Consider the following 57,671-nt stretch of genomic DNA (forward strand, 5'->3'; position numbering starts at 1 on the left):
CTGCCTCGCACTCCTGGTGTTCTGCCTGATCGAGCGCCAGGTCAGACGGGCGCTCGGTCCCGAGCAGACCATGGTCGGCCTCTACCCGGACAACCGCCGGGTCCGCCCCACCGGCCGGATGATCCTCTACCACCTCGGCGAACTCACCCTGCGCGTCGGCACCATCACCGACCAGCCGACAATGCAGATCACCCGAGGCGTCCAACTCCACATCCTCGAACTCCTCGGCATCGAAGTCACCCAAACCCGCTGGCCACAGACCTGGACCGACCGCGAAGTACCGGGTCCAGGGGAAAGAGCCTGGGGAGTGCCTGAATCCTGATACACCCAGAGCCTGTTTCCACGGGTCAGGGCATGACCAACGTCACGTGAGGGATGGGGTGTGTCAACTCACTGGTCATGAGCTGTGCTTCCTCTCATGAGGCGAAGGCCGCGGAAAGGATCTGGCTGACCAGGGCGAGATCATTTCCTCCGCCGTTGGTGGGGTTGAAGGAGTACACCAGGCGGCGACGCAGGTCACGGGTCGTGAACATGCCGTCGGTGTAGCCGAAGGTGCTGCCGGTCTTGCCCCACACGGTCACTCCGTTGGACAGGGTCGCGCGCATCAGTCCGGCGCCGTAGTAGGCGCGGCCGTGGCCCGGGTCGTGGGCGCTGCCGCCGAGGTAGGGGACATCGGGGACGGTGAACAGTTCCGCTTGCTCGGTCGGTGGCAGGAGCCGTCCTCGGAAGAGGGCGGTCAGGAAGTGGTCGAGGTCAGCCGTGGTGGAGATCATGCCGCCGGCGCCCGGGTTCTGTTCGGTGATGTCGACCAGATGCGTCCCGCCGTCTGGCTGGGGCACGGCAATGTAGCCGTGGGAGTGAGGGCCCGGGATCGTGGTGTTGGTTTCCGGGGCGGTCGTGTCGCGCAGGTGCAGCGGCCGCAGGATCCGGTTGGTGATCTCCTGCTGGTAGGTGTGTCCCGTGAGGTTCTCGATGAGCAGTGCGGCGACGTAGTAGCCGGTAGCTCCGTACACCTGCATGGAGCCGGGCACGGCGAACGGTCGCTCATGCTGAACGGCCTTGACGACCAGTTCCGCGAGCGGGTGGTCATCGAAGCGATGCTCGACGATGCCGTCCGGGGTGGTGGGGATGTCATCCGGTGTCAGTTCGGGAAGGCTGCTGGTGAAGTTGAGCAGGGTGCGAACTGGGACCGGCGGGTAGCTGTCAGGCAGTACGTTCGGCAAGTACCGCTGGACGGGCTGATCGAGGTCGACGCGGTCTTCGGAGGCAAGCTGCAACACCACGGTGGCGATGAAGGCCTTGGTGACGCTGCCGAGGCGGAACCGGCCGTCGACCGGAACCGACGCCCCGGTCGCAACGTCGGCAGTCCCGTACGTGCCGACCCAATGACCGTCCGGGCCACTCACCCGCGCAAGCACTCCTGTGACCCGGTCAGGCGCACTCGAGAGTGCCCGCTGCAAGACCTGCGGGTCCAAACCCGGCAGGCCACTGGCGCGCTCGACCGCGACCGTGGGCCGCTCAGCAGAAGCCGCTACCGCCGGGACGGCCGTACCCAGCGCCACCGCGGTGAGAACCGCGCAGGCAAGCGCCGCCACCGGTACCCGCCTGCGCCGGACCCTCGTCGTAGTTGCCTGGGTGCCGGAAAGACATGCCTTGGAAGTCATGCCTACGACGGTGCCGCACAAGCGCTGTGTGACTCATCAGGGAACACCCCCGAGAGGACCCCCATTAACCCCTGAGACCACTTCAGCGTGACTCGGTGGTCAGGGGTGGCGCGGGCCGGTACTGGTGGGATGCTCGCGCCGATCGGGTTGGGAGATCGCTGATCCAGCCACCCGATCCACACGAATCAACGACCCGCGAAGTACGAGACTAGCCGGTCCCATTGGGCCGGGAGACGACAGGAGACGGGCCTTCGCGAAGCCCGCTTTCCCGGCCAGGCCGATGTGCCGGGCCACCATGCCCGGCTCGGGCCGTCGGTCCCCGGTTGAGCCGTGCATTCCCTGCTGCCGCGTGGTTGGCCGGTTCGGGTATGAGGGGACTGGCCGACGACCGCCGCTGTGCGGTGACGGCGCGGGAGGAACGCGCCGTCACCAAGGCGTGAGGCCGGCCTGAACGTACGTGTTCGGGCTGGCCGGCCGGGAGTTCGGTCAGCAGAGGGGGACGCCGGGGAGCTGGGCCGCCGGGTGGTCGATGTAGATGTTGCTGATGAAGCCGTTCTGGTCCCGCAGCTTGCTCCACCAGTTGTTGGTGTAGCCCTCGGCGTTCACCGTGTCGCCCTGCTTCTGGCACAGGACCCGCACGCTGGTGGGGCCGCTGAGCGTGGTCACCACCGACGCGCTCAGTCGGGCGTCGCTGCGCACCCGGACGCCGCTGCCCCACGTCATGAACGGCGTACCGGCGCCACCGCAGGCGTTGTCGCTGGTGAGGTAGTACTGGTTGTAGCTGCCGGGGTAGGCCAGCGCGCTGCCGTTGATGAGGATGTTCTGGCCGACACCGTTGTACAGCTGCTCGTAGTGGATGTGCGCGCCGCTGGAGTTGCCGGTGCTCCCGGTGGTTCCGATCTGCTGGCCCTGTGTGACGGAGGCGCCGTTGGCGACGCTGAAGGCGGACAGGTGGAAGTAGTAGGTCCGCCAGCCGCCGCCGTGCTCTATGGAGATGTAGTTGCCCGCGCCGTTCGCCTCGTAGTAGCGGTAGGCGGTGCCGGCCGCCGAGGCGAGGACCGGGGTTCCGCTGGTGGTGCCCCCGTCGGAGCGGACGAAGTCCAGCGCGCGGCGGACCTCGGCCGAGTGATGGCTGTAGGTCCACTTCTGGCCGCAGGGGAAGGGGGCCTTGAAGTTCGGTGCAGCGGCCAGATTCGGCCCGGTGGCGGCCGCGGCGGCCGGCTGGACGGGGCCGAGCAGCAGGCCGGCCAGCGCGCACAGCACGGCGGCAGTCACGGCCCACAGGCGTCTGAATCGCATCGCGCATCGCTCCTTCGTGGGGAGATCAGCAGGAAGCCGCCGTCCGGTCGGACGGCGGACCGCGACACAACGTAGGCAGGCGCAGTGCTCTCGGCAAGGTCTTCCGCTGGGGCTGCAATGACTTGCCCACGACAAGCTGCACGGTTCGCCGCGCGACGACCGGGCACGATCGACATTCCTCGAAGCTGGAACGGCAGGCTCTGCGAGCGAGCGCTGCCGCGGCGTCCCCGCCGACGGTCAGTCAGTTGCCCTGTGTTTTTTGAAGTTCAGTCATTGTGAACTCTGTGCACGAAGCGCATACTGTTGGCGTCAGCGTCACCTGTGCTCGGCTGGACGTAGATAGCCGGGCCTGCTCCTGCGAGGCTCCATGCTCGACCACCGTCTAGTGCAGACGGCCGTGATCGGTCACAAGAACTCCGACCAGCCGGTGATCCTGCCGATGAACGCGCGGGAACTGGACAGATGGACCGAGGCGCACCCGAACTACACCTACTGGTGCGGTCTGCAACTCGGAGGCTGCGGCGGAGAGCTGACCGCCCGGCGTTGCACGACGAAGGTGTGCCACTTCGCCCACCACCCGACCGCCCCGGTCTGTCACCGTACGAACAACGGCGAGTCGAGTGCCGACCACCTTTTCATCAAGCAGGGTGTGCAACGCCTTCTCAGCAGGGGGAAGCTGCGCGGGCAGGTTCAGACGCGGGATCTCGGTACCGGGCCCGTGGGCGCGGTGGACGTGCACCTGCCCGACAGTCGACGCCGACTGCGCTTTCAGCTCAGCTCGATCGACTACCGGACCTGGCGACGGGCGGAAGGCGAACTTGCCGCGGACGCCGATGACATCGACTGGATCTTCGCCTCCGAGGGCCCGATCACCCAACACTTCCTCGGCCGCCACGGTTACTCCCTCAGGGTGCGCTGCGAAACGGTCGGTGGTGAACGGCGCGTCCACATCGGAGCGGAGGGCCGGGACCGCAAAGTGTCCTGGACCCCTCTGGAGGACTGCGTGCTGACGTCGACCGGCATCGTCACGCCTGACAGCGAGCGCATCCACCTCTCACGACCGCACCCCAAGCCCTTTGCGTTTCCCCTCCAGAGCGGGCTTGTCTTCGCACCTGCCCCGGATGCTGTCGTACCAGCCGACTCCCCGTTCGCGGCAGAGGGCCGGCGGCTGCTTGTGGCTGACGTCAAACCCATGGACAGCCCCATCGTCCGGGGCCTGATCTCGCTGCCGCGTGACACGGGGGAGCCACCCGCTGATCACGTCTACCGCGTCGCCGGCAGCGCACGCCTGCTTGTCGGTGAGGACACCGCGGGCTGGGTCGTCGAGGTCAAGAAGTACGTGCGCCTCAACGCGCATGAAGCCCAGCGCACCGGCTTGTGGATGCCCTCCGAGGTCTCCGGTCCGGTGGTACCCGCGCCACGTGGGACCGAACCCAAGGCGCCTGAGCAGCGATGGAAGCCCGAACCCGCCCGGAACGTGACATCCGCTTCCTTCACCAAAGCCCCGGCCGGCCCCGCGCCCCTCACTCGGTCCGAAATGGTGACAGCCGTGCGCGATGCCCTTGCGCAACACGCGCGTCTGCAGACCACGACCACATGGGCAACCCTGATCCGCAAGGTAAGCCCCGCTCTCGCGGACTATTCGGACACAGGACGGCGGGATCTGCTGGTCGCGGCCGACACCCCGCTGCGGGAACACGTGCCGGTCCTCTCCGCGCTCATCCGGGACAGCAAGGGACAGCCCCTTCCGTATCTGTTCCGCGTACTTTCCGAACTCGGAGTGCCGAACGCAGCGTCGTCGACCCTCATCGGGAGCTGGGCCACCGTTGAAACCGAGCGGGCCTTCGCCGCGTATGGTGCCCCGCCGCGCGCGATGCCGCCACGGTTGTCGCTTGTGCCGCCACAGTCCGTGGTGCACCGGCCGGTGTCGGCGGTCAAGGGACGGGCCGAGTCCAGGTCGCTCGGTCTCACCCAGGTCCAGGGCCTGGGTGCCCGGCAGAAGATGACGCAGCGGCACAACGCAGCCCGCACGACGCCTGACACCTCGAAGGTGCGGCGCCTGCGCTCCCTGATGGCGGCGCTCGAAGATCTACTGCCGACCCTGAGCAAGAGGGCACGCGGACGAGCCCGCAATCCTCTTGGCCTGGCTCAGAACTGGCTTGCCGTCCACGGCAGTCCGGTATCTCCGATTCGTCAACCCGCGACCGTTGTCGACAGGATGATCGGCCACCACATCCGCTCGGTCGAGCGGGCACTGGAGGCGGCGCGGGAGAGTGTCCGAGAGGCCAAACGCAGCCAGGAAAGTCAGGACGCGAAAAGGCAGGCCCGGGCGGAGCGGGCTCTGCGGGCGGCCGAGACGGCACACATGAAGCAGCCTGCCGCGGACCTGGTGATTTCCTCTGAGGGAGACGCCGTCGCACGGCTGAGGAAGCAGCTCGGCGAAGTGGCGGCAGGAGGCAGCACTGTGACGCTGGGGAGCCTGGACATCGGTGCTGACGGAACCGGCGCCCGTCGCCTGCTGGGTCTGGTCGACGGAGGGATCACCCCCGACGCACCCATGCTCTCCGCACTCGTCACCGGTACCGACGGCGGGCCTGTGCCCTTCTTCCGCGCTGTCCTCAGGACCGTCGGTCTGGCCGTCCCCCAGACCGATCAGGCCTTGCTGATGGTGTGGAAGCGGGAACAGGAACGCGCCTACGCGGCCTACGCCAGCCCGTCCCGCCCACTGCCTCCTCGCCTCGTGCCCCACACCACGGAGCTGTAGGCCGGGCGCGGGGACGCGTTGTGCTTCATCGCAGCCGCTTGCCGTGTCGGAACAACGCGGCTTCGACCTGGTCCGGCAGGGCACCCGCCCGGTGTGCGTGGTCATGGGCGAGGGACAGGTACCGCTCGTACCGGGGCGTCGTCCACCCGCCACCCGGCCACTTCACGTCGGCGTCCGCGCACCGCAACGCGCGTGCGACGACACTGTCCAGGATCAGCGGACGGAACGATCCGACAGGTCGCTCGTGACCGGCGAAGTACAGCACCTTGGTGAAGAACGCCGGTCCGAGATACCTGATCCACTGCTCGTTGTTGAAGGCGAAGTACGCTGCGACGGCTCCTTGCTCCCGGAGTGCGGCGAGAGCAGTGCCCAGGCGTGCGTCGATGTCCTCTGCCGAGGACTCCCCGAAGACACGGGCACGCCGGGCGACCGACCGGGCCCTGGTTCCGGTGCCCCAGACCAGGGCGGCGGTCAGGAGGTGCCGACGGCCTTCGACAGTGTCCGAACGACGGGCTATGCCGAAGACGGTGGAGCGGTCCACTCGGGGCCGGCCGGCCACCACCGGGCAGTCGTCGAGTTCTGTGGGCCACCAGGTGGGATCGGGCAGCAGAGGCAGCCAACGAGCCCGGTCGAACGGGATCGCCTGGCCGAGTACCTGGTCGCGGTCGGGTAGGGGAGTCCCGGTGGGCATTGTGGGCATCGCGGCGCTCCTGAGAGTCCGAGTCCGAAATCCCGTCGAGTTCGGCGAGGTCGGGAGCCTACTCTGGCGACATGGGCCACGCGAAGACCTCCTACGTCTGCCTGCCGTGCCGGGCTTCGTACAAGCAGCCGTACGACGGGAACAGGTCGCAGCGACTCTGCCCCCGCTGTGAGGAGCCGATGATCCACGTCGGATCCGCCTTCGCGCCACCCCGGCGCCGGGACACCGCGGCCTGGCGGACCCTGTCCGTCCTGCTCCACGCGGGCGTCCGCTTCCATAAGAGCTGTTGCGGCGGGCCCGGATATCGCCCGCGCAGTCTCCGTGAAATCCGCGAGCGGATGACGTATGCCCAACGCAGCGGCGAGTCGGCTGCCGAGGCGCTCGTTCGTCTCAACGTGCCGTAACCCCAACGGGGTCCGCGGTGCGCGGCCATACTGAAACCATGCTCGTTCCCACTGGCCATCTGCCGCCGCCCCAGCAACGCCTGTTGCGGGAACTGGACCTCTGTGATCTTCCGGCTCCCGAAGCGGCGCCGGAATCCTACGCGGCCCGGGACCTCGACACAGACCAGGTCCGTGATGCCCTGCCCGCACTGCTGTGGACCGGACTGGTGGAGCAACAGGACGGGGACCGCGGCACGCTCAAGCTCACCTGGGCAGGAGCGGCGGCGCTGCGGACCGCGGAGTGCGATGAGATGGCGGCACGCCTCAGCGCGGTCGCGTCCTTCGCGGACACCGTGGCGCGCGGCGCGGCGTCCCGCTCCGTCGGATACGCCCTGAAGCGCCTGGCGGAGGGAGCGTGGACCCTGGAGCAGGCCGAGACTTACGTGAGAGGCGCGGACGGCGCGTAGGGGCGCTACGTGACCCGCCCCTACGCGCCGAAGTCCAGGACGACACGGCGGCGAGCGCGGCCGGCCCCGGGCGGTGGCGGGAGAACGCCCTCTGAGGTGAGGTCGGCTGTGGTGATGACCGGTGAGTTCACGATCTTCGTGGTGATGGCCTGCTGCGCCGGGGTGAGGTCCACCAGCCGTCGCAGGACGGACAACAGGTCGATCAGCTCCTCGGTCCACTCTCTCGGCCAGGACGTCACATGGATGTCGTCGAGCGGGCTGGTCTTTCGGCTGGTGGGGGAGGCCCTGCGGTATCCGAACCACTTCTTCACGATGCGCATGCCGCCGACCTCGTAGTTCCAGACGTCCAGCGGAACTCCCGTGAAAACGCCTGGTCCGACGTGCAGGGTGTCGGTCTCCTCGTCATAGCGCAGCGTGTCCGGCACGGCGGTTCCGATCGGTGTCGCGTACCGCACCTGCCGAGGATGTCCCGCGGGAAAGCCGACACCTTCTTCCGTCCCGGGCTCATCGGGCGGGTTGCCGCGCTCGCCGTAAGTCGCGGCCCACAGATACTCGTGGCCGATGCGAACCGCCTCGCTCCACAGTTCGGCGTCGCGGGTGAGGGGCAACCGGACTCCTGGGGTGAGAAGTTCCTCGGCAAAGTGCTCAGTGAAGGCGCTGTGGCCGGCGACGGCCAACGCGTAGGCGGCGAGGTCGTGCCCGGTCACTCCGTTCAGACCCAGAACATCGGCCAGGTACCGCAGCAGGCCTCTCGGCACATTGGGAGTGCCGTCCGGGTGCAGGATGGGATGCACCCTTCCGCCCCGGCCGTTGAAGTGGTGCGTGTCCGGTAACAACGCGGTCGCAGCCACCGCCGGGCCGCTGCTTATTTCGTGGCTGCTCTGCTGGTTGAGGAACACCTGTCCAGGCTGCAAGGACTCCCACAGATCAGGCCGTGGGAAGTCAAGTACCCGGTTGTCTGCGATGAGCCACTGACGGTCGAAGCTGCGCAGCGCGATCCGCACGAGCCGTGCGCGAGTACGGGCCTCTTCATCAATGCTTCGATCGGGGTGAGGGAGTCCTGGGAGGCACGTCGGCCGTGAGCCGAGTTGGCGATCGCGAGTCTCCTTGAACAACCGGGCCTTGTAGTCCGCATCTTCTTCCCTGGTGAGGCGGGCCCATCGGTGTTGAAGAAGTCTTTCGGAGGGAGAGCTCACCCAGGACCTGTTCGTTGTGATCCCCAGGCTGCCCCACGGAAAGAGCTCGTCCAGCGCCGGATATTCCTCCCACCCCGACAAGGTGGCCGGGGTGAAGGGCCGTACCCCCAGCGCGTGGGTGTCCCGCCAGCCGTCTTCGTCCAGACGTGTTGACCGGAGCTGCGCGAACTTCTCGGCACGCTTGCCGTGGAGGGCTCGGTAGTGAACCCGCGCTGACCCGCCGGCGACGTGGTCCGCGCGCCGTACGAAGATGCAGATGCATAGTGGCTGGGCGACGTGCGGGAACACCCGGGTGGACACGTCCGAGCGCTGTCCCTCGGGCGACAGGTTGATGACCCAGCCTTCGTCGCACGTCCGGCGCAGATAGTCGCGCATGCCCCGTCCGGCAGGGCCGGTGGTGAATGCCGACGGAGTGATGAAGCAGATCACACCGTGCCGGTCGTCGGCGTGCGCGTCGAAGACCTTCCAGGTGGCCCAGCGCCAGAAGTAGACGTACATGTTCTTCAGCGCGTGCTCATAGCGGCCGTTGCCCGGATGCCGGAAGTCATCCAGGGGCGGGCGGCCCTGGCCCTTCACCCGCTTCTCGATCCAGCCGCCGCGGTTCTCGGCCTTGTCGTCATAAGGCGGATTGCAGATCACCACGGTGACGGGGACGTTGGCCTTCACGTGGTTGGCGCGAGTGCGTGAGACGGAGAGGGGCGCGTAGGTGGAGGGGAGCTGCTCCTCCTTGACGTAGGGATCGTCGAGCGTGTCCGTGACGTGGAGATTCAGGCCGCCCGGCGGGAGCTGGGCGCCGTACTTCTTGAGCAGGTCGGCGGCGCGGAGTTCGGCGACCGCGAAGGGGCCCATCTGGAGTTCGAAGCCGTACAGGCGCTCGGCGAGGCGACCGATCGCGTCGGGTGCCATGGCGTCGCCGTAGCGTTCGGCCGCCTGCTGCGCCACCCGGTCGATGACGGTGTGCAGGTAGGTGCCGGTGCCCATCGCCGGGTCGATGATGTGGACGCACTCGTCGCCGTAGCCCCGGGACCTTCCCAGGCGGGTGCGCAGCACCTCCTCGGTGAGGCGGACCATCTCCTCCACCACCTGGTGCGGGGTGTAGTAGGAGCCGCTGCGCTGGCGCAGTTCGTCGTCGTAGACGGAGAGGAACGACTCGTACAGGTGCAGGTAGGCATCTCGGTTGCCCCGGCGGATGGTTTTCCAGTCGACGGCCGCGACGGTCCGGCGGAGCAGTTCGAGGGTCACCTCGAACCGTTCGTTGACGTTGTCGGTGAGCAACTGGAGGGCCTTGCCCATCAGGGCGTGGCCGGCGTTGAGGCGACGGCCGATCTCGTGGAAGCCGATGTCGGCGAGCTTGATGCCCTCCGTCTGCGCCAGGAGCAGGGCGAAGGTGACAGTCTGGGCGTATCCATCGGCGAAGGTAGCGTCGTCGGCGGTGGGGAAGAGATAGCGCCTCCAGTCGCTTCTCAAACCGGTGAAGGGCCGGTCCGAGGCGGGCCCGCCGGCATCCAGCTGGGCCTCCGCACGCAACTGTTCCCGCACGGCCTCACGCAGCAGGCGGCACAGCGGGGCCATGTGCTGTACGAGCACGGAGACCCGCAGGATGTCCTGCGGCTTCCAGCCGAGCACCCGCTGTGCGAGCGCGTCGAAGGCGGCCGGCTGGGTGGCGGTCAGGTTCCCCCCGGCGTTCTTGAGCGCTCCGGACAGCACGACCTCCTCCCCGATCTGCACGCCGTACTGGAAGACACGCCAGTGGGTGCCGTTGGTGTACAGCAGGTTCGGAAGGTCGCGCAGACGCTGCCACTGCCGCTTGTCGTGGCCGGTGAAGGCGTCGGGATCGATGTTCTTGTCCGGCCGCTTCAACTCGATGTAGCCAGTGACGTTCCTGGCGACGCGTACGGCGTAGTCGGGTCGGACTCCGAGGTGCGGGATACGGGTCTCGGGATCCCAACTGACCTCAGGCATGGCGTGCTTCACGGCCATGGTGCGCAGCAACTGTTCCAGAGGTCCGCGGATCGCCGCCTCACGGTCGCCGGGTCCGGCGAGAGCCCGTTTGCATTCCGCGCCGAACACGGACACGGCGTCCTGAAGCCACTGAAGGTGTGCGTCAGCCATGGTGCCCCCCAGCCCACGGGCCCCGGACATGGCACGGGGCAAACCCCTCTTGCTGGGGAGTATGGGGCAACCATGCTCGAAATGGCAGGGCGCGTACCGGAGTTGCTTTGACGCACCCGTGCGCCCCGAAGCGGCAGGAGTGGCAGGCCGGGAGCCGACGGCCCGGCGTCGCCCGTCCGCGTCCCCAAGGCGGTCGGGCTCACCGACGCTAAACGTCAAGCTGAGTACTTGTACTCAGCCCGGCACCCGCCCACGGCTGACCTCACTCCTGGTCGTCGAGGCGGACCGGCATCAGCAGAGAGAGTGTGTGCTCGTCGTCAGGGCGGCGGATCACGAGTGGGGCCGTGGAGGCGCCGAACTCCAGGAGCAGTTCGTCCCTGGCACCGGCGGTGAGGGCGTGCAGCAGGAACTCGCGGTTGACGGCGACGTGGTTCCGGTCGTCGTCGCCGTCCTCGCGGACGGTCACCGTGCCGTCGTTCGCTACGGCGAGCACGCTGAGGTCGTAGGACACGCCGTCCTGCTCGCGCGTCCTGTCCGCACGGACGGGACCCGTCTCCAGAGCCTTGCGGAAGGAGGCCACGTCGATGACCGCCCGGCGCCCGGCGGGCAGGTCGACGAGGCGCCGGTAGTCGGGGAAGTCGTGGTCGAGGCACTGGCCGACCGTCTGGCGGTCCCCGGCCTCCAACGTCACACGGCCGGCGTCCACGGCGAGGTGGACGGATTCCCCGCCGTCCAGCAGCGCCCGCATCGCGTCGACGAGCGGGAGGGGCACGATGGCCTGCGCGCGGGGGCCATCGTGCCCGGTGGCGTGGGCTTGGGCGACGGCCATCCGGTAGCGGTCGGTGGTCACGACACGGAGTGCTTCGCCCTCGATGTCGAACAGGACCCCGCCGAGCATCGGCAGTTCCGGGTCGGTACTGGCGGCGAAACGGACCGCATCCAGTGCGGCAGCCAGTTCCAGAGCGGGGACGGACAGCCGGACGCTGGCCGTGCGGAGCGAAGTCATCGGGTTCTCCCTGTGATCGAGTTGTGCTCTGAGCGTGGAGAACTCGCCACGTGCATCGGACAGTCCCAGTTCGAGACGGCGCAGGTGCGCCTCCAGCAGCCCGCGCACCAGGACCGTGTCGGAGCTGGACCAGCCGGCCAGCACCAGGCGGATGTCGGCGAGCGGCATACCGGCCCGGCGTAGCCGCGCCAGCAACCGGGCCTCCTCGCACTGCTCGGGGCCGTACCAGCGGTAGCCGCTCACCGGGTCCACCCAGGCGGGGACCAGCACACCGGCCCGGTCGTAGAACCGGAGCGCGCTGACGCTCAGTCCGCTGTCCCGGGCCATCTCCCCGATGCTGCGCATGTCGTTCTCCACACCCGGAACTCTGGGCCCTCCACAAGGTCGAGGGTCAACCTCGTCAACCCCGGCCCGACTCGATCAGGCAGGGCAGTCGGCCTGCGTGGTGGCCGTTCCCCAACGGATCATCAGGTAGCCGGAGCCGCCGATCTCGGCCACGGCGTAACGGGAGTACGGCCATGCCGCACCCGCGCTCTGCCTCTGGTTCACCAGAGCGCGGCACGCCTCACCCGCGGCCATGGCCGCCCAGGTCTCGACCTGCTGCTGGTTCCACAGCACGTAGTCCGACCAGATGTACATCGCCGAGTCTCCGGGATCGAAGCCCACTTTGATCTCGTTGTTGCCGAGCACTTGATCGGTGCCGAGCGTCCGGCGTATCCCGTTGCTCCGCTGGATGATCCTCGTGGCGAGGCGGTCCGCGACCCGGATCTCGTCGCTGTCGGTGCTGGGAATCATCGCCTGAGCGAGGCCGTTGTCGTCCGGTTCCCACTCCTGCACAGCGCCCGAGCCCGGTCCGGTGTCGTTGTCGGCGGCCGAATGGCACTGTGAGTTGGAGATGAAGTCGTCCTGCCACGTCACCTGTGGATCGGTGCCCTTCTCCTCCTTCACCATGACATACGTGCGGTACGGCAGATCCGGGTGCAGGCGGAGAACCACGTCCCTCAGTGTCAGACACATCGACTGGGCGATCTGCGTTTCCGCATACAGCATTCCTTCCTCGTCGGAACTCAGCCGGTACGAGAGGTAGACCTCGTGGCGTGACTCGTGGAACCGCATGGCTTCCGGTGAGAAGTCGATGCCCCCGCTCAGCTCCCGGGAGAGAACACCCTCGTCGTGCAGGACCGCACGTGCCACGTCGTGCTCGCCCGCGCTCTGCGCCTTGCGTGCTTGGTCCCAGCTCTGCGTACTCGCGGAGCGGTCGCTCGCGGATTGCTGTTGCTCCGCTCCAGTGCTGCCTTTCGCGTCTTTCGCGTCCTCCGTGGACGGTCGGCTGGAGTCGGCCGTGAAGGACGGGGGAGCCGAGGCCGGGTGTCTGCCGTCACCGGAGTTGTCGGGTATCAGGGCTGCCACTGCGCCGGCCAGGCCACCGACGAGTGCCGCCGTGACGACCACGGCGCCCACCCACCGCTTCCTGGAACGGCTCGGCGGCAGGTGCCATGCCGGATCCTCCCCCGCCGGCACGTCCCAGACGGCTGAGACCATGTCCCGGGTGAATGTCGGCATCGCATCGGCACCCACCACCTGTGTCACCTGGGACGCCAGCAGTTCGACGCACTCCTGGGCGGCTTCGGCGGCCGAGGGACGGTCGCCGGGTTCCTTGGCCAGCGCCTTCTCCACCAGGTCACGCAGGGGCGCCGGGACGCCGTCCAGGTCCGGCTCTCGGGACATCACACGGAGCGCGACCACATCGGGCATGCCGGTTCCGAATGGCAGCCTCCCGGTGGCCGCGTACGCCACGAGCGCTCCCCAGGCGAACATGTCACCCGCGGGCCCGGAGGCCCCCGTCCGATATTGTTCGGGGCTGATCCAGCCAGGGGTACCGGTCATGACGCCGGTACGCGTGACGCTGGTGCCGTCGGCGGCGTGCGCGATCCCGAAGTCCAGCACGCGCGGGCCGGCAGGTGTGAGGATGACGTTCTGCGGCTTCACGTCACGGTGCACCACGCCCGCGGCGTGCACGGCGGCCAGCGCCTGTGCGGTGGCGGCCGCCAGAGCGTGCAGGCTGCCCCCGGTGAGCGGTCCCAGCGTGAGCACATGCTCGTTCAGCGTCGGACCAGGCACGTAAGCGGTGGCCAGCCATGGGTTGTCCGCGTCCGTGTCGGCGGTCAGTAGCGGGACCAGATACGGGCCGCTCACACGCGAGGATAGTGCCACCTCGCGTTTGAATCGAGCCCTGAACTCGTGGTCCTGGGTCTGCTGGGGATGAATCACCTTCACGGCCACACGTGATCCGTCGGTGGCGACTCCGGCATGGACGGTTCCCATGCCTCCCGCGCCGAGACGGCCGATGATTCGGTACGGGCCTATGTGGGACGGGTCGCCGGGACGAGCCGGCTGGACTCTTCCGCCAGATCCGTTTTCGCTCACAGATGGTTCCTTCGCGCGTGGCTGCATCGCCTGAGCAGGCGGACGTGTGACAGGTGACGGGCCGCCAGGTCCGCGACCCGGCGGGCCCGTCGGATGACTTCCCGTCCGGATGCTATGCGTTGACCGCTTTTAGCGGGAATACCTATTCGGGGACGTCGTCGCTGCTCGGCGGGAGTGGCGGCCCCGTGCCGGATCCAGCGCCGCCGCCGACATGTGCACGCATCAGTCCGGCACCTCGCAGATCTCTTCACGATGGTCCGCGAAGACCCGTACCGGAAAGGACGCAGTTCTTTCAGGCGTCGTTGTCCGAAGATGCCAAGGCCGAGCGGCTGGAGATGCGGGGCATCGTCTCGTTGGGGGAGCGGCGCAGCAGCTTGATGTCACGGCCCTCCACCCAGGCGTTCCACGCCTTGAGGTAGTAGAGCAGGTGCTCACGCGAGTCGTCCCGGCGGCGGTGGGTCCGGCCCGCTGCCAGGCTGAGCATCGTGTTGCGCAGGGTCAGACGTGGGTCGCCCGGTTCCAGGCGCGCGCCGGTGACGACACCCTCTTCCCAGGTGGTCTGGTCGATGTCGGGTCGCGCCTCGGTGGTGACGTACCACCCGATCGTCGCCGCTGTGACGGTGATGCGGCATCCACGGTTCAACGCGATGCCGCGGTGAAGGGCGTCGCGGATACCGGGATGCTTGTCCAGCATGACCAGGAGCTGGTCGTTGCTGGTCACCGAGGATCCGCCGCTCCACGAGGAGTTCGGTGCGTGCAGGTACAGGTGCAGTCCGCGCAGTGCCGCGGCCAGGTGGGTCGCGTTGGCCTCGCCGGCCAGCGCGAGCGCGTCGCGGCCGGTGCGCTTGCGTCCCGTGTCCATCACCGTGAACGCGGTCCGGGGCACGCCGTGCGTGACCGTCAGGGGAACCGTGATCCCGGCTTTGACGATGGCCGCCAGACGGTGCTGACCGTCGATGAGTACCTGATCCTCGTCGAAAGCGATGCCCTGATGCGTCAGCTGCCATTCACCCCGCTGGATCTGCCCCGCGAGCTGTTGGACCGTGCTCTTGCTCAGGGGCCGGTTGTTGGTATTCCGACTGAGCCACTCGGCCGCCAACTGCGGTGATACGTCGACCACTTCCATGCGCATGGATTCGCCGGCCCTTCTGGCGGTGTGAGTGAGTTGAGAGCGATCTGATGGTGCGACAGAAGTGTGAACTCTGTCAATGTTCAAATGTTTCGCCTCCTGCTTCCCGTGCTGTGGGAGCGTCGCTACTCCTGGTACCCTCAGCGCGTGTGCTCAGTTCACACCTAGATGGATGTGTGGCCGGGGCGGGGATTCACAGGGCGGGCCACCGTTGTGGCCCTCGGCAGCAGTGGGGGTGGCGTGTGAGCCAGGGTGAGAGCGGCCTGGGCGACGGAGTGCAGCCGGTCGGGTCCGTGTACCAGTACGACGACGGGCTGCACGTCAGGGTCGACGACGTGCAGCCGTACGAGCTGGTCGACCCCGAGGGCTCGCACGGGTACCGACAGGGCGACGACCTGGTGCGATGCACCTTGTACCTGAGCAATGGCACGGACCGGGCCATCGACGTGGACGGCATCGACCTCCTCGTCCGGAGCGGGCCGTACGGCAAGACGGGCCGCCAGGTTCGGGACTACGAGACCGAGGTGCTCGACGAGTCACTCGAAGGTGTGCTGCGCAAGGGCCGTCGAATGTCCGTGACTTGGGCCTACAGCATTCCCGCCGGTACCGCCGACGAGTTGGACATCGAGGTCCGGTTCGCATACGGGCACGAACGCGAGAGCATCACCTTCACCACAGCCGCGGCCACCACGCCGGCTCCCGTCGACCCCCGCCTGGCGATCGCGCACACCGTGCCCACGCGTCCCACGCCCGCACCGCCCCAGCTCCCTGACCAGGCAGCACTGTTCGGAGAGCGGCAGGAGTCCCTGTTCGCGGACACGGATCCGGAATCCACGGGCGACCCTGGCGGCAACGCCGAAGCGGGTGTCTCCCAGCTCACGGGCCGACCCGTACTGCAGGCCGTGCCTGCGCAGCCGACCGGTCCGGACCAGTCGTCCACGCCGCACGCCGCACCCGTCCGGACGCAGGGGCTGTCCCCGAACGAGCTCGACGCCACTCGCGTCCGCCAGATCTTCCGGTTCCTCGCCGAGGCGGAGGAGTCGAAGGCCCGGCCGGTCCGCACGCTCGACGGCGCCGCCGGCACCGTGTGGTTCGACGAGCTGCCGGACGCCTCCGAAGTCGCGGTGATGGTCGACGGCGTGCTCTCCACCGACGACCCGGCCTGGCTCACCGTCACCCGTCCCGAACGCGAGGACGCTCCGCAGCCCAAGCCCCTGCTCGCACCCTGGGTGGATGAGACGCGTATCCGTGATTTCAAGCAGACCCGCGCCCCTCACCTGCGGCGGCGTATCGAGCCCGAATTCCCCGACTGGTCCCGGGGAATCCCGCTCGAGAAGGCCTATCACGAGCTGGACGAGCATCCGAAGCGGGAGAAGATCGAGAAGCAGTACGCGGCCTGGGAACAGGAGTGGCTCGCGTGGGCGGAGCGACGCCGGGCCATCGACCCCGTCGTCAAGCTCTACGACCGCCTGCACAAGATGCACGAGGACGCCGCCAACCTCGGCGAGGCGTACGAACTCGTGCTCGGAATCGGACGGCTGACCTGGCAGACAGCCGGGGCCCAGCGCGTGGAACGGCATCTGATCACGCACCGGGCCACGATCCAGCTCGACCCCGCCACCGGTACGCTCACCGCTGCCCCGGACCCGACCGGCGTGGGCCTGGAGCTGGAAGAGGGCATGCTGGAGGGTGCCCAGCACGTTCCAGGGCCCGTACGCGAGGGAATCGTCGAGGTGCTGGAAAGCGCCTCCGACGTGACCGACCCCGACCACCTCGACGCCGTACACACCGCGCTGCGCAGCTGGGTCAACGCCGCGCACAGCGCCGGCGGTTACTCGCCCACCGTGGAGCGCGCCCGGCCGCGCAGCCTGGAGGTGCCGCAGGTCGGATTCACGCCCGCACTCGTGCTGCGGGAGCGCAACCGCCGTTCGACGCTCGACGCACTCAAGGCCATCGCCCGCCAGATCGACGCGGGCACCCCTCCCACAGAGCTGCTCGGTTACATCGCCGGCCGTGGCGGAGCCCTGACCGCCGCCGATCTCGCAGCGGCCGAGGACGACGGAACGGAGACGGGCACCGGCGAGATGTACTTCGCGCTCCCCGCCAACGAGGAGCAGCGCACCATCGCCGAACGTCTGCGAGCCAATCGGCTCGTCGTCGTGCAGGGTCCGCCCGGCACCGGTAAGACGCACACCATCGCCAACCTGGTCACGGACCTGCTCGCGCAGGGCAAGCGGGTCCTCATCACCAGCCACACCCCGCGCGCCCTGCGTGTGCTTCGGGACAAGCTGCCGGAGACCGTTCGCGACCTGTGCGTGAGCCGAACCGAGGACGGTGCGGCCGCCCAGCGCGAGCTCGAAGGGTCCGTGCAGAAGATCCTGAGCGAGTACGCCGGATACGACCCGAAAGCCTCCCAGAAGGAGATCCGCACCCTCCAGGCACGGCTCGCCTCGGCCCGGTCCGCCCAGCAGACCATGCTGCGCGACCTCGCCGTAGTGCGCGAGCAGGAGACCCACCGCTTCGAGGCGGAGATCGGCGACTACACCGGCAGCCTCCAGGAGATCGCCGAGCGCCTCACCGCCGAGCGGGATCGACACGACTGGCTCGGCGAGGTACCGCATGAGCAGCCAATCCTGGGCCCCGACGACGCGCTGCGGCTCCTGCACGCCACCCGCGCCTACACCCCGCACCACCAAGCCCTGGCGGCCGAAGTGCCCGGCCCCTCCGAACTGCCCGGCCCCAGCGACTTCGAGGAGGCCGTCACCGTCGTACGGTCGGCCGAGGAAGCGCACGAGGCGGTACGGCAGGACCCGCTGAGCCGGCAGTACGACACAGCCGTGCGGGGCTTGAGCGAAGCCGAACAACAGCGGCTGACGACGGCGCTCGACGCGTTCTCCGCCGCCCGGGCCCGCGCTGCCTCGCTCGCGGCCGCCTCCGCTGAGTGGGCCGCGGCGCTCCTGAGGGAGGTCAGCGCGGGGCAGGACTGGCAGGCGCGCAGCCGGCAGGCCGCCGTCAGCGACGCCCTCGCGGCGGTCGACGCCTCGCTCGCCACCCTGGGTACCGCGATGGTCAGCGGTTTGGAGCAGTACGATCCGGCCGGTGCGCTGGGCCAGGCCACCACCCTGCACAACGGGCTCGCCCAGGGACAGAAGCTGCGCGGGCCGCTCGGCACGCGCACGAAACTGGCCAAGGCCGTCGGCGCGTTCGTTGACGCTGTACGGGTCGACGGGCGGGCCCCCGAGGACACCGCCACCGCGGCCGTCGTCGTCGCCCGCGTCCAGCTCGAACTGCGTCTGGCCCAGGTCGAGGCCGAGTGGGGCACCCCGGTCGGCGCCTGGCAGGGACACGGTCCGCGCCTGGCTCGCCTGCGACAGGACGCCGAGGTACTCCAAGCCCTTCGCGCCGTCGCCACCGCCCGCACCGATGTTCTCACCGCCGCTGCCACCTCACCGGAACTGGCCGTCGCCACCTGGCACGACACGTCCGTCGAGAACGCCGTACGCGCCTTGCTGCGTGCGGCGACGACACTGCGTGCCGCCGAGCGCTCCCGCCGGCTCATCGCGGACACCGAGGAACTGCTGCGTTCCTGGAGCGACCGGCCCGGCGTCTCGTCCGCCGTCGCACGTGCCCTTGACGCCGTGCGGGCCCAGGACCCCGATGGCTACCGTGAGTTCAGCGACGAGATCGCCGAGGTCCGCGAGGCCGCCAGGCTGCGGGCCGAGCAGCACACAGCGCTCACCAAAGTCCGTGAGGCGTTTCCCACGTTCGCCGAGCGGATCACCGAGGCGCCGGAGGACACTGCCTGGGACACACGGCTGCCGACGCTCACCGAGGCCTGGGCCTGGTCCGCATGGCACGACCGCATGGAACGGCTCACCGACCCGGAGGCCGAACGCACCCTGCGCCGCCGGCTGACGGAGGCCGACGACGAGGCCCGCATCATGCTCGCCCGGCTCGCCGCCGCACGCGCCTGGCACCGGTGCCTCGGCCTGCTCACCGGCGACCAGTCCCGTGCGCTCAGCGCCTACCAGCAAGCCGCCCGGCGCATCAAGGGCAAGTACCAGCACCGCTACCGGCGCGACGCCCAGGCCGCGCTGCGCAAGGCACAGACGGCCGTGCCGGCCTGGATCATGCCGCTGCACCAGGTCGCCGAGACCGTGCCCATGGACCGGCCCGGCATGTTCGACGTCGTCATCGTCGACGAGGCCAGCCAGTCGGGGCTCGAGGCCATGCTGCTGAGCTGGCTCGCCGACCGGATGGTCGTTGTCGGCGACAGCAAGCAAGTCAGCCCCTCCAACGTAGGTCTCAAGCAGGACGAGTACTTCCACCTCAGGGACCGGCTGCTCACCGCGCTGGAGCCGGACGTGCGCAGCCTGTTCGGCCCGGATTCCAGCTTCTTCGACCTCACCGAGGCGCTCTCGGCGGGCCGCGGCACGCTCATGCTCAAGGAGCACTTCCGCTGCATGCCGGAGATCATCTCCTTCTCCAACGAGCTGTGCTACAACCGTCGGCTCCAGCCACTGCGGCAGTACGGGGCGGACCGGCTGTCCCCGGTCCGCACGGTGCACGTCGAGGGCGGCGAGGCCTTCGGCAGCAACGACCGGCTGGTCAACACCGCGGAGGCGCAAGCACTCGTCGAAGCGGTCGTGCGCTGCTGCGCCGACCCCGCGTACGAGGGGAAGACCATGGGGGTCGTCAGTCTCCGGGGCACCAAGGGCCACCTGACGGAACTGGAGAACCTGCTCGCCGAACGCCTCGACTACGAGCAGCGCGAGGATCGGCGTATCCGGGTCGGTGACGCCGAGGACTTCCAGGGCGACGAACGGCACGTCATGTTCGTCTCCTGCGTCAACTCGGCCACCACCGCGGCCGGTACCGTACCCGGCGGGTTCAACGGAAAGACGTACGAGCAGCGGCTCAACGTCGCGGCGTCCCGAGCACAGGACCAGGTGTGGGTGTTCCACAGCGCCCGCACGGAACAGTTCCACGAGAACGACCTGCGCCGGCGGTGGCTCGACCACCTCACCCGGCCCGCGGAGGAGGACACCGTCGCGGTCGACGGCGAGGTGCTGCCCGACGTACGACACGAAGCGTTCGACAGCCTGTTCCAGCAGAAGGTGTATCTGGAGCTGACGACCCGCGGTTACCGAGTGCGGCCCGGCTACCGGGTCGGCCGGCACACCATCGACCTGGTCGTGGAGGGCGGAACCCGCAGACTCGCCGTCGCCTGCGACGGTGACGCCTTCGCTGAGGGCGAGGACGCGCCCACGGCGGCCGCCCGGCAGCGTGACCTGGAGCGCGTCGACTGGACCTTCGTCCGCATTCGCGGCAGCCGGTTCCACCTCGACCGTGAGCAGGCGCTCGCGCCGCTGTGGGCGGAGCTGGAACGGCTGGGGATCGAGCCCGTCTCGGAGGAACCGGAGGTGCCCGCTGTCCTGGCAGACGAGGGGCAGGCCGAGGACTCGTCAGCCGGCGAACCGGACAGCGGGGACGAGGAGTCGGGACAGACCGTGGAACGGGAGGTCGCGGGCCCCCCGGTCCCGGCGGCCGAATCCCGGGAAGCCGTAGGCGCTGGGGAGAGCCCGACGAACCTCCTCGCCCACTTCCCGGAGCAGCGTGGCACGGAGCCCGTCCGGGCTGAGAACGACGTACTCGCGTCGGCTCCCGCGCGAGATGCTGCTCCCCGTGCGTCGTCGCTTGCGGGGAATGCGGCGGCTCCCGTCCCCGCAGGGCGCGCGCCATCGCCCTCCGCTCGTCCCGACACGGCTCCGCGTCCCGTGCCTGCGAGGAACGCGGCCCCGGCGCCCGAGCACCCTCCGGTGTCGCCGACCGGGGCCGCCAGGCAGGGCGCGCTTCCCGTCCAGGAGATTCCCCCCGCTGCCTTTCAACGACTGGTCCGGGAGATGCAGCAGCTGCAGGCCGCCGTCGACGCTCCGGACGAGACTCCCGACGGCGTGGACGCGGCGAACCTGGCCTTCCTCAGGAGGACGCAGGCGGATCAGCGTGACCGTCGTACGCAACGCCTCAACTTCCTGCGGACGTTCATCGACGCCGTCCGCGTCGGGGGAGAGACGGATGTGCCGAGGGTCGTGTTCCCCGGTGCGCTGCTCACGCTCGAGTTCGACGGGCAGACCGACGGCGACACTCTGTACACCGTCGCGGAACTGCCCACCGACGAGGCGGACATCGTCTCTCCCTCGTCGCCGCTCGGGCACGCGCTGATGTGGCAGCCGCGGGGGCGTCAGATCTCCTACGACGCCTCGGAGGGGCGTACGCGTGCGGTCGTGGTCCGGGAGATCCGGGTCTGAACGCACGCGGTCCGACCGGATTGAGTTTGCCGCGGCCCCGCCGTACCGACCCGTGCTTCGGGTGCCGGGCGACGGGGTCGCGCGGCCATCACCCGGTGACCGGATCCAGCATGCGGCTGCGCTCACCGCTCCACGAGATGGCCAACGCGTCCCGGGGCCGCGTGCACGCCACGAACAGCAGACAGTACTCGGCCAGCAGATCCGACTGGTGCTGGACGGGGTCGACGTCGGCAGGCGTCACCTGCGGGGCGAACGGCAGGACGTTCGACGTCACTCCCACGACGGCCACACACCGGAACTCCAGCCCCTTCATCGCGTGCATGGTGGCCACGCGGACTCCGGACACGTCGGGACCCGGATTGTCCTTGACCGCGACCGCCGCTATGTGCTCCCGGCGCAGACGAGTGATGACCGCGTCCACGAGCGTGTTGAACCGGGCGCACACCGCCACCTCGGACGGCTTGACACCGTCCTGGTCGATCCAGGTCCGGATCTGTTCGACCAGGGCCCGCAGCTCGTCGTCCTGGCTGCCGTGTCCGCGAGCCACCGGAACTCTCCCGTGCAGCTCGGAGCGGTAGCCCCGCAACGAGTCGCGGCCGCCGTCCTCCTCGTCGTCCTCACCGAGCCGGCCCACCGACTGACCATCGAGAAGCGCGGCGGACCAGCGCAGGATCTCCTCGGTGCTGCGGTAGTTGACGCGCAGTCGTGCCGTACGCCCACGGACGCCGATGCCCAACGACCGCAGCGAGACCCGGGAGTCGTAGATGCGCTGATGCGGGTCGCCCACCAGGAACATGTCGTCGGACTGGGGAGCCACGCAGGCGCGGAGGACCCGCCACTGTGCCGGATGGAGATCCTGGGCCTCGTCCACGACGACGTGGCGGTAGCGCGGACCGCCCTCGGTCAGAATCCGGGCTGCCTGGTCGCACAGCTGGGTGTACGTCGCCGAGTCACGCGAGGCGAGATCCACCGTGAACCGTTCCATGACGCGCCACAGCCGCGCCCGTTGCACCCGTCCGACCTGGGTGCCCCGTCCCTTGCGCACGCAGCGCAGATACTCCTCGGGGGTGCGCAGCCCCTGGGCCAGAACGACGTTGCGCAACTCCTGAGACAGGAACTGCTCGGTCCAGGGGAGTTCCTCGCGTCCGATGGCGCGGGTCCAGGCGCTCTTCTCGGCGGCGGATGACAGGGGCTTCGGGGCGCTGCCGCGCGCCTCCCGGACCACCCGGGCCGCCAAGGAGTCCACCGTGGTGACATCGACGCGGTCCAGCAGGTGTGCGTCGGTGTCGCCGAGGAGGAGCGCCAGGTTGTCCCGCAGCGCGGCGGCCATGGCGTTGGTGAAGGTGGTGAGCAGAATGCGCTCGCCCTCAAGACCGGTACGCAGCAGGTGCCGTACCCGGTGCAGGGCAACCACGGTCTTGCCGGTGCCGGGGCCGCCGGTGACCTGGGCGGGGCCGTTGAAGCCGGGGTGGTAGGCATGGCGTCGCTGTGCGGGATGGAGGAATACACGCCAGCGGGTGAAATCCTCGACGAGGATGCGCTCCAGTTCGCCGGGACCCGTCACCTCCACGATGCGGTTGGGCGTGTTGAGGATCGCCTCGCTGAGAGTGACCGCGGGCCGCTCCTCAGCCGTGCGGACCGTCTGCCCGCGGGGAGCAATCAGTTGCTCCCAGACCGCCTCGGCCGACCAGCCGTCCGCAAGGAACCACAGGACCTCGTACTGGTCGGCGGGCATCATGGGCGGTGCCATGACCGTCAGGTCATCGGCGGTGACACAGACCCGGGCGAGGCGCAGGACCTGCTCGTCGATGCCGAGATCGCGCAGCACGGTGTCGGAGTGGTCCGCGAACAGACGCGTCGGAACGGCGACCGCCTTCGTCTCGAAATAGGTCTCCATCTGTTCGAGCGCCTCGACGTTGCGCACCTCCACGCCTCCGGTGGCACCGTTGACCGAGTAGGCGCGTTTGCAGGCCCAGTTGATGGCCTCGTCGTGGGGAGCGACCCTGAGCAGGATGAAAAGCTCGCTGCCGTCGTCGGGGGCCAGCAGGACACCGCGGTAGAACTTGGTGATGCGGATGGTGCGGATCCGGGGGTCCCGCGACCGCTCGAGCTTCTCCAGGTGCATGCCCTTGCTGGCGTGGAGCTGGGGAACCGTCATGCTCCGGAACATCTGGATCGCGTCGCCGACTTCCTTCTGGACGGGTCTCTGCAGGGAGATGAGGTCCGCGACGAAGTCGTCGGAGAGGGCGAGACGGGGCATGGGCATCCTCGGGTCGCTGACGGACGGCGGTCGGGGTCCAGACTAGAGACCCGGTTCGGAGTCGAGCTCTGGAGCCTCCCCTAATCGTTGTGTGAACTGAGTCAACGTCCTATATTGCTCATGGCTTCGGAGCAATCCGCGTTCGCGCCCATCGGACCCGTCCGGAAGGATCCTTCTCATGCCGGCCCAGCCAGCCCAGGCCGCTGTCCCGCACCCGCTGGACGAAGTTCCCCAGACATTTCGCGCCGGGGACTCGTACACGGTGCGGGACGGACTGGTGACCTACATTCGCCGCGACCTCCTCGGGCCCTGGGACGGAGAGACGGAGACCCTGCCGGGTGGGTCCTCCGGACCGCGCGACCGCTACCTCGTGGGCATGCTCGGGCCCCGGCCCGACACCGTCACCGCCGACCGGATCGCCCGCGCGGCCGCCCAGAGCGCGGACAGTGACTCGGGCGACGAGCAGGAAGGCGACGACACCGGCCTCCAGGACCGGCTCAGCCCACAGGCCGCCGGCCACATATGGGCGTCGTCCATGGGACTGTCCTTCACGGTCCCGGCCTCGGTCGGCACGCTCACCGTCGAGGTCTGCTGGGGGCGTTACACGCAGTCGGAAGAGGCGTCGGACCGGGGCACGACCCGCCGGGTCTGGTCGCGCGAGCCTGTCCGGCATGTGGTGGACGTCGATGTGACCGGCACAGGGGGCCGGACACGTGAACTCGAGGGCGACGTGGTCCTCCTGGACGTACAGGTACGACGACACACGGGCCGGACCGCAGCCGAGGACCTGCGTGTCGTCGAACTCGCCCTCGTGAACCGGCAGCAGGACAGCCGCGAAGCCCGCGACGCCCACTGGCTGTTCCAGACCGGAATCGACGTCACCGCGTTTCCCGACGACCAGGCAGCCGTCTTCCTCCCCGTCGACGACCCACTCGATCCGGCCAACCGCCAGAACGCGCCCGAGGACGCCGAGGAGCGGCGGCTCCGCCTCCTCTACCGGGACAGTCTCAGCCACGCCAATGGCCGCAACGTGGCCGTGCACGCCCACGTGCGCGACGGCGAGCGCAACGCCCACCGCCTGACGACCACCTGGCTCCCCGAGTACGATGTCCGGGCCACCACCGCACCGACCCTGGAGGAGCAGGACCTGCTCCGCGGGCTCGAACTGGGCATGGACGAACTTGCCGCCCTCGCGGTGCCCACCCGCCGCACCGAACTCAGCGCCGCTCTCGCCCCGCTGGCCGACGGCTACGGCACCTGGCTCGAGCAGCAGCGGCACAACGCCCGTTCGCTCCCCGAGGACCTACGGGAATCGGCCGAAGTCGCCATCGAGCAGGCGCTGGAGATCTGCGACCGGATAACGCTCGGCATCGACCGGCTCGTGGCCGACGACACCGCCCTCGACGCCTTCCGGTTCGCCAACCGGGCCATGGCACTCCAGCGCCGCAACACCGCCGTAGCCGCCGCCCGAGCCGGTCGTGAGGACGATCCCGCCTCATATCTGGAGGCGTACGAGGAGATCCATGCCAAGGGCAAGGCAGCGGCCAGCTGGCGCCCGTTCCAGCTCGCCTTCGTGCTGCTGAATCTGGACTCCCTCAGCCGTCCGGGCCACCCACACCGCGGCACCGGCCGCGAAGCACTCGTCGACCTGTTGTTCTTCCCGACCGGTGGTGGCAAGACCGAGGCATACCTCGGTCTGGCCGCCTACACCTTCGCGCTGCGCCGCCTGCAGGGCACGGTCGGCTCCGGAGCGCAGGCCCGCAGCGGCGAGGCAGGCGTGGGTGTCCTCATGCGCTACACCCTGCGCCTGCTGACCGCACAGCAGTTCCAGCGCGCCGCGGCCCTGGTCAGCGCGTGCGAGGTGCTGCGCCGGGAGGAGTTCGTACGGGACGTCCGCTGGGGCGCCACCCCGTTCCGCATCGGGCTCTGGGTCGGAACCTCCGTCTCGCCCAACTGGTTCGACGAGGCCAAGGAACAGATCGCCGAGGCCCGGGAGAGCGCGAGCGACAAGCACGCCCGGGTGCTCCAAGTGCTCACCTGCCCGTGGTGCGGGACCGGGCTGACCGCACGCGCGCACATGGAGTACGACGAGGGACGGCGCCGGGTTCTGCTGTACTGCCCGCGCGGGGAGGGAGAGGACCGCTGCCCCTTCTCGCGGCGCGAGGCGCCCGGGGAAGGCATTCCCGTGCTCACCGTCGACGAGGAGATCTACCGCCTCGCCCCGTCACTGCTGATCGCGACGGTGGACAAGTTCGCCCAGCTCCCGTGGAACGGGTACGCCGGGCTGCTGTTCGGCAGGGTCACCGAGCTGTGTCCCCGGCACGGCTACCGCCACGACGACCTCGACGCGAAGACCGGATGCGGCGGCCGCCACAACGCCAAGGGCAGCCTTCCCGGCGTCACCGCGCAACCCGTCACCCGTCTGCGTCCGCCGGACCTGATCATCCAGGACGAGCTGCACCTCATCTCCGGCGCGCTCGGCACCACCGTCGGTCTCTTCGAAGCCGCCGTCGACCAACTGTGCACCTGGAGCTTCACCGACGCCCGGGGAGACCGCCACGAGGTCGGGCCCAAGATCGTCGCATCGACGGCGACCACCAAGCGGGCCGCCGACCAGGTGCTGGGCGTGTTCGGCCGCAAGGTCGCCGTGTTCCCGCCGCAGGTCCTGGACGTCGGTGACACGTTCTTCTCCCGCCAGGTGGAGCTGAGCCGTGAGAACCCCGGCCGCCGCTACCTGGGCGTCTGCGCGCACGGCACGCGCCTCAAGGCCGCGGAGATCCGGGTCGCCGAGATCCTGCTGCTCGCGGCGCAACAGCTCTTCGACGACTACGGCAGACCGGCCGACCCCTACATGACCCTCGTCGGCTACTTCAACGCCACCCGCGAACTCGCGGGAATGCGGCGGTACATGGACGACGACATCACCACCCGCGTGCGCTCCAACGGCAGCCGCAAGGGCCAGGACACCCTGGCCGAACGCATCGTCAGCAAGGCCGGCATGCTCAACATCCAGGAACTGACCTCGCGCATCTCCTCCGCCGACATCGGCGCCGCGCTCAAACGCCTGGAAACCGAGTTCGACCCCGAGCGCGACACCTCCGTGCGGCGCCGCGCGTTCCTCCGCGAGTACGCGGTCGCCGTGAAGGAGAAGCGCGAACCCCGCGTCAGGATGACCCCGAGCACCCGACAGGCCGTCGACGTCGTCCTCGCCACCTCCATGCTGCAAGTGGGCGTCGACGTCTCCCGGTTCGGTCTGATGCTGGTGGTCGGCCAGCCCAAGAACACCGCCGAGTACATCCAGGCGTCCTCGCGCGTGGGCCGTGACGCTGCCCGGCCCGGTCTCGTCGTCACCCTCTACAACTGGTCACGTCCGAGGGATCTCGCCCACTTCGAGGACTTCGAGCACTACCACGCCACCTTCTACCGCCAGGTCGAGGCCTTGTCGGTCACCCCGTTCACCCGCCGCGCCCTCGACCGGGGCGTCGCCGCCACATACGTCGCTGCGCTGCGGCATGCCGCGTACGACGCCTCCCGTAACCTGGACGCCCACACCGTCGATCTGGACGGGCCGATCGGCCAGGACGTCGAGCGCCGGTTCCTGGAACGAGCCGAACGCGTCGGCAATGACCGCGCCCGGCAGTACCTGAGCGAACGACTGGAACGGCTCAAGGACGAATGGCGCCGCAGGCGTGACGAGAGCAGTTCCTCTCTCGGCTACCGCAAGGAGAAGCACAAGTCCACGACTGTGGACGGACTGCTGAAGCGGGCCGACGGCACCCGGTGGACCGAGCTGACCGTCGGCATGTCCATGCGCGAGACCGAGAACGAGATCAACCTTCTGGTTCCCGGTGGCGGCTTCCTCGACGAACCCTCGGGAGCCGGCCCCGACTGGAATTTCGGCGCGTCCGAAACCGGCCCGGACACCGATCACGACACGGAAGTCGTCGTTGACAGCGACGAATACGGCTCCACCGCCACCCCGGCCAGGAAGGCACAGCGATGAGCAGCAACCTCAACCGCAGGGTCGGCGCGGTCCGCCCCAGCCACCTGATGTTCACCGCCGGCATCGGCTCCCTCGTCGACATGCCGAACTTCTCCGTCCTGGTCAGGGGGCTCGACTCCTGGAGCTACTCCGGCGTCACCGACTACGACATCGACGAACCCCGGCTGCGCGCCGCCGTCAACCGGTCCCTCCAACGTCACGGGCGCGGCCAGATCGACCAGTTGCGCGCCGCGCCCTGGCTGGAGGGCGGGGACACGGACCCCAGAGGCTTCGCCGCCCAGGGAGTCGGAGTGCCCGTCGCACCGTTTCCCCAGTGGCTGCGCTGCACCGCCTGCAACATCCTGGCGGCGGTCGACTCCGACGAGTTCGCCTTCGTCAACACCAATCCACGCGCACCGCACGAGGCACGGTTCGTCCACGACTGCAAGCGCGGGAAGCCGCTCGCGGTGGCCGCCCGTTTCACCCTGGTCTGCACGAACGGCCACCTCGACGAGTTCCCCTACACCGCCTACGTCCACCATGGACGGCCCTGTGGCAAGATGCCGCGCCCGAAGCTGCGCATGAAGGACCACGGTGGCAACCAGGCTGCCAACGTGACCATCGAGTGTGTGGCCTGCGGTGGCAAGCGCAACATCAGGGAGGCCATGGGTGAGAAAGGCCGCAGCAAACTGCCGCAGTGCCGTGGACGCCACCCGCACCTGGGCACGTACGAGCCGAACGGCTGCGACCGCGACCCGGTCCTCATGGTCGCGGGCGCGTCCAACCAGTGGTTCCCACTCACCCTCAGCGCCCTGGCCCTGCCCAAGGGACAGGGCGGGGACATCGACAAGCTGCTCGAAGACCACTGGCCCGAACTGCGGACCATCACGGACCGGGGCCAGCTCGACTTCATGGCCGGCCTGCCCGCGTACGGGTTCCTGAAGGCGTTCGACGCCGATGCGGTCTTCGCGGCCGTCGTGGCGCGCAAGCAGGGCAGTGAGGGGCCCGCACCCTCCGCACCGGAGGTCCAGGCTGATCTTTTCGGCCCTGAATGGGACGCGCTTTCCGGCCCCGTCCCGACGCCCGGCGACGACTTCGCTCTGCGCCAGGTCGCCGTTCCCGCTCACCTGGGCGACTTCTTCTCCGACCTCCGTCAGGTCGAGCGGCTGCGCGAGGCACGCGCCTTGATCGGGTTCACCCGGCTCGACGCCCCCGATCCCGAGTCGCCGGAGATCGCCACCCGCGTGGAGCTGTCCCGCGGCAGACAAAGGTGGGTACCGGCCAGTGAGGTGCGCGGCGAAGGCATCTTCCTGCGGGTCCGGGGCGACCTGATGGCGGATTGGGTTGCCCGAATGGAGAAGTCACCGCAGATGGAGGCACATCGGGAGGCGTACGGCCGCTTCCGCGTCAACCGCAAGTCGGACCGCATGACCAGCGACTTCGACCCCCACCAAGGCTGGCCCGGGCCCAGGTACATAGCCCTGCACACCCTCTCCCATCTGCTGATCCGCACCATCGCCCTGGAGTGCGGCTACAACTCGGCCTCCCTCGCCGAACGGATCTACGCGGGAGACGACCAGAACCCGCGAACGGGCATCCTCATCTACACGGCCGTTCCGGACTCCGAGGGAACGCTCGGAGGCCTGGTCTCACTCGCCGAGGAGCGTGAGTTCGAGCGGATCGTACGGCGTGCCCTGGCGGATGCCGGGCACTGCTCTGCCGACCCGCTCTGCTCCGAGCGTCTGCCGCACGACCCCGAGGACTACCTCCATGGAGCCGCGTGCCACGTCTGCCTCTTCGTGTCGGAAACCACCTGCGAACGCGGCAACCGGTTCCTGGACCGCCGCTTCCTCGTTCCGCTGTCCGGTGAAAAGGAACCGGTGCTGACGCCGACCGGCCTGTTGCCGTGAGCCGGCACCGGTTCGAGGCCGCCGTCGAGGCCGCCGTGGCGGCCCTCGGACTGTCCCGAGGCAAGGACCTGGTTGGCCTGCTGGCACAACGACGTTCCAAAGAGCGGGCGTTGACCGAACTGGCGACCTCGGGAGTTGCTCCCGCCGTCGCCGAGGTCTACGACGCCATGGAAGCTGAGGCGGTCCCCCTGGCCGAGGCGGCCGCCTACGTGCGGGGCTACGTCGCCGCCATGCTGCGGGCCAGGGATACGGTTCAGGTCCGCACGGTGTGGAGTGGACCCTCCTCGTCGGACGTCCCTGTACGCGCCACCGCCCAAGTGCTTATCGAGGTCATCGACCAGGCCCACGAGGAACTGGTGATCATGACCTACGCGGCCCGCCCGTACCCGGCGCTGACGCGCGCTCTGACCGAGGCCACGTCCCGGGGAGTGGAGACACACATCGTGGTCGAGACACTGGCCGGCGCGCGCGGCCTGCTCTCGGGGCGGGAGCCGGCCGACGCGTTCGCGTCGGTACCCGGCCTGCGCCTTTGGCATTGGGCGCGTGACCGGTCCGTGCATGTCCAGTCGCGTCAGCATGCGAAACTCGCGGTCGCTGACCGCAGCACCCTCTTCCTGGGCAGCGCCAACCTCACTGAGTCCGCATCCCGACGCAACATCGAGGCGGGGGTGCTCGTGAGCGGTGGTGAAGCACCTCGACGCGCGGCGGAGCATGTCGTCGAGCTGCAAAGGATGGGGGTACTCCAGCCCATGGATACCGTGGGGCGCACAAAAGCGTCCCGTCGTCCGTGACCGCGAGCATACTGAGTCGCAGGACGTGCGCAGCCCCGCCTTCGCGCACTTCGTTGTTGCGAAGAAGGGGCTGCCCTTCGTACTCACGCCCAGTCCGCTGTCCCGACACAGCCGAGGCGGGATCAGCCTTCTCAGCCCTCGTCCGCCTCCCGTGCGGCGTGCTCCAGCCGGCGCCGGTGGTTCTCCCACCAGGCGCGATCGCCCGGAGGGATGCTGTCGGCGCTCTTCGTCAGGCCTACGGTCCCGTCGATGAGTTCCCGGACGATGTCGGCGTGGCCGGCGTGCCGCTGGGTGTCGGACAGCACGCGGACCAGGACGTGGTGCAGGGTCACCTCTCGCCGCTCCTCCGGCCACCACGGGACGTGACCGGTCGCGTCGAGCGGCAGCCGCGCGATCGTCCCGTCCGCGTGCTCCCACGCCCGCCGGTACAGCCCGGTGATCTCCTCGCGCGACTCGTCCGCGGTGGCCCACATGTCCGCGTTGGGCTCGGCGTTCTCCGTGTACCACCAGGGCGGCGGATCCCCCTTGAAGTACGGCCGTCCGAACGTGTCGCCGAAGTAGCCGAGTTCCACGCCGGCGGTGTGCTTGACCAGCCCCAACAGGTTGGTGCCGGTGGGAGTCAGAGGGCGCCGTACGTCGTATTCCGAAAGTCCTTCGAGCTTCCACAGCAGGGCGTCACGGGCGTCTTGCAGATAGCGGAGAAGGGTCGCCTTCGGGTCTGCTTCGATCATGCCGGGCAGTCTTCCAGCCGCCGCTGACAACGGGTCCGGCCTGCCCCCCCCGGGTGCGTGGGACGGGTGCGGGCGACAAGCTGAAGGTACGGATCCGAGGCAGGTGCGTCATGGGTGAGCGGGCGGTGTCCGTTCCGCGGATCGTGGTCGGTGTCGACGGCTCGGGGCCGTCGGAGGACGCTCTGCGGTGGGCGGCGCGGCAGGCCGCTCTGACGGGTGCCGTGGTGGAGGCGGTGACGGCGTGGGAGTACCCGATGTGGTACGGCACGAGCGCCTTGGCCGCCGGGTTCGACTTCGCGGACAACGCGGCGAAGATCCTCGCGCAGACGCTCGACGAGACCTTCGGTCCCGACCGGCCGGTCGAGATCCGGACCCGGGTCGAGCAGGGGAACCCGGCGGGCGTGCTGCTCGCGGCCTCCCGGGGAGCGGAGCTGCTGGTCGTGGGGAACCGGGGCCACGGCGGGTTCACCGAGGCGCTGCTGGGGTCGGTCGGCCAGCACCTCGTTCAGCACGCGGAGTGCCCCGTGGTCGTCATCCGCGGCCCCGTACCGGGCACCGCCCATGGGGCCGGCGGCGTGCGGTGAGGCCATGTGGCCCTATGACGCACGGGGGCTGCCGGGCGACTGTGGAAAGCGTGCGGGACCCGAGCACAGGAGACGGGAAGAAGGTTGACGGCATGGCCTGGGCATCTTGGACCACCCCCGGGGTCTTCACCGGCCGGGGCGGCGTACGAACGGACGAGGCCGGTGTCGTGACCGGCAATCTGACCGTCCACACGACCTGGGACGGGAACGAGGCGGACGTGACGGTCGGGTACACCGGGACCACCGAGTGGTTCACCCTGACCGGAAGCCCCGTTCCCTGCCGTACCGAGCGGCACAGCCGGGAGCTGCACCAGGCCGTGGTGGCCGCGGTCAGCGCGGGCGGCGGAGCCACCGTCCGGCAGACGCGGGTGAGGGAGACGACCTGAACCGCGGCGCTCAGGCGCGCGTGTCGTCGGGTTCGGGACCCCAGTACTCCGGGCCGCCCCCGCGCCAGTCGATCAGCGGGGAGACCGAGACCTCCACGGGATCGACGTCCAGCCCCGCGCGGCGCAGGAACTCGGCGACATCGGCGACGCTGTAGGCCAGCCCCAGGATCTCGCCGTTCACGCGGACACGCCGGCCGCCCGTCGGGGAGGGCGGGTGCACGATCACGGGCAGTGGTCGGGGCATGTACCCAGCATCGGATGCGGGCCGCGCCGCCGCATCCGGACGGCGGCGGTCCGCGCCCAGGCCCGCTCCGCGGGGGGCCCGACTACGCTGTCGGGGTGACGGACAGCAACAGACGGCCGCTCGCCGTGTTCGACCTGGACAACACCCTCGCCGACACGGCGCACCGGCAGCGCTTCCTCCGGCGCCGCCCGCGCGACTGGGACGCCTTCTTCGCGGCCGCGCCCCACGATCCGCCCATCGGGCAGGGCGTGGAGCTGGTCCGCCGGAGCGCGGCGGAGTGCGAGGTCGTGTACCTCACCGGGCGGCCCGAGCGGTGCCGCCGGGACACCCTGGACTGGCTGGCCGCCCACGGGCTGCCCGAGGGGCGCCTGCACATGCGACGCGACGGCGACCGCAGGCCGGCCCGCCGCACCAAGCTGGAGATCCTGCGTCGGCTCGCCCGCGACCGGGAGGTCCGTGTCCTCGTGGACGACGACGAGCTGGTGTGCGAGGACGCCCAGCAGGCGGGGTTCCGCGTCCTGCGCGCCCGCTGGACGGCGCCGTCCGCCGAGTTGAGGACCGCGCAGGAGAGCAAGGGGCGTACCTGAGCCGGGGGAGGGCCAGCCACGCATCGAGTGGGACGCGCCAAGTCGCACGCGCCAAGAGGGCCGTACGAGAGGGACGTACGAGGGGGCCGTACGAGAGGGACGTACGAGGGGGACGTACGAGGGGGCCGTACGAGGGTGAGTGACGTACGAGAGCGGCGGACGCGGGCGCGTCAGTCCGCTTCCTCGATCCGGAAGCCGACCTTCAGGCCGACCTGGTAGTGCTCGATCCGCCCGTCCTCGATCTGGCCCCTGACCTGGGTCACCTCGAACCAGTCCAGGTTGCGCAGGGTCTGCGAGGCGCGGGTGATGGCGTTGCGGATGGCCTGGTCGACGCCTTCGTGCGAGCTGCCGACGATCTCCGTGACCCGGTAGGTGTGGTCGGTCATGAGGGTGGCTCCTCTCGGCGGGCGGCGCCGGTGACGCGAGTAAGGGGCGTCACGACTTCCGGGCGCGCGTGTGGCGCGCGTCACTCCACCGTGCCGTATGCGGAGGCGGGGCGCGAGACGAAGAAGTGCGGCAAGCGGGACATCACTTGACCCGGGCATTGGTCCATACCAAAATCGCAGCCACACCCGCGCGAGCCCCTGCTCGTCCCCCCACGTCGGGCCCCTTCCCTGTGCGTCGGAAAGAACAGGACCCCTCGTGAGACCTCGCCTCCTCGCTCTGGTGTGTGCGTCCTCCTTCCTGGTCAGCGCCTGCGGCGTGCTGTCTCCAGGCGGAAGCGGGCGGCACACCGTCACCGTGTGGATGATGAAGGGCAGCGCGTCGCAGGACTTCCTGGAGCGCTTCACCGAGGACTTCGAACGCACCCACGGAGACCTGCGTCTCGACATCCGCATCCAGGAGTGGACCGGCATCGGTCCCAAGGTGCAGGCCGCGCTCACGAATCGCTCCGAGGGCGGCCCCGACGTCATCGAGGTCGGCAACACCCAGGTCGCGCAGTACGCCAAGGGCGGCAGGCTGACCAACCTGACGCTGGAGTCGATGCGGGACTGGGGCATGCGCGACTGGCTGCCCGGCCTGGCCGAACCGGGGCTGGACAACTCCTCCCAGTACGGCATCCCGTGGTACGCGGCCAACCGGGTCGTCATCTACCGCAAGGACCTGTTCGAGCAGGCGGGCATCACCAAGCCGCCCCGTACCCGGACCGAGTGGCTGGCCGCGAGCGAGAAGCTCAACTCCGCGACCGACCAGGGGATCTACCTCGCCGGACAGGACTGGTACACGCTCTCCGGCTTCATCTGGGACGAGGGCGGCGACCTCGCCACGGAGACCGACAGCGGCTGGAAGGGCGCCCTGGACAGTGCCGCCGCGCTGCGCGGCATGGACTTCTACCGGCAACTCCAGGCGCTGGGCCGGGGTCCGGTCGACGCCGACGAGGAACACCCGCCGCAGGCGGAGGTGTTCGCCGAGGGGAAGGTGGCGCAGATCGTGGCGGTGCCCGGCCTCGCCCAGACCATCGTGGAGAAGAACCCCGACCTCAAGGACAAGTTGGGCTTCTTCCCCGTGCCGGGCAGGACCGCCGCCCGGCCGGGCACGGTGTTCACCGGCGGCTCCGACCTCGTCGTGCCCCGTAACACCACCGACCGGGACGGCGCCGTCGCCGTGGTCGCCGCCCTCACCGACGCCAAGTGGGACACCGACCTCGCCCGCACCATGAACTACGTCCCCAACAAGACGAAGCTCGCCGCCGCCGTCGCGGACGAGGAGGGGGTCGCGGCCATGGCGGCGGGCGCCGCACACGGCCGGGCGACCCCCAACACGCCGCAGTGGGCCACGGTCGAGGCCGACAACCCGATCAAGGACTACATGACGAAGGTGCTCTCCGGCGGCGACCCGCTGACGGAGGCCCGCCGCGCCTCACAGCGGATCACCGAGCAGTTGGCGTAACCCCTGGGGCCCCGGGCGATGGCCCCCGAGTCCTCCAGGCCCAGGCCACGGCCCGGTGGGCTCGGAGGACTCGGAGGACTCGGAGGACTCGGAGGGCCTCAACGGCGCCCGGTTCCCGCCCCGTCACCGGCCCAAGTCACCGCGCCACACTCAGCGACAGCGCGAAGCGTTCCTCGCCGTCGGTCCACCACCGCTCCAACCCAAGCCCCGCGGCGGCAAGTTCCGCGCTCACCCCGTCCTTGCGGAACTTCGCCGACACCTCGCTGCGCAGCTCCTCGCCCGCCGCGAAGTGCACGGCGAGATCGAGCGCGGGCACCTTCACCGTCTGCGCGATGCGCGAACGCAGCCGCATCTCGATCCACTCGTTCGTCGCGTCCCAGAGCGCCACGTGGTCGAAGGCGTCCGGCTCGAAGTCGGCGCCCAGTTCGCGGTTGACCACGCTCAGGACGTTCTTGTTGAACGCGGCCGTCACTCCGGCGGCGTCGTCGTACGCCCCGACCAGCACGTCCTCGGCCTTGACCAGGTCGGTGCCGAGCAGCAGCGCGTCGCCGGGGGAGAGCAGGGCGCGCACCGAGGCGAGGAACTCGGCGCGTTCGCCGGGCAGCAGATTGCCGATGGTGCCGCCGAGGAACGCCAGCAGCCGTGGGCCTGGGGAGTGGGGGAGGGCCAGGGCGGCGGTGAAGTCGGCGATCAGCGCGTGGACGTTCAGTCCGGGCCGCTCGGCGACCAGGGCCCGCCCGGCCTGTTCCAGCGCGGTGTCGCTGACGTCGACGGGGAAGTAGGTGTGCAGCCGGGGCAGCGCGTCGATCAGATGGCGCGTCTTCTCCGAGGAACCGGAGCCCAGTTCGACGAGGGTGCGGGCGGGCAGCGCGGCGGCGATCTCGGCGGACCGGCCGGCGAGGATCTCCCGTTCGGCACGGGTCGGGTAGTACTCGGGCAGTTCGGTGATCTGCTCGAACAGCTCGCTGCCGCGCGCGTCGTAGAACCACTTCGGCGGCAGCGTCTTGGGGTCGGAGGTCAGGCCGTTCTGGACGTCGGCGCGCAGGGCCGCGGCCATGGCGTCCTCGGGCAGGGTACGGGTGATACGGAACTCACTCACGTGCGGGGCTCCTCGGATCGTGCGGATGCCAGGTCCTCGGTGGGGTCCTTCAGCGGGGTGAGCAGGACGTCCGTGCGGCTCGCCGCGAGCAGGGCGCGGTCGGGCACCTCAACCCAGTGCGGGTCGTCGTCGTAGGGTTCGGAGGCCACCACCGTGCGGCGGCCGGGCTCGGCCAGGTACCACAGGCTGTCGCCCCAGGCGGTCGCGGTGATCGTCTCGCCGTTGGTGAGCAGCAGGTTGAGCCGCGAGCCGGGGGCCGCCGCGGCGACCTCCAGGACGGTGTCGGCGAGCGCCTGCCCCTCCTCGTCACCGCCGCGGAGCCGGGCCAGCACCAGTGCCCACACGAGCGCCGAGTCGTTGCGGGCCTCCAGCGCCAGCAGGTCGCGCGGCGGCAGGGTACGGGACACCGCGGCGAGCGAGTCCGGCCAGCCGGTGACGGCGCCGTTGTGACTGAACAGCCAGGTGCCCGCGGCGAACGGCGCCGCCGCGGCCTCCGCGTCCGCGCCCGAGAGGGTCGCGTCCCGCACCGCGGCGAGCAGCGCCGAGGTGCGTACGACCCGGGCCAGGTCGGCGAAGGACAGGTCGGCCCAGATGGGCCCGGCCCGGCGGTAGCGGGCCGGCACCGGGTCGCCCTCCGCGTACCAACCCACCCCGAAGCCGTCGGCGTTGACCGTCCCGTGCCGCTGGTACCGGGGCGCCCACGCCTGCCGGTACAGGCTGTGCGCCGGTTCCACCAGGTACCGGCCGAGCGGCTCCTCGGGTCCCAGATACGCCAGGTGACGGCACATCAGTTGGCCTCCGAGCGGGCCGTGCGGAACCCGGAGAAGATCTGCCGCCGGATCGGGTAGTCCCAGTTGCGGAACGTGCCCCGGCAGGCCACCGGGTCCACGGCGAACGAACCGCCGCGCAGCACCTTGTACTCGGGCCCGAAGAACACCTCCGAGTACTCCTTGTACGGGAACGCGGTGAAGCCCGGGTAGGGGGTGAGTTCGCTCGCCGTCCACTCCCACACGTCCCCGATCAACTGCCGTACGCCGAGCGGCGACTCCCCGGCCGCATAGCTGCCGGCCGGGGCCGGGCGCAGGTGCCGCTGGCCGAGGTTGGCGTGCTCCGGCGTGGGGTCGGCGTCGCCCCACGGGTAGCGCGTCGAGCGCCCGGTCGCCGGGTCGTGGCGCGCCGCCTTCTCCCACTCGGCCTCGGTGGGCAGCCGGCGCCCGGCCCAGCGGGCGTAGGCGTCGGCCTCGTACCAGCACACGTGCAGCACGGGCTCGTCGGGCGGTACGGCCTCGGTGACGCCGAACCGGCGCCGGAGCCACTGCCCGCCGTCACGCCGCCAGTACAGCGGCGCGTCGATGCCGTGCCGCCGTATGTGGGTCCAGCCGTCCGGTGCCCACCAGCGGGGCTCGGTGTAGCCGCCGTCCTCGACGAACGCCTGGTAGGCGGCGTTGGTCACCGGGGTGGTGTCGATCCGGAACGGCGGCACCTCGCGCACGTGCGCGGGGCGCTCGTTGTCCAGCGCCCACGGCTCGGTGGAGGTGCCCATGGTGAACGGGCCGCCGGGGACGAGGACTTCGGGCGAACCGGTGAACGGCGGGGCCGGCTCCGGGTCCGGCGCGGTCAGGGCCTGCGGGCCCCGGCGGAGCTGGTGGGTGATCAGCATGGTCTCGTCGTGCTGCTGCTCGTGCTGCGCGATCATGCCGAAGGCGAAGCCCGCCTCGGTCAGCCGGGTGCCGTGGAACGCGGTGGACTCCAGTACGTCCAGCACCCGGCCGCGCACCTCGGACGCGTAGCCGCGGGCCTCGTCGGGGGCCATCAGCGGCAGCGAGGGGCGTTCGGCACGCGAGTGCTCGAAGGCGTCGTAGAGGCTGTCGATCTCGGGGCGCATCGCCTCGCGGCCGGCGACCGCCCGCAGCAGCCACAGCTCCTCCTGGTTGCCGATGTGGGCGAGGTCCCAGACCAGCGGGGACATCAGCGGCGAGTGCTGGGCGGTGAGGTCGGGCTCCTCCACGCAGGTGGTCAGCAGCGTGGTGCGGTCACGGGCCCTGGTGAGCGAGCGCAGCGCGCGCTCGCGCAGCGTCTCGGCGTCGAACGTATCGGCGTCGAGGGCGGGATCGGTCATGGCGCGATGTCCTTCCCGTGGGCGGTGGGGGTTCCCCGGGTCGTACGGAGGCCGGACCTGGGGTTCTCCGAGCCGTGCAGCCGGTCCAGCAGGTCGTCGGCGGGGCAGCGGCCCCGGCGGACGTAGCGGTCCTGGAACGCGGCGACGGCGTCCGTGACCTCGGTGGTGGCGCCGAGCCGGGGCAGGGCCTCCAGGGCGGCGGCGAAGCAGGCGACGGCGGCCTCGCGCAGGTCGGGGTCGGCGAGCCCGGAGCGGGCCGCCTCGGCCCACAGCGGATTGTGCGGCGCGGGCAGTGGCCCGGACCGCTCGGCGAGGGGCTTCACCACCCGGTAGACGGTCTCCGCCGCCTCCGCGTCGTCGAAGAGCGCCGCGGTGACGGCCAGCGGCACGATCCACCCGTCGTCGCCGGGCTGCGCGTCGATCATGCGCAGTTCCAGATGGCCGCGCGGCCGGACCGGCGGGAACAGCGTCGTGAGGTGGTAGTCGAGATCCTCCCGGGTCGGCGGCCTCGGCCGGCGCGAGCTGATCCACCTGCGGAAGGTGAGCCCGTCGGGCACCTCCCACGGCCGGTCCTCGTGCCGTACGCACATCACAGGCGCGTCCAGCACGTGCCGGGCCCAGGCGGTGCGGGGGCTGCCGTTCAGCGCGGGGGCGCCGGCCCGGCCCGGGCCGATCTCCATCCACATCAGCTGCCGCGTGGAGAGCCAGCCGGTGGGGCGCCGCGCCACCAGCGGGGAGTGGGCGAACGCGGCCACCAGCACCGCGCCCAGGTGGTGCGCCAGCCACCAGCGGCGCCCGTGGCCGAGCGGTCCGGGCTCCTCGTGGCCGGCGTCCACGCAGACCTGCACGGACGCCGAGGCGCACATCATGTGCCGGCCGGCCGGGCCGGAGCGGTCCAGGCAGGCCTCCAGGGCGTCGTAGCGCCGCTCGCGCAGGAATCTGCGGGGGGTGTGCCAGGGATCGTGGCCGACACCGACGAGACGGAGTCCGTCCTCGGCCAGTACGGCGCGGACGGTGTCGAGGTCGGCGGAGACGGTACCGATGCACTCCATCAGGGAGGCGGCGGGCGGCGAGCTCAACTCCAGCTGGCCGCCGGGTTCGACGGTGAACGCCGACCTCAGGGGCATGGTCCGCAGTGCGGCGTAGGCCGCTTCGAGACGTTCGGGTGTGACGGGGAGCCGCGGCGTACGCAGCTCGTGGACGAGCCATTCCACTTCGACCCCGAGGGTGCGGGGCGGTCCGGTCTTGAAGCAGATGCCGCTGACCAGAGCCTGGGCCTCGGCTTCGGTGACGGCGGTACGGGGTTCCGCACAGCCACCCGCCGAGGTGGGTTGCGCATCGGACATGTCGGGATCCTCCTGAGATTCCACCATGCCACCGGCCCGGCGGTCGGAGGGCCGGGCCGGGGCCGCACCGTCCCAGCCAAAACCCTCCGGCCGATTCGCACAAGGGTGCAAATCGCGACAATCGTGGCGCCAAATCTCCGTATCCGCGATATTTCAGACGCTCACCCGCGGTGCCGGGGCCCGGCGCGTCCGCATGGGTCCGCCCCCTTCGCGGGAGTCCCGCGGGCGCACCGGGCCCCGCGCCCGGTGCTGACCCGGTGCTACTCCGACCGGGTGATCCGCGCGCCCTGGCGCGCGGCCCACGCGTCAGCTCCAGCCGTAGCGCTCACGCAGGCGGTGCACCACGAGGCCGAACCGCATCCGGTCCAGCGCGCACGCCTCACGGCGCATGCCGTCGTCGTGCAGCCGCAGTACCCGGTCGACGTCCACCCACGAATCCCGTCCCGACCGGTCCCAGGGGCCGCTCCCGATGGCCACCCACTCGCGGTCGCCGTCGTGCGCCTTGCTGGACAGCTGCACCGCCAGGAGCGTCCCGGCGGCCTCCCGGGCCACCACCAGCACCGGCCGGTCCTTGCCCCGGCCGTCGTTCTCCTCGAAGGGCACCCAGGTCCAGACGATCTCCCCGGGGTCGGGGTCGCCGTCGTGCGCGGGCGCGTACTCGGTGCGCACCCGGCCGACGTCGCGCGGGTCGGCCTCCGTGGTGGCGGTGGGGCCGTAACGGCCGGGCACGTTCTCGTCGGTCTCATCGGTAAAGGCAGTCACGGGGGAACCCTAGAGCGTGCGCGTCAAGCCCCGTCACGGGGGCGGATCCGCATGCCGGGACGGCGCCGGTGGACGGTGAGGTAGGCCAGGCCGTCCGGGCCGGCGGTGAGACTGCGGGTGGAGCCGTGCGGCAGCCAGACCGCCGCGCCCTCCGTCAGCTGCCGCGGCTCGTCGCCGGTGCCCGCGCCGAGCACACCACCGCCCGCGACGACGAACAGCAGGACGTCCAGGTCCGGTTCGCGGTGCGGCGCCACGCCCGTGCCGGGCGCCAGCCGTACGACGTTCGCGTCGAGCTGGCGCCCGGACTCCGTCAGCTTCCACAGCACGCCGCCCGGTACCGGCGGGGCGTCGGCCAGCGCCCGGGCGTCGCACAGGACCCGCGGTTCCGGCTCCGCCGGGCCGCCCGGTCCGGTGCCGTGCTCGGAAGGCGATGTCATCGTGCACCCCTCATTCCCCGGGACGGCCGTTCCTCCCGGGACCGTCATGCCTCGTGCCCGCGTCCCGGGTCTACGATTATTACATGTAGGATTCGTGAAAATTGCTTCGGGTGAGAAGAGCTTCGGGTGAGAAGAGCTGAGTGGACGTGACCACCCCACGGGAGAGCCCCCGCCGACGCGAGGTGCTGGACATGCTGCGGGCCTCGGCCGAGCCGCTGGGGGTCGCGGAGGCGGCCGAGCGGATCGGGCTGCACCCCAACACCGTGCGCTTCCATCTCGACGCCCTGGTGGCCGAGGGCGTCGTCGTACGCCAGGTCGAGGAACCCTCGGGGCCCGGCCGCCCCCGTACCGTCTACGCCCCCCGGCCCGGCATGGACCGCCGGGGCACGCGCGGCTACCGGCTCCTGGCGCAGATCCTGCTCGGGCAACTGGCGTCCCAGGGGCCCGGGGCGCGGGAGGCCGCGACGGAGGCGGGCCGCGCCTGGGGCGGTTTCCTGGTCGATCCGCTGCCGCCCTCGCCGCCGCCCACGGCCGAGCGGGCGGCGGCCCGGCTCGTCGCCCTCCTGGACGACCTGGGCTTCGCCCCGGAGCCCGAGGGCGGCGCCGCCGGAGAACCACCGGAGCGGATCCGGCTGCGCCACTGCCCCTTCCTCGAACTGGCCGAGGAACACGGCCAGTTGGTATGCCCGATCCATCTGGGCCTGATGCAGGGGGCACTGGCCGAACTGCGTGCACCGCTGGTCGCGACCGGCCTGGAACCGTTCGCGGCCCCGGACTCCTGCCTGGCCCACCTGGCCACTCGCCCGGCAGGGGCGGTGCCGGGCGGGTGACGTGATTGGCGGCGGAGGCCGCGCTCTGGCGGATCTGGCAGGCCGCGGCGGACCCTGCACACCTCGCAGAAAGGCGACACATCGATGAACACCACGGCGGCCGCCCTCGCGGGTGCGGTCACCTTCGTCTGGCTCGGCATGGTGCTGGCCATTTCCTTCCTGGAGGCCCCGTTGAAGTTCCGGGCCCCCGGCGTGACCATCCCCGTCGGACTGGGCATCGGCCGGCTGGTCTTCCGGGCGCTGAACCTCGTCGAGACCGTCCTGGCCGTCGTGGTGATCGCGGCGGTCGCCGCGGGCGGGCCTCCGGCGGGCGTCGCCGGGCTGACCGCGGCCGTCGCCGTGCTGCTCCTCGCCCAGTTGGCCTTCGTACGCCCCCGCCTCAACCGCAGGTCCGACCTGGTCCTGGCCGGTGAAGAGGCCGGCGAGGACCGGCCTCGCTCACGCGGACACCTGGCCTACGTGGCCCTGGAGACCGTCAAGGTGGTCGTCCTGATCGCCCTCGGCATCAGTCTGCTGGCGGCGTGACCGGTGGCCCCGGGGGCCCACGGAAGCGAGTCCCCGGGCACACCGCCCTGCCGCCGGGCCCGACCGGCGCCTCGCCCATGCCGTGCCGCGGTCAGTCGTTCCGCAGCCAGTGCGCGACCTGCTCCGGAGTGGAACGCGGCGCGTCGATGAGGTGGGGAACGAAACGGGACCGGCGGTCGGTGACGATCCCGTTGGATTCGCGGATGCCGATCCCGGCCGACCTGCCGCCGATGACCCACGAGCCGATCACCATGTGGTTGCCGTCGAAGGACGGCGGCCGGTGGAACTGCTGGAACAGGAAAGGACCGTCGTCGAACGGGCCGGCCTGGTCGAAGTGGTGCTCCGCGGAACGGAACTTGATCGAGGCGCCCTCCCAGCCCCACAGGGGCTTGGCGACCCATTCGGCCAGATCGCGGGGACCGTCGAGGTAGGACGGCAGGAGGTTCGGGTGGCCGGGGTACAGCTCCCACAGCACCGCCAGCAGCGCCTTGGTGGACAGCAGCGCCTTCCACATCGGCTCGATCCAGTGCGTCGAACGGGGCTCGGCCTCCAACTGCGGGGCGTACACGCTCTCGAACGCCCAGTCCCACGGATACATCTTGAAGCAGGAGTCGATGGGTACGTCGCTCAGGTCCACGAAGCGCCGGATGCCGCTGTGCCAGCCGACGTCCTCCATCGTCAGGCCCACCGTGGGAAGGCCCGCCTCGACGGCCGTGTCCCGCAGGTACGCCGTGGTGATGATGTCCTCGTCGGGCTCGTCGGCGGAGTGCGCGAAGTGGACCTGGCCGCCCAGCCGCGGAGCCAGCCGCTGCCACGTCCGCACCAGGCGCTCGTGGATCGTGTTGAACTGGTCGCGGTCCGGGTGCACGTCCTCCAGCCACTGCCATTGCAGCACGGCGGCTTCGAGCAGCGCCGCCGGAACGTCGCCGTTGTACTCGTACAGCTTGGCGTCGCCCGTCCCGTCCCAGGCGAAGTCGAACCTGCCGTAGATGCTCGGCGACTCGTTCTCGAGAGTCTCGAGCATGGGTCTCGCCCAGCGGCGGTCGATGCCGAGGCGTTCGACGTCGCCCTTCTCCAGGACGTGCCGGGCCGCCGCCACGCACATCGCGTGGAGTTCCTCGGTGACGTCCTCCAGGTGGTCCACCTCGCGAGAGGTGAGCACGTAGGCGGCGCTCTCGTTCCAGTAGGGCAACGTGCGGCCGTCGGGCAGTGTTTCGGTGTGGAACGGAAGGCCTGCCCGCAGGACCGTCTGCTCCCAGCCGGCCCTCGGGGTGCGGGGTTCGCGTCTCATGGATCAGCCGCCGACCGATCCGGCCTTGCCGCCCTTGGCGGAGAAACCGCCGCGGACGACGCTGCCGGACTTCGGCGCGGTGAACGAGCCGTTGCCCTTGCTGAGGTCGACCTTCTGTCCGACGGCGGGGACGTCCTTGCCCCGCGGGGTGTACCACCAGGCATAGCTCCCCCCACCGGCCCCACCGGCCCCACCGGAGTTGCAGTGATGGTCCGTCACGCGTTTCTGGGTCAGCTTGTTCATGCATGTGCCCTGGTAGTCCGGGCCGCTGGAGCAGCCGCTGAGGGCTATCGCCATCGCGACCGCACCCACGGCGCCGACCGGGACCTCGAAGGAGCGGCGACGTGAACTGGTGCGCTGCTGACTCGTCACGAACAGATCCCTCCGGATACGTCTGCTGATCCGCGGCAGTGGTGTGCCGCGCGATACGGCGTCGCGACGGGCGGAGTCACCGAGGAACGGCCAGACCGCGTAGGCGACTTGAAATCGCTCGCGACAGGTCGACATGCCCCGTTCATTCCGACCGTCCCTCGCCATGTACAGGTACTTGGCCTGTCAAACATACCGTTGGCGCATTTGCGTAAGAACGGCGGAGTCATGTTCCGGTTGCCGTAAGGGGTTGCCTGTGGAACAGCGCGTGGCCTGGGCCGTTGTCCGCACGGCCGGTGTCCGGGACCGGACGGTGGATTTCCCCTCTCTTTCATGATTGGTCTACCGTTATTCGCCTGTACCAGCATTACTTGGGGGGAATCCGTGCGAACCCGTCTCGCCGCCGTTGTTCTGACCTGTGCCGTGGTCGGCGTCCTCGTGGCCTGTGACCCCGTGGACGGCACCAAGTCGCCGGGCGGCGCCACTCCTTCGGTGCCGGCCCCCGTCGCCTCGGGCGGCAGCGAGCCCGCGCAGGACGGCAAGCCGGGAGCGGAACAGCGGACGAAGGTGCCGGCCTTCGTCGGTATGGGGTTGCAGTCCGCGCAGGACGCCGCCCAGGAACAGGGCTTCTACTCGCTGAAGTCGCACGACGCCCTGGGCCGCGGCCGGATGCAGGCGTTCGACCGGAACTGGAAGGTGTGCAGCCAGAACGTGGCGGCGGGCACGACGGTCCCGACCGATACGACCCTGGACTTCGGCGCGGTCAAGCTGGAGGAGTCCTGTCCCGCGAAGGACGAGGCTCCACCCTCGGCCGAGGGCGGGAGGATGCCCGACTTCAAGGGGAAGTCGGTGAAGGCGGCTCGCGCCGCGCTCGACGCGAGCACGTCGCTCACGGTGAAGGACGCGTCGCCGGACCACCGGTGGGTGCTGGTGGAGAGCAACTGGCAGGTGTGCTCGCAGACTCCGGGCCCCGGTACCGAGCTGAAGGGGCAGCCGGTGTCCTTCACGGCGGTCAAGTTCGGGGAATCCTGCCCGTAGGCACCGGCACGGAGGGCGGGACCCGGTCGCGGAGCCCCGCGGAAAGCCGGAAGGGGCCGGCGCCCACTGGACGCCGGCCCCTTCCGGGGTGCTCAGGCGGCAGCCACGTCGCCGGTGTGGCCGTGCAGGCGCGCGACGACCTCGGTGAGCTGGGCGGCGACCTCGGCGTCGTCGACCGGGTGGGTCTCGGCGAAGCGGGTCACGGAGCCGGGGATGGAGAGCTTGATGTCCTCGATCACCTTGCCGCCGGCGATGCCCACGGCCTTGCGGGTGTCGTCCTGCGCCCACACGCCGCCGTACTGGCCGAAGGCGGTGCCGACGACGGCGACGGGCTTGCCCACGAAGGCACCGGCGCCGAACGGGCGGGACAGCCAGTCGATGGCGTTCTTCAGGACGGCCGGGATGGTGCCGTTGTACTCGGGGGAGAACAGCAGGAAGGCGTCGGCGGTACCGGCGACCTGACGCAGCTTGGCGGCGGCGGCCGGCACACTGCCCTCGACGTCGATGTCCTCGTTGTAGAACGGGACGTCGGCCAGGCCCTCGAACAGCTCGACCTCGGCGCCCGCGGGGGCGAGCTTGATTGCGGCCTCGGCGAGCTGGCGGTTGTGCGAACCGGCGCGGAGGCTGCCGACGAGCGCGAGGATGCGAACAGACATGGGGGACTCCAAGGGGGATGACACAATGGCGTTACAGATCCGGACCGAGGTCCGTTTATTTTTCTACCACCATAAGCGGACCGCGGTCCAGTTCTGTTCCCGATGCCTTACGCTGTCTTCATGTCCCGCCCCCTGCCGCCCTTTCCGAAGCCCCAGGAGCCTCAAGAACCTCAGGAGACCCGGGAGCTGCTGGCGCAGCCGGTGTTGCTCGATTTCGGCACCGGCGAGGACGAGCCCTGCCTGCGGGCCGACGCGGCCCGCAACCGCGCCCGGCTGCTGGACGCCGCCGCGCGCCTGGTCGCGGAGCACGGCGCGGCCGGAGTCACGATGGAGGCGGTCGCCGCGGCGGCCGAGGTGGGCAAGGGGACCGTCTTCCGCCGCTTCGGCGACCGCACCGGCCTGCTCAGGGCGCTGCTGGACCACTCGGAGCGGAAGTTCCAGGCCGCGTTCCTCAGCGGGCCTCCGCCCATGGGCCCCGGCGCTCCGCCTGCCGAGCGGCTGCGGGCCTTCGGCTGCGTGGCGCTGCGCCGCGCGGCCGACGACCTGGAACTGCAACTGGCGGCCGATCCGGGCCCGGCCCGCCGCTTCGGCGTACCCGCCCGCCAGGTCCAGTACGCCCATGTGACGATGCTGCTGCGGCAGGCGGCCCCGGACGCGGACAGCGAACTCCTCGCCCACACCCTGATGGGCTACCTGGAGCCCGCCCTCATCCACCACCTGACCCGGCAGTGCCAGATGCCGATGGAACGGTTGCAGTCCGGCTGGCACGACCTGGTCGCCCGGATCACCTCCACGGGGCCGGCCTGCTGAGAGCCGGGGGCCGGTACGGCCGACTCGGCGGCGATCGGCGCGTGTTCACGGGGAAGGCCTCCGGCGGGCTTGTGAGGTGTCCGCACCGAAGAGCGCAAGAGCCGCGCCTTCGCGGCGTTCCCGTCCGCCGGTCTGCGAGCGGACGGCTTTCCCGTCCGCCGGTCTGAGTACGGGCGGCTTTCCCGTACGTGGGCTGTGCGCACGAGCGGCCTTCCCGTAGGCGCACACGGCCGCCTCGACGCCACCCGGTCGGGCTACGTGGGCGAGCCGCGCGCCGGCCGGCCCGGTGAGGTCGGCGGCGATGTCCCCGGGGTCGCGCCGCGGCGCCGACATCGACATCGGCACAGGCACAGGCACAGGCACCGGTACCGGCACCGCGTCCTCGCTCACCCCCTGGGCATGGAACAGGCGGCGTGGCCTGGCAAGCCACCCGGCAGGGTTGCCCCGCCCGGCAGGGCGACCTGTGCGCCCTCGCCCTCCGCGCACCCACTCCGCAGCGATTTCCGTTTCAACTTCCATATGGAATAGGGCAGTTCACCAGACGGACGGTCCACGGCTTCTGCCAAGATGCGGTACGTCATGGTGCAGACTCCCAAACCCGCCGCGCCCCCGTCGCCCGCTCCGCGCTCCGTTCCCACGAGCGCCGACGTGGCCCGACTGGCCGGCGTCTCGCGCGCGACCGTCTCCTACGTCCTGAACAACACCAGAGCGGTCCGCATCAGCGAGCCCACCCGCCGCCGGGTCCACGAGGCCGCCGAGGAACTCGGGTACGTGCCGCACGCGGCGGCGCGCAGCCTGCGCGCGGGGCACAGCCGTATGGTCCTCATGCCCGCCCCGGCCATCCCGGCAGGCCCGCGCTACAGCCGCTTCCTGGAAGAACTCCAGTGGGCGCTCGGCCTCCTCGACTACACCGTCGTACAGCACGCCACCGCGGGCCTGCCCGGTGACGAGGCCGCTCGGGCCTGGGCCGAACTGCGCCCGGTCGCCGTCCTGGTGTCCGGCGTGGGGCTCGGACCCGCAGGCGTCTCGGTGCTCAAACGCTCCGGCGCGCGTGCCGTCGTCACCCTCGGCCCGGAGCCCGTCGAGGGAGCCCACGCTCTGCTCATGGACCACGAGAGCGTCGGCCACCGGGCCGGTGTCCACCTGCACGCCCGTGGCCGGCGCCGTATCGGCGTGGTCGTACCCGAGGAACGCGGACTGGACATGTTCTCCCGGCCCCGGCTCGCCGGCGTACGGCGCGCCCTGCACGGCACCGACGGCAGCGTGACCGAACTGCCCCTCGGCTACGACGAACGGTCCGCAGCCCGCCTGGCCGCCCGCTGGCGCGACCTCGGCCTCGACGCGGTGTTCGCCTACAACGACGAGTACGCCATGCTGCTGATGCGCGCCTTGCAGGACGGGGGCGTACGCATCCCCGAGGAGACGGCCGTGATCGGCGCCGACGACCTCATGCTCGGGCGGCTGCTGCGGCCCCGGCTGAGCACCGTCCACATCGACCTGCCCTCCGGCCGCGACCTCGCCGAACTGGTCGACCGCGCCGTTCGCGACCCCGGCGCCCCGCCCGAGCGGCACGCGGTGCTGGGCGCGACGGTGGTCCACCGCGAGTCGACGTGACCCAAGCGACGCCCGTACGAGTGACTGCGGCAGGCCGACCGGCCCCACGACAAAGCGGTGGGCGCCACTCCCGCAGGGAGGACACCCACCGCCCGGCACGCTCGGAGAGCAGTCCGTCGAGACCTCGCGGTCCGGTCCGCCAACCGATCCACCGACCGTTTCTACTGACCGTTCTGCTGCTCGGCGACCGACTTGCGGACCTCGTCCATGTCCAGCTTGCGGGCCTGGCCGATCACGTCCGCCAGAGCGGCCTCGGGCAGCGCACCCGGCTGCGCGAACACGGCGACCTGGTCACGGACGATCATCAGCGTCGGAATGGACTGGATGCCGAAGGCCGCCGCCAGTTCCGGCTGGGCCTCGGTGTCCACCTTGCCGAACACCAGGTCCGGGTTGTCCTCGGCCGCCTTCTCGTAGACGGGGGCGAACTGACGGCACGGTCCGCACCAGGACGCCCAGAAGTCGATGAGGACGAATTCGTTGTCCGTGACCGTCTGGTCGAAGTTCTCCTTGGTCAGCTCCACGGTGCTGGTCATGCGTATCCCTCTTCCTGGTGCTTCCTCGTGTCGGCTTACCGGCGTGGGGCGAAGCCGTCGGCACAACACGGCCGACCCTACGGGTATTCCGCGCACGTACCCGTGTGGCCAGGGCGCACACCACCCACCAGACTGACCCCATGACCGAAACGGAAACCATCGCGTACGACGTCGTGGTGCTGGGCGCCGGACCCGTGGGGGAGAACGTGGCCGACCGCACCCGGGCGGCCGGCCTGTCCACCGCGATCGTGGAGAGCGAACTGGTCGGCGGCGAGTGTTCGTACTGGGCGTGCATGCCCAGCAAGGCCCTGCTGCGCCCGGTCATCGCCCGCGCCGACGCCCGCCGTCTGCCGGGTCTGAGCCAGGCGGTGAGCGGCCCCCTCGACGCCACCGCGGTCCTCGCCCGCCGGGACGAGTACACCGCGCACTGGCACGACGACGGCCAGGTGCGGTGGCTGGACAGCATCGGCGCCGACCTCCACCGCGGGCACGGCCGGCTGGCCGGTCCGCGTACGGTCACGGTCGACGGTCCCGACGGCACGCGCAGGACGCTGACCGCCCGGCACGCCGTCGCCGTCTGCACCGGAACCCGCGCCCGGCTGCCGGAGCTTCCCGGGCTCGACGCCGTCAAGCCGTGGACCAGCCGCGAGGCCACCAGCTCCGAACAGGTGCCCGGGCGGCTGATCATCGTGGGCGGCGGTGTCGTCGCCACCGAGATGGCCACCGTCTACCAGGCGCTCGGCGCACAGGTCACCGTCCTGGTCCGCGGCAAGGGGCTGCTGCCGCGCATGGAACCCTTCGCCGGCGAACTGGTCGCCGACGCCCTCACGGAGGCGGGCGCCGACATCCGCACCGGCACCGCGGTGGAGTCGGTCGCCCGTGAGAACGGCACCGTCGTGGCCGTCACCGGCAACGGCGACCGTGTCGAGGCCGACGAGATCCTCTTCGCCACCGGGCGCGCGCCGCGCACCGACGACGTCGGCCTGGAGACGGTGGGCCTGGAGCCCGGCTCCTGGCTGTCGGTCGACGACAGCCTGCGCGTGCTGGGCAGCACCTGGCTGTACGCGTGCGGCGACGTGAACCACCGCGCGCTCCTCACCCACCAGGGCAAGTACCAGGCCCGGATCGCGGGCGACACGATCGGCGCCCGTGCGGCCGGTGTGCCCCTGCTGGAGACGGACCCGTGGGGCGCGCACGCCGCCACCGCCGATCACCACGCCGTACCGCAGGTCGTCTTCACCGATCCGGAGGCCGCGGCCGTGGGCCTGTCCCTGGCCGAAGCCGAACAGGCCGGGCACCGCGTCCGGGCCGTCGACGTCGACCTCTCCTCGGTCGCCGGGGCCGGCCTGTACGGCGACGGGTACCGCGGCCGCGCCCGCATGGTCGTCGACCTCGACGCCGAGACCCTGCGCGGTGTCACCTTCGTCGGCCCCGGAATCGGCGAACTGCTCCACTCGGCGTCCGTCGCCGTCGCAGGCCAGGTTCCGATCAGCCGCCTGTGGCACGCGGTCCCGTCCTACCCGACGATCAGCGAGGTGTGGCTCCGCCTGCTGGAGGCCTACCGGGGCTGACCACGAGTCGCGCGGAACCGCCCCGGCTGCTCCGGCAGTTCTCGCGGGGCGGTGCTCCGGTGCCCGCCTACGGCAACTCGAAGCCGAGCGCCCGCGCGGCCTCGGCCGGGGTCGGCTGGGTCCAGCGGCGCGTCATCGCGTCGCTGGAGGAGAGGGAACGGAGTTCGGCGCGGTCGAGGTAGAGGGTGCCGCCGAGGTGGTCGGTCTCGTGCTGGACGATCCGGGCGGGCCAGCCCGAGAGCACCTCGTCCACCGCGCGCCCGTGCTCGTCCAGGGCCCGCAGGCGCACCTCGGCGTGCCGTGCCACCACGGCCTGCCAGCCAGGGACGCTCAGGCAGCCCTCGTAGAACGCGGCGCGCGCGGCGCCGACGGCCTCGTACGCCGGATTGACCAGCACGCGGAAGGGGAGCGGCGCCCGTCCGCGCGCCACTCGCACCTCGTCCGGCACCGGTGCCGGGTCCTCCACGACCGCGATCCGCAGCCCCACCCCGACCTGCGGCGCGGCCAGTCCCACGCCCGGCGCCGCGTGCATGGTCAGGCGCATCGCCCGAATGAAGCGGGCCAGCAGCTCGGGCTCCAGCTGGCCGTCGAACGGCTCGGCGGCGCGCCGCAGCACCGGGTCGCCGGCGGCGACGATGGGCAACGGGCCGTCGTCGGCGAGGAGTTCCTCGACCTGCTCGGCCAGGGGCGTACGCGCACGGGGGGAAGCCATCACGCCAGGATGCCACGGCGCTCGCTCGGCCCGGTCCGTCTGGCGCAGGCAGGCCACCAACCTGGCGCGTAACCGGCGCCGGTGCGTCCTGAGCGGGTGAGGACGCGCCGGTTCCCGCGGGGCGTGCGGGAACGGGCGTGCAGCACCCCCGGCAGCACCTCCGGTGTGAAGTAGCGTGGTGCGACACGCCGACGCCGGAGGGAGACGCACATGACGACACAACACCGGCGCGCCCGACGCGGGCAGGGTGAACTGGAGAGCCAGGTGCTCGGCGCGCTCCGCGAGGCGGACGGCCCGGTCACCGCGGCCTGGGTGCAGCAGCGACTCGGCGGCGATCTCGCCTACACCACCGTGGTCACCATCCTGACCAGGCTGCTCGCCAAGGACGTCGTCTCCCGCGAGCGCCGGGGCCGCTCCTTCGTGTGGACCCCGACCGCGGACGTCGCCCGCCTCGCGGCGCTCCGGATGCGCCGGCTGCTGGACGGCGAACGGGACCGCGAGGCGGTGCTGACCAGCTTCGTCACCACGCTGCCGCCCGGCGACGAGCAGGTGCTGCGCGCACTGCTGGACACGGCCGACGCCGCGGACCACGCCGACAACGCCGACAGCGCGGGACGTCCGAGGGGCGACGGTACGGAACACTGACGTCTCATGGGGCTCTACGTCTTACTGCCGCTGGTGCTGCCGCTGTCCGCCTGGCCCGTCGCACGCCTCGCCGCACCGCGCCTGCACCCGCGCACGGCCACCCGGCTGCTGACCCGGGTGGCCGCCGTCCTGGGCGGATCCAGCACGCTGTGCCTCGCCCTGCTCACGGTCGTCGGCAGCGCCCAGCTGACCGGCAGCCCGGTTCCGGACGAGTGGGCCGACCCCGAGTTCAGGGCGGCCGTCTCACGCGACCGGGTCGCGGGCCGTGCGGCGATCCCCGCCCTGGGACTGGTCGCGGCGGCCTGCGGGCGCACCCTGTGGCGCCACCGACGGGTGGCCCGCCGCGCCCGGCAGGCCCTCACCGGGCTGCGCGCCGCACCCGTCGTGGTCCTGCCCGACACCACGCCGTACGCCTTCGCCCTGCCCGGCAGCCACGACCGGATCGTCGTCACCACGGCACTTCTGGACGGCCTCGCCCCGGACGAACGGCGCGCCCTGTTCGCGCACGAACGCGCCCACCTGGCGGCCCGCCACCACCGTCACCTGCTCACCGTCCACCTGGCCGCCTGCGCCAACCCCTTCCTGCGGCCGCTGCGGTCCGCCGTCGCCTACACCGCCGAGCGCTGGGCCGACGAGGACGCGGCCCGCGTGGTCGGCGACCGGCGCGTGGTCGCGCGGGCGATCGGCAAGGCGGCCCTGCTGTCGTCCGCCCCGCCCGCGCCCACTCTCGCCGCGGTGGCCGCCGTGGGGCCGGTGCCGCGCCGGGTCGCCGCCCTGCTGGCGCCGGCGCCGGCGGACCGACCCTGGCCATCGGCCTTCACGGCGGTCGGCGCCGCCGTGTGGGGCGCCGCCGCCGGTGCGGTGGTGTCCGCGGTGTCCTCGGCGAACTCCGCGGTCACCCTGTTCCTGCTCCTCCACCCGGCGGCGCCGCTCTGACCGGCTATTCGCTCCGGTCCCCGAAGTCGCCCGCGAGGGCGGAGGCGACGCGCAGGTGCGTCTCGGCCTCGTCCTGGCGGCCCTGCCGCTGGAGGGTGCGGCCCAGCATCAGCCGGGCGTAGTGCTCCACCGGGTCGCGCTCGACGATGACGCGCAACTCGGTCTCGGCCCGGCGCAGTTGGGCCGAGTGGTAGTAGGCACGCGCCAGCAGCAGCCGGGGGCCGGTCTGCTCCGGCACCTCCTCGACCAGCCCGTTCAGCACGCGGGCCGCGGCGGCGTAGTCCCGGGCGTCGAAGAACATCTGCGCCCGCTCCCAGCGCTCCGCCGGGGTTCCGTGCTCGTAGTACGTCGTGTCCACCAGTGACCTCCTTCGGTGCCTCGTTCGGAGCCACCGGCCGCAACAACAGGCCCGATTGGTTGAATATTCCACTACGGTGCCGTTGCCGGCCGGGAAGGTCCGCGAGGTCCACGAGGCCCGCGAAGGCCGGTGAACGACGGCGAGCGGGGGCTTCAAGCGCCCCATGGGGCTAGGTTGGGCGCCATGAGCAATCTCGATCGCGAGTCGGTCCCCGCGGTGTGCGGCGGCCGCGGCTTCGTAGTGGCGGAGCCCGTACGGGAACTCCTCAGCCCCCGCCACGTCAAGCTCGGCGAGTCCACCGAGGTGAGGCGGCTGCTGCCGAACCTGGGCCGCCGCATGGTGGGCGCCTGGTGCTTCGTCGATCACTACGGCCCCGACGACATCGCCGACGAGCCCGGCATGCGGGTCCCGCCGCACCCGCACATGGGCCTCCAGACGGTGAGCTGGCTGCACGAGGGTGAGGTGCTGCACCGCGACTCGACGGGCAGCCTCCAGATGATCCGCCCCGGCGAGCTGGGTCTGATGACCTCCGGCCGGGCCATCAGCCACTCCGAGGAGAGCCCCAGGTCGCACGCCCGCTTCCTGCACGGCGCGCAACTGTGGGTCGCCCTCCCGGACACCCACCGCCACACCGACCCGCGCTTCGAGCACCACACCGACCTGCCGACGGTCACCGCCCCCGGCCTCGAGGCCACCCTGATCCTGGGCGACCTCGACGGCGCGACCTCGCCGGGCACGACGTACACCCCGATCACGGGCGCCGACCTGACCCTGACCCGCGGCGCCGACGTACGCCTCCCGCTGGACCCGGACTTCGAGTACGCCGTGCTCTCCATGTCCGGCGAGACCCACGTCGACGGCGTACCCGTCCTGCCCGGCTCGATGCTCTACCTGGGCTGCGGCCGCACCGAACTCCCCCTGCGCGCCGAGTCGGACGCGGGCCTGATGCTCCTGGGCGGCGAGCCGTTCGAGGAGGAACTGATCATGTTCTGGAACTGGATCGCCCGCTCCCAGGAGGAGATCACTCAGGCCCGCCGGGACTGGATGGAGGGCACCCGATTCGGCGAGGTGAAGGGCTACGACGGCGCCCCGCTGCCCGCTCCGGAGCTTCCGCCGGTCCCCTTGAAACCACGTGGAAGGGCCCGCTGACCTGCGGAAACGGCTGAGCTTCGGCGGCTGGCGGGTGGGAGGCGGTTGGGAGCTGCCTCCCCCTTCTCGATCGCTCGCAGGAGGACGGCTGGGCGGGCTGCGGAGCTGAGTGACGGTGGCGGGCGATTCCATGGTGTGGCCGTCCGTGAGCGGCTGTGGCAGTGCTTTTGCTGACCTAATGCTGACTTTGCTGACACCCCGTCAGGTGTGGTTGGGGCGCTCTTTTCGCAGCTCTGTCGCACGCGGCGGTCTTTGCAGGTTGGGTAGCGGTCGAACGAGTGCTGACTTGGCGGACGGTTGCGCCGCCCGCCGGCGCGTGAACGTGGCGCTCGCCGTGTCCTGTTGTGGAGAGTCGACAAGTTTTGAGTGCCGTAGTGGCCGGCTGGTGAGCGCCGATCTTCTTGGCTCGATGCGCGCAGTGCTGCGTCTCAGCACTGCGTCTGAGTCACCAGGAGGTTCTTCGTCTGCTGGTGGTACATGGTTGACATCGAAGTGATCAGCGAGAACGTACGGTGTGGCGCTCTTCGGACATCGGCTGGTCCGGGGATAGTCCGGATCTTGATCGACGGTTCAGCAGTTTGGGCGGCGGCTGGCGGTCGGCCACCGACGAGAGATGGCGTCCCGCTTCTCCGAACCAGTGCTGCTCGGTCTCGCAGCGCTCGCCATCCGGGGGCGGGTGAAGCGGTAGGCCGGGCGTTGTCAGTGCTCTGTGGAAACCTGGCAGATCGACGATGGGGAGGGTGCATGGACGAGCCGGTCAGTAAAGAGGGCTGGGAGACAATCCTCAAAATGAGCATCTCCAGGAAGCGTGGTGGCCAGATCGGCAGGTTCGGTGTCGGGATCAAATCCGTCCTCGCTGCCTACGACCACGGGGTGCTCGTAGGCGGCCGGGCCACCGATGTTTTCGGCTTCGAAAGGACGACGACTGCTGCAACAGTCAAGGACGGACAAACCAGGCTGTCGTCGCTCGCTCAGTGGATTCGAGTTCCGCCAACCCGACTGCTCAGAGAGGCGTCAGCAAGCAGAGACGCTGCCCGGCCCGCTTGGCTCGCACCAGAACCGTATGCCCTCCGGCGGATGCGCGTGCGGCCGTCACGCTCATACGCCTACCGGGCGATATGTCGCCGTGTGCTGGAACGGGAATGGGCCGGACTGCACGACTCGCGCCGACAACACGTGGGTGAGCGCCGTGTCCGGGACGGTGAAGCACGGCAAGCGGTTCTGCTGCGCTGCGAGGACCGCTGTGAGAGCCCCGAATGCTTCAAACCTGACCTGCCCTACCGCACGTCTGCTGGCAAGACTCTGTTGCAGGTGGATCACATCGACGATCACGCTGTGGGCGGCCGTGATCACCCGAGCGTCATGATCGCTCTCTGTCCCAACTGCCACGCCAACAAGACGTACGGTGCAGGCAGGGCGGAGCTCAAGGAGCGGCTGCGTGCAGTGGCAGCGGAGCGGCACGAGAAGTTGATCGCGGAACGCTGAGGTGTGCCGCGCTCCACCGTCCTTTCATTGAACGGGCAGGGAGGGGGTACATGAGCAGCTACCAGATCACCCGACCAAGACCGAAGCGCTCTACAACGACGCGAAGCGGGTTGTGATCACCAACACCTACCAGGGCCAGGCCCTGGCGACGCTGACACCGTCGGGCAAACCCAAGGTGCTCGCCGGCGAGTACCGGCTCATCGACTCGAGATAAGGACTCGGGTCGGCGTGCCCGTAGTCGGTGTCGGACCACAACTGCTCGCGCCCGCAGCGCCGGCGCTCGCTAGCGTCGCGTTCTCCTGGCCTGACCATATTTGGCTGCGGAGCGGTCACCGCGACGCGTAGCGTCGACGGCTATGACCTTTGCGTATCGGGCCGATGAGAAGACAGCCAAGCGGGTGCGAGTGATCGTCCCCAAGCTGATAGCTGGAGCCGACGAGGCCCTTCAGGTGCGGGTGCGAGCATCGGATGAGATGTCGAGTTCCCTGTTCGCGGTTCTGGCAGGGTGGTGGCGTTTCATCAATCGCACGGCCGAGGCCCTGCTCAGTCTGCACGACCAGGGCTTCGCGGTCGAGGCGGCACCAATGATGCGCAACTTGGTCGGTCATGCGTACGCAATCAACTGGCTGGCGGACAATGGGGAGGATGCCTACAAGGCTCTGGTCGCCGAGTCGTACGAGGCGCGTCGGAAGCTGCTCAGCGACCTTCAGAGCGTGGGCTGGCCGCTGCCGGAGACCGTGGATATCGGGGAGGCCCCAGGCTTCGGCTTCACCACTGAGGAGGAGAAGAAGCGCCACGGGCAGCTTGCCGGCGAGCTGCGCCACTTCAACAACATGGTCACGGCGTATGGCACGCCGATGATGTATCCGGTCTACCGAAATCTGTCCGCGTTCTCTCACACCACCGACCTGACTGCCGCCGCGTACGCCGAGTTCGACGACGATGGGCGGCTGACCGTGCATGAGTTCCCTCGAACCGACCGGCTCGCGGATTTCTGCTGGATCCCTGTTCCCCTGCTGCAGGCGGCGAGTGTCATGAGCCCTCTCCTCAAGAGGGACCCCATGAAGAAGCAGATCCGCGACGCGTGCCGCGATCTGGGACTCCCCGAGAAACTGGTCCCGGAACGCCCCTGAACACCGCAGGCGGTTACCTAGTGCCGCGGCAGGCAACGTTTGCCCGTCAAGGAGCGGCGTCCGGTGCGTGCTCTCGGCGTGCCGGCCGGAAGTCCTCGTACTGGATGTACTTGGGCTTTCGGGCGGTGCGGCGAGAGTGCGTGCCGGGCGTCGAGACGGGGCGAACGTTGCCTGTCGGGGCACTAGTAGCTCCTGTGGTCCTCAGGACAAGGGGTGGCGTCCCAACCATGTTGGGAAGGATCGGCGAATCACTGGTCGACCCGGCATAAATGTGATCAACTTAGCTCTCAGGCAAGGCTAGGGGGACGCCGGGTGTCGGATGCGTTGGTTCACCGGTTGGCCGAGCTGCTGCGAGATCGCGGTGCTATGGACTCGGATGCCCTGTTGCGGGCTGCCCGCGAGTTGTGGCCCGGGGTGGGCCGCCAGCGTCTGGCTCAGCTGGTCCGCAGCGCCGAGAGCCTGGGAGCTGTGAGGACGCGTCACGGGGTAGTTGAGGCATGTGCAGTGGCCGACATCGCGGACGCGGAAGAGGGGGACCGGCGCAGGCATGGGGCGTTACGAGCGGTGGTGCTGGATGTTGAGGCCGCGGTCCGTTCCAGTGCCCAACATTCCGGTGGAGAGCGGCGGATCTACCAGCTCGGTGCGGTGCGGCTGTCCGCCGATGCCGGATGGGTGGACGAGGCGCCGGAGTTCGAGGGCTGGCTGCGGCTGCCGGACCCGGAGTGGGAGGCGCTGATCCGCGGTGAGGATGCCTCGGCCCGGTACCGGCAAGAAGCCCGGGCCGCCGAGGATGTGTTGGGCGACTTCCGGGAGTGGCTCGGGGACGCGGACGCGCTGGTGGCGTTCAACGGCACGGTCGCGGACTTCAGGTGGCTCGACGCTGAGTGCTCACGGGCGGGGCTTCCCGCTGTCGACGGGGTGCTGCGGGTGGACGCGCTATACCTAGCGCAGGCGGTGTGGCCGTGGCTGGACTCTTACCGGCTGGGGGACGTGGCCGCGTCCGCGGGAGTGGCAGCGCAGGCCGGGCAGCTGCATGAAGCTCTAGTGGACGCCCGGGTGACCGCACTGGTGGTGAGGGCGGCGGTAGAGGAGGCGGTCGGCTGGTCTGATCCGTGGTGGCGGCTGGTGGCGTCCGTCGGAGCGGGGTCCGCCGCGTGGGCGCTGGTGGCGTCGCTGACGGACCGGAAGCCGGACGGGGCCGTGGACGACGAGAGTGTCGCGGAGTTGCTAGCTGATGCACTGCATGAGTGGGGCGAGCCCGTCCGCTCGCCGGACCGGGAGAATCCGGGCCTGGCCGCTCTCACGCTTCCGGCTCAACTGTTAGGACCTGACGGGCGGGTGGACCCACATAGGCTCGCTCTAGCCGTCGCGGCGGGCAGGGAGGTGGAGTGGCGGTCGGCGCAGCAGGAGATGGCGCGGTGGCTCGGCGGGCA

At 70.3% G+C, this 57,671-nt stretch carries 47 protein-coding genes (2 of these 47 running past the window's edge); 24 read left to right on the plus strand and 23 right to left on the minus strand.

Features of this window, described 5'->3' with window-relative positions:
* Positions 1-322, plus strand: the end of a protein-coding gene (locus ACWC91_RS08610) for an IS1634 family transposase (protein WP_450725849.1). Its footprint begins 521 nt before the window's first position; the window shows 322 of its 843 coding nt (coding positions 522-843); its start codon lies beyond the left edge, outside the window; the stop codon is at positions 320-322.
* 94 nt (positions 323-416) lie between these two features.
* Here ACWC91_RS08610 and ACWC91_RS08615 read toward each other — a convergent pair whose 3' ends face one another.
* Positions 417-1,595, minus strand: coding sequence for a serine hydrolase domain-containing protein (locus ACWC91_RS08615; RefSeq protein ID WP_450725851.1), 1,179 nt, complete (start codon positions 1,593-1,595; stop codon positions 417-419).
* Between the two features lie 555 nt (positions 1,596-2,150).
* On the minus strand, positions 2,151-2,963 hold the full coding sequence (locus tag ACWC91_RS08620; RefSeq protein ID WP_450640406.1) for a peptidoglycan DD-metalloendopeptidase family protein: 813 nt from the start codon (positions 2,961-2,963) through the stop codon (positions 2,151-2,153).
* Between the two features lie 367 nt (positions 2,964-3,330).
* Here ACWC91_RS08620 and ACWC91_RS08625 point away from each other — a divergent pair, with 367 nt between their 5' ends.
* Positions 3,331-5,727 (plus strand): hypothetical protein, encoded by a 2,397-nt coding sequence (locus ACWC91_RS08625; RefSeq protein ID WP_450640404.1) that lies wholly within the window; start codon positions 3,331-3,333, stop codon positions 5,725-5,727.
* Positions 5,728-5,752: 25 nt separating this feature from the next.
* Here ACWC91_RS08625 and ACWC91_RS08630 read toward each other — a convergent pair whose 3' ends face one another.
* Complete coding sequence (locus ACWC91_RS08630; RefSeq protein WP_450640403.1) at positions 5,753-6,427, minus strand: 8-oxoguanine DNA glycosylase OGG fold protein; 675 nt, start codon at positions 6,425-6,427, stop codon at positions 5,753-5,755.
* Between the two features lie 71 nt (positions 6,428-6,498).
* Here ACWC91_RS08630 and ACWC91_RS08635 point away from each other — a divergent pair, with 71 nt between their 5' ends.
* The gene (locus ACWC91_RS08635; protein ID WP_450640402.1) at positions 6,499-6,831 is read left to right on the plus strand and encodes a deoxyxylulose-5-phosphate synthase; all 333 of its coding nucleotides are present in this window, start codon (positions 6,499-6,501) and stop codon (positions 6,829-6,831) included.
* Between the two features lie 38 nt (positions 6,832-6,869).
* On the plus strand, positions 6,870-7,277 hold the full coding sequence (locus ACWC91_RS08640) for a hypothetical protein (RefSeq protein ID WP_450640401.1): 408 nt from the start codon (positions 6,870-6,872) through the stop codon (positions 7,275-7,277).
* Between the two features lie 20 nt (positions 7,278-7,297).
* On the opposite strand, the gene ACWC91_RS08645 is transcribed toward ACWC91_RS08640, so the two are convergent.
* From ACWC91_RS08645 to ACWC91_RS08660, 4 genes are all read right to left on the minus strand, one after another.
* Positions 7,298-10,585, minus strand: coding sequence for a type ISP restriction/modification enzyme (locus tag ACWC91_RS08645; RefSeq protein ID WP_450640400.1), 3,288 nt, complete (start codon positions 10,583-10,585; stop codon positions 7,298-7,300).
* Between the two features lie 262 nt (positions 10,586-10,847).
* On the minus strand, positions 10,848-11,936 hold the full coding sequence (locus tag ACWC91_RS08650; RefSeq protein ID WP_450640399.1) for a DNA polymerase III subunit beta family protein: 1,089 nt from the start codon (positions 11,934-11,936) through the stop codon (positions 10,848-10,850).
* A gap of 75 nt (positions 11,937-12,011) precedes the next feature.
* Positions 12,012-14,045 carry a serine/threonine protein kinase gene (locus ACWC91_RS08655; protein ID WP_450640398.1) on the minus strand — a complete coding sequence of 678 codons (2,034 nt, stop codon included), beginning with the start codon at positions 14,043-14,045 and terminating at the stop codon, positions 12,012-12,014.
* A gap of 265 nt (positions 14,046-14,310) precedes the next feature.
* Positions 14,311-15,150, minus strand: a complete 840-nt coding sequence (locus ACWC91_RS08660; protein WP_450640397.1) for a hypothetical protein — start codon at positions 15,148-15,150, stop codon at positions 14,311-14,313.
* A 239-nt stretch (positions 15,151-15,389) separates the two neighbouring features.
* Between ACWC91_RS08660 and ACWC91_RS08665 the strand changes: the two genes are divergently transcribed.
* The gene (locus ACWC91_RS08665; RefSeq protein WP_450640395.1) at positions 15,390-21,455 is read left to right on the plus strand and encodes an AAA domain-containing protein; all 6,066 of its coding nucleotides are present in this window, start codon (positions 15,390-15,392) and stop codon (positions 21,453-21,455) included.
* An 88-nt stretch (positions 21,456-21,543) separates the two neighbouring features.
* Here the strand turns inward: ACWC91_RS08665 and ACWC91_RS08670 are convergent, their stop codons facing one another.
* Positions 21,544-23,715, minus strand: coding sequence for a UvrD-helicase domain-containing protein (locus tag ACWC91_RS08670; protein WP_450640393.1), 2,172 nt, complete (start codon positions 23,713-23,715; stop codon positions 21,544-21,546).
* Positions 23,716-23,893: 178 nt separating this feature from the next.
* On the opposite strand from ACWC91_RS08670, the gene drmA reads away from it, so the two are divergent.
* Genes drmA through drmC form a run of 3 tightly spaced genes read left to right on the plus strand, consistent with a single transcriptional unit; the run spans position 23,894 to position 30,398 of the window.
* Positions 23,894-27,718: a DISARM system helicase DrmA gene (drmA, locus tag ACWC91_RS08675; RefSeq protein WP_450640392.1), complete on the plus strand. Its 3,825-nt coding sequence runs from the start codon at positions 23,894-23,896 to the stop codon at positions 27,716-27,718.
* Positions 27,715-29,607: a DrmB family protein gene (gene drmB / locus ACWC91_RS08680; protein WP_450640390.1), complete on the plus strand. Its 1,893-nt coding sequence runs from the start codon at positions 27,715-27,717 to the stop codon at positions 29,605-29,607. Before drmA ends, drmB begins: the two co-directional genes overlap by 4 nt.
* A complete protein-coding gene (gene drmC, locus ACWC91_RS08685; RefSeq protein ID WP_450640389.1) occupies positions 29,604-30,398 on the plus strand; it encodes a DISARM system phospholipase D-like protein DrmC in 795 nt (264 codons plus the stop codon). Before drmB ends, drmC begins: the two co-directional genes overlap by 4 nt.
* Positions 30,399-30,529: 131 nt before the next feature.
* Here drmC and ACWC91_RS08690 read toward each other — a convergent pair whose 3' ends face one another.
* Entirely contained in the window at positions 30,530-31,129 is a 600-nt protein-coding gene (locus ACWC91_RS08690) for a DinB family protein (RefSeq protein WP_450640388.1), read from the minus strand.
* Between the two features lie 110 nt (positions 31,130-31,239).
* On the opposite strand from ACWC91_RS08690, the gene ACWC91_RS08695 reads away from it, so the two are divergent.
* Positions 31,240-31,713 carry a universal stress protein gene (locus ACWC91_RS08695; protein WP_450640387.1) on the plus strand — a complete coding sequence of 158 codons (474 nt, stop codon included), beginning with the start codon at positions 31,240-31,242 and terminating at the stop codon, positions 31,711-31,713.
* A gap of 92 nt (positions 31,714-31,805) precedes the next feature.
* On the plus strand, positions 31,806-32,099 hold the full coding sequence (locus ACWC91_RS08700) for a hypothetical protein (protein ID WP_225076792.1): 294 nt from the start codon (positions 31,806-31,808) through the stop codon (positions 32,097-32,099).
* A 10-nt stretch (positions 32,100-32,109) separates the two neighbouring features.
* Here the strand turns inward: ACWC91_RS08700 and ACWC91_RS08705 are convergent, their stop codons facing one another.
* Positions 32,110-32,343, minus strand: coding sequence for a hypothetical protein (locus tag ACWC91_RS08705; protein ID WP_225076791.1), 234 nt, complete (start codon positions 32,341-32,343; stop codon positions 32,110-32,112).
* A 95-nt stretch (positions 32,344-32,438) separates the two neighbouring features.
* Between ACWC91_RS08705 and ACWC91_RS08710 the strand changes: the two genes are divergently transcribed.
* Positions 32,439-32,930: a phosphatase domain-containing protein gene (locus tag ACWC91_RS08710; RefSeq protein WP_450640385.1), complete on the plus strand. Its 492-nt coding sequence runs from the start codon at positions 32,439-32,441 to the stop codon at positions 32,928-32,930.
* A gap of 170 nt (positions 32,931-33,100) precedes the next feature.
* On the opposite strand, the gene ACWC91_RS08715 is transcribed toward ACWC91_RS08710, so the two are convergent.
* Positions 33,101-33,316 (minus strand): dodecin, encoded by a 216-nt coding sequence (locus tag ACWC91_RS08715; RefSeq protein WP_225076789.1) that lies wholly within the window; start codon positions 33,314-33,316, stop codon positions 33,101-33,103.
* A 256-nt stretch (positions 33,317-33,572) separates the two neighbouring features.
* Here ACWC91_RS08715 and ACWC91_RS08720 point away from each other — a divergent pair, with 256 nt between their 5' ends.
* Entirely contained in the window at positions 33,573-34,820 is a 1,248-nt protein-coding gene (locus tag ACWC91_RS08720; protein WP_225076788.1) for an extracellular solute-binding protein, read from the plus strand.
* A gap of 136 nt (positions 34,821-34,956) precedes the next feature.
* On the opposite strand, the gene egtD is transcribed toward ACWC91_RS08720, so the two are convergent.
* The 6 genes from egtD to ACWC91_RS08750 all read right to left on the minus strand — a co-directional run bounded on the left by egtD (position 34,957) and on the right by ACWC91_RS08750 (position 40,583).
* Entirely contained in the window at positions 34,957-35,919 is a 963-nt protein-coding gene (gene egtD / locus ACWC91_RS08725; RefSeq protein WP_450640382.1) for an L-histidine N(alpha)-methyltransferase, read from the minus strand.
* A complete protein-coding gene (gene egtC, locus ACWC91_RS08730; protein WP_450640381.1) occupies positions 35,916-36,707 on the minus strand; it encodes an ergothioneine biosynthesis protein EgtC in 792 nt (263 codons plus the stop codon). The genes egtD and egtC overlap by 4 nt, the downstream gene beginning before the upstream one ends.
* Positions 36,707-38,038, minus strand: a complete 1,332-nt coding sequence (egtB, locus tag ACWC91_RS08735) for an ergothioneine biosynthesis protein EgtB (protein WP_450640379.1) — start codon at positions 38,036-38,038, stop codon at positions 36,707-36,709. The genes egtC and egtB overlap by 1 nt, the downstream gene beginning before the upstream one ends.
* On the minus strand, positions 38,035-39,384 hold the full coding sequence (gene egtA / locus ACWC91_RS08740; protein ID WP_225076784.1) for an ergothioneine biosynthesis glutamate--cysteine ligase EgtA: 1,350 nt from the start codon (positions 39,382-39,384) through the stop codon (positions 38,035-38,037). Before egtA ends, egtB begins: the two co-directional genes overlap by 4 nt.
* A gap of 306 nt (positions 39,385-39,690) precedes the next feature.
* Entirely contained in the window at positions 39,691-40,146 is a 456-nt protein-coding gene (locus tag ACWC91_RS08745; protein ID WP_141355837.1) for a type II toxin-antitoxin system PemK/MazF family toxin, read from the minus strand.
* 23 nt (positions 40,147-40,169) lie between these two features.
* Complete coding sequence (locus ACWC91_RS08750) at positions 40,170-40,583, minus strand: hypothetical protein (RefSeq protein WP_225076783.1); 414 nt, start codon at positions 40,581-40,583, stop codon at positions 40,170-40,172.
* A 146-nt stretch (positions 40,584-40,729) separates the two neighbouring features.
* On the opposite strand from ACWC91_RS08750, the gene ACWC91_RS08755 reads away from it, so the two are divergent.
* Both ACWC91_RS08755 and ACWC91_RS08760 read left to right on the plus strand, forming a co-directional pair.
* Positions 40,730-41,413 carry a helix-turn-helix transcriptional regulator gene (locus tag ACWC91_RS08755; RefSeq protein WP_225076782.1) on the plus strand — a complete coding sequence of 228 codons (684 nt, stop codon included), beginning with the start codon at positions 40,730-40,732 and terminating at the stop codon, positions 41,411-41,413.
* Positions 41,414-41,497: 84 nt separating this feature from the next.
* A complete protein-coding gene (locus ACWC91_RS08760; protein WP_225076781.1) occupies positions 41,498-41,938 on the plus strand; it encodes a hypothetical protein in 441 nt (146 codons plus the stop codon).
* 91 nt (positions 41,939-42,029) lie between these two features.
* On the opposite strand, the gene ACWC91_RS08765 is transcribed toward ACWC91_RS08760, so the two are convergent.
* Positions 42,030-43,229, minus strand: a complete 1,200-nt coding sequence (locus tag ACWC91_RS08765; protein ID WP_450640374.1) for a glutathionylspermidine synthase family protein — start codon at positions 43,227-43,229, stop codon at positions 42,030-42,032.
* Positions 43,230-43,232: 3 nt separating this feature from the next.
* Complete coding sequence (locus ACWC91_RS08770; protein WP_450640372.1) at positions 43,233-43,601, minus strand: hypothetical protein; 369 nt, start codon at positions 43,599-43,601, stop codon at positions 43,233-43,235.
* Positions 43,602-43,982: 381 nt separating this feature from the next.
* On the opposite strand from ACWC91_RS08770, the gene ACWC91_RS08775 reads away from it, so the two are divergent.
* Positions 43,983-44,636 (plus strand): PASTA domain-containing protein, encoded by a 654-nt coding sequence (locus ACWC91_RS08775; protein ID WP_225076778.1) that lies wholly within the window; start codon positions 43,983-43,985, stop codon positions 44,634-44,636.
* 92 nt (positions 44,637-44,728) lie between these two features.
* On the opposite strand, the gene ACWC91_RS08780 is transcribed toward ACWC91_RS08775, so the two are convergent.
* Positions 44,729-45,292, minus strand: coding sequence for an NAD(P)H-dependent oxidoreductase (locus ACWC91_RS08780; RefSeq protein ID WP_450640370.1), 564 nt, complete (start codon positions 45,290-45,292; stop codon positions 44,729-44,731).
* 120 nt (positions 45,293-45,412) lie between these two features.
* Here ACWC91_RS08780 and ACWC91_RS08785 point away from each other — a divergent pair, with 120 nt between their 5' ends.
* Both ACWC91_RS08785 and ACWC91_RS08790 read left to right on the plus strand, forming a co-directional pair.
* Entirely contained in the window at positions 45,413-46,102 is a 690-nt protein-coding gene (locus ACWC91_RS08785) for a TetR/AcrR family transcriptional regulator (RefSeq protein WP_225076776.1), read from the plus strand.
* A 579-nt stretch (positions 46,103-46,681) separates the two neighbouring features.
* On the plus strand, positions 46,682-47,716 hold the full coding sequence (locus ACWC91_RS08790) for a LacI family DNA-binding transcriptional regulator (protein WP_225076775.1): 1,035 nt from the start codon (positions 46,682-46,684) through the stop codon (positions 47,714-47,716).
* A 161-nt stretch (positions 47,717-47,877) separates the two neighbouring features.
* On the opposite strand, the gene trxA is transcribed toward ACWC91_RS08790, so the two are convergent.
* On the minus strand, positions 47,878-48,249 hold the full coding sequence (gene trxA, locus ACWC91_RS08795) for a thioredoxin (protein ID WP_141355818.1): 372 nt from the start codon (positions 48,247-48,249) through the stop codon (positions 47,878-47,880).
* A 140-nt stretch (positions 48,250-48,389) separates the two neighbouring features.
* On the opposite strand from trxA, the gene ACWC91_RS08800 reads away from it, so the two are divergent.
* Positions 48,390-49,820, plus strand: coding sequence for a dihydrolipoyl dehydrogenase family protein (locus ACWC91_RS08800; protein ID WP_225076774.1), 1,431 nt, complete (start codon positions 48,390-48,392; stop codon positions 49,818-49,820).
* Between the two features lie 67 nt (positions 49,821-49,887).
* Here the strand turns inward: ACWC91_RS08800 and ACWC91_RS08805 are convergent, their stop codons facing one another.
* Complete coding sequence (locus tag ACWC91_RS08805; protein ID WP_450640368.1) at positions 49,888-50,532, minus strand: peptide deformylase; 645 nt, start codon at positions 50,530-50,532, stop codon at positions 49,888-49,890.
* Positions 50,533-50,742: 210 nt separating this feature from the next.
* Between ACWC91_RS08805 and ACWC91_RS08810 the strand changes: the two genes are divergently transcribed.
* Together ACWC91_RS08810 and ACWC91_RS08815 are read left to right on the plus strand one after the other, a co-directional pair.
* Positions 50,743-51,177 carry a BlaI/MecI/CopY family transcriptional regulator gene (locus tag ACWC91_RS08810; protein WP_225076772.1) on the plus strand — a complete coding sequence of 145 codons (435 nt, stop codon included), beginning with the start codon at positions 50,743-50,745 and terminating at the stop codon, positions 51,175-51,177.
* A gap of 6 nt (positions 51,178-51,183) precedes the next feature.
* Complete coding sequence (locus tag ACWC91_RS08815) at positions 51,184-52,113, plus strand: M56 family metallopeptidase (RefSeq protein WP_225076771.1); 930 nt, start codon at positions 51,184-51,186, stop codon at positions 52,111-52,113.
* A 4-nt stretch (positions 52,114-52,117) separates the two neighbouring features.
* Here the strand turns inward: ACWC91_RS08815 and ACWC91_RS08820 are convergent, their stop codons facing one another.
* Positions 52,118-52,471: a tetratricopeptide repeat protein gene (locus tag ACWC91_RS08820; protein WP_141355808.1), complete on the minus strand. Its 354-nt coding sequence runs from the start codon at positions 52,469-52,471 to the stop codon at positions 52,118-52,120.
* A gap of 183 nt (positions 52,472-52,654) precedes the next feature.
* Between ACWC91_RS08820 and ACWC91_RS08825 the strand changes: the two genes are divergently transcribed.
* From ACWC91_RS08825 to ACWC91_RS08840, 4 genes are all read left to right on the plus strand, one after another.
* Positions 52,655-53,620, plus strand: a complete 966-nt coding sequence (locus tag ACWC91_RS08825; RefSeq protein WP_450643740.1) for a pirin family protein — start codon at positions 52,655-52,657, stop codon at positions 53,618-53,620.
* A 744-nt stretch (positions 53,621-54,364) separates the two neighbouring features.
* The gene (locus ACWC91_RS08830) at positions 54,365-55,105 is read left to right on the plus strand and encodes an HNH endonuclease signature motif containing protein (RefSeq protein ID WP_450643739.1); all 741 of its coding nucleotides are present in this window, start codon (positions 54,365-54,367) and stop codon (positions 55,103-55,105) included.
* Between the two features lie 356 nt (positions 55,106-55,461).
* Entirely contained in the window at positions 55,462-56,238 is a 777-nt protein-coding gene (locus ACWC91_RS08835) for a DUF5677 domain-containing protein (RefSeq protein ID WP_450643738.1), read from the plus strand.
* A 504-nt stretch (positions 56,239-56,742) separates the two neighbouring features.
* Positions 56,743-57,671, plus strand: the 5' end (the start) of a protein-coding gene (locus ACWC91_RS08840; RefSeq protein WP_450643737.1) for a DEAD/DEAH box helicase. Its footprint extends 4,771 nt past the window's final position; only the first 929 of its 5,700 coding nucleotides appear in the window; it begins with the start codon at positions 56,743-56,745; its stop codon lies beyond the right edge, outside the window.

It is taken from the genome of Streptomyces sp. NPDC001204 (assembly GCF_053598035.1).

What these genes read in the sequence shown, in the direction of transcription:
- drmB (WP_450640390.1), top strand. Translation starts at nt 27,715, where the DNA reads ATGAGCAGCAACCTCAACCGCAGGGTCGGCGCGGTCCGCCCCAGCCAC.
- ACWC91_RS08700 (WP_225076792.1), top strand. Translation starts at nt 31,806, where the DNA reads ATGGCCTGGGCATCTTGGACCACCCCCGGGGTCTTCACCGGCCGGGGC.
- ACWC91_RS08690 (WP_450640388.1), bottom strand. Translation starts at nt 31,129, where the DNA reads ATGATCGAAGCAGACCCGAAGGCGACCCTTCTCCGCTATCTGCAAGAC.
- ACWC91_RS08620 (WP_450640406.1), bottom strand. Translation starts at nt 2,963, where the DNA reads ATGCGATTCAGACGCCTGTGGGCCGTGACTGCCGCCGTGCTGTGCGCG.
- ACWC91_RS08750 (WP_225076783.1), bottom strand. Translation starts at nt 40,583, where the DNA reads ATGACATCGCCTTCCGAGCACGGCACCGGACCGGGCGGCCCGGCGGAG.
- ACWC91_RS08785 (WP_225076776.1), top strand. Translation starts at nt 45,413, where the DNA reads ATGTCCCGCCCCCTGCCGCCCTTTCCGAAGCCCCAGGAGCCTCAAGAA.
- ACWC91_RS08655 (WP_450640398.1), bottom strand. Translation starts at nt 14,045, where the DNA reads ATGCAGCCACGCGCGAAGGAACCATCTGTGAGCGAAAACGGATCTGGC.
- ACWC91_RS08670 (WP_450640393.1), bottom strand. Translation starts at nt 23,715, where the DNA reads ATGCCCCGTCTCGCCCTCTCCGACGACTTCGTCGCGGACCTCATCTCC.
- ACWC91_RS08760 (WP_225076781.1), top strand. Translation starts at nt 41,498, where the DNA reads ATGAACACCACGGCGGCCGCCCTCGCGGGTGCGGTCACCTTCGTCTGG.
- ACWC91_RS08645 (WP_450640400.1), bottom strand. Translation starts at nt 10,585, where the DNA reads ATGGCTGACGCACACCTTCAGTGGCTTCAGGACGCCGTGTCCGTGTTC.
- ACWC91_RS08790 (WP_225076775.1), top strand. Translation starts at nt 46,682, where the DNA reads ATGGTGCAGACTCCCAAACCCGCCGCGCCCCCGTCGCCCGCTCCGCGC.
- egtB (WP_450640379.1), bottom strand. Translation starts at nt 38,038, where the DNA reads ATGACCGATCCCGCCCTCGACGCCGATACGTTCGACGCCGAGACGCTG.
- ACWC91_RS08650 (WP_450640399.1), bottom strand. Translation starts at nt 11,936, where the DNA reads ATGCGCAGCATCGGGGAGATGGCCCGGGACAGCGGACTGAGCGTCAGC.
- ACWC91_RS08835 (WP_450643738.1), top strand. Translation starts at nt 55,462, where the DNA reads ATGACCTTTGCGTATCGGGCCGATGAGAAGACAGCCAAGCGGGTGCGA.
- ACWC91_RS08705 (WP_225076791.1), bottom strand. Translation starts at nt 32,343, where the DNA reads ATGCCCCGACCACTGCCCGTGATCGTGCACCCGCCCTCCCCGACGGGC.
- ACWC91_RS08810 (WP_225076772.1), top strand. Translation starts at nt 50,743, where the DNA reads ATGACGACACAACACCGGCGCGCCCGACGCGGGCAGGGTGAACTGGAG.
- ACWC91_RS08630 (WP_450640403.1), bottom strand. Translation starts at nt 6,427, where the DNA reads ATGCCCACAATGCCCACCGGGACTCCCCTACCCGACCGCGACCAGGTA.
- ACWC91_RS08660 (WP_450640397.1), bottom strand. Translation starts at nt 15,150, where the DNA reads ATGCGCATGGAAGTGGTCGACGTATCACCGCAGTTGGCGGCCGAGTGG.
- ACWC91_RS08800 (WP_225076774.1), top strand. Translation starts at nt 48,390, where the DNA reads ATGACCGAAACGGAAACCATCGCGTACGACGTCGTGGTGCTGGGCGCC.
- drmA (WP_450640392.1), top strand. Translation starts at nt 23,894, where the DNA reads ATGCCGGCCCAGCCAGCCCAGGCCGCTGTCCCGCACCCGCTGGACGAA.
- egtA (WP_225076784.1), bottom strand. Translation starts at nt 39,384, where the DNA reads ATGTCCGATGCGCAACCCACCTCGGCGGGTGGCTGTGCGGAACCCCGT.
- ACWC91_RS08780 (WP_450640370.1), bottom strand. Translation starts at nt 45,292, where the DNA reads ATGTCTGTTCGCATCCTCGCGCTCGTCGGCAGCCTCCGCGCCGGTTCG.
- ACWC91_RS08715 (WP_225076789.1), bottom strand. Translation starts at nt 33,316, where the DNA reads ATGACCGACCACACCTACCGGGTCACGGAGATCGTCGGCAGCTCGCAC.
- ACWC91_RS08825 (WP_450643740.1), top strand. Translation starts at nt 52,655, where the DNA reads ATGAGCAATCTCGATCGCGAGTCGGTCCCCGCGGTGTGCGGCGGCCGC.
- ACWC91_RS08815 (WP_225076771.1), top strand. Translation starts at nt 51,184, where the DNA reads ATGGGGCTCTACGTCTTACTGCCGCTGGTGCTGCCGCTGTCCGCCTGG.
- ACWC91_RS08765 (WP_450640374.1), bottom strand. Translation starts at nt 43,229, where the DNA reads ATGAGACGCGAACCCCGCACCCCGAGGGCCGGCTGGGAGCAGACGGTC.
- ACWC91_RS08695 (WP_450640387.1), top strand. Translation starts at nt 31,240, where the DNA reads ATGGGTGAGCGGGCGGTGTCCGTTCCGCGGATCGTGGTCGGTGTCGAC.
- trxA (WP_141355818.1), bottom strand. Translation starts at nt 48,249, where the DNA reads ATGACCAGCACCGTGGAGCTGACCAAGGAGAACTTCGACCAGACGGTC.
- ACWC91_RS08625 (WP_450640404.1), top strand. Translation starts at nt 3,331, where the DNA reads ATGCTCGACCACCGTCTAGTGCAGACGGCCGTGATCGGTCACAAGAAC.
- egtC (WP_450640381.1), bottom strand. Translation starts at nt 36,707, where the DNA reads ATGTGCCGTCACCTGGCGTATCTGGGACCCGAGGAGCCGCTCGGCCGG.
- ACWC91_RS08640 (WP_450640401.1), top strand. Translation starts at nt 6,870, where the DNA reads ATGCTCGTTCCCACTGGCCATCTGCCGCCGCCCCAGCAACGCCTGTTG.
- ACWC91_RS08830 (WP_450643739.1), top strand. Translation starts at nt 54,365, where the DNA reads ATGGACGAGCCGGTCAGTAAAGAGGGCTGGGAGACAATCCTCAAAATG.
- ACWC91_RS08635 (WP_450640402.1), top strand. Translation starts at nt 6,499, where the DNA reads ATGGGCCACGCGAAGACCTCCTACGTCTGCCTGCCGTGCCGGGCTTCG.
- ACWC91_RS08805 (WP_450640368.1), bottom strand. Translation starts at nt 50,532, where the DNA reads ATGGCTTCCCCCCGTGCGCGTACGCCCCTGGCCGAGCAGGTCGAGGAA.